This is a genomic window from Pseudoalteromonas sp. SR41-7, from assembly GCF_014163935.1.
GTDB classification, from domain to species: Bacteria; Pseudomonadota; Gammaproteobacteria; order Enterobacterales; family Alteromonadaceae; genus Pseudoalteromonas; species Pseudoalteromonas distincta.
In genome coordinates this window covers 289,511-347,181 of record NZ_JACJEF010000004.1, presented here as the reverse complement: position 1 = coordinate 347,181, position 57,671 = coordinate 289,511, and the positions used below count along the sequence as shown (strand labels likewise).

General features: G+C 39.6%; 45 protein-coding genes (1 of these 45 cut by a window edge). 17 read left to right on the top strand and 28 right to left on the bottom strand.

Going from position 1 to position 57,671, the window contains the following annotated elements; genetic code table 11:
• On the top strand, positions 1-518 hold the 3' portion of the coding sequence (locus H5092_RS07805) for an alpha/beta fold hydrolase (RefSeq protein WP_182694196.1). 352 nt of this gene lie to the left of the window's left edge; the window shows 518 of its 870 coding nt (coding positions 353-870); its start codon lies off the left edge, out of view; it ends in the stop codon at positions 516-518.
• 66 nt (positions 519-584) lie between these two features.
• On the opposite strand, the gene H5092_RS07800 is transcribed toward H5092_RS07805, so the two are convergent.
• Positions 585-974 carry a DUF2750 domain-containing protein gene (locus H5092_RS07800; RefSeq protein WP_002962412.1) on the bottom strand — a complete coding sequence of 130 codons (390 nt, stop codon included), beginning with the start codon at positions 972-974 and terminating at the stop codon, positions 585-587.
• Between the two features lie 224 nt (positions 975-1,198).
• Here H5092_RS07800 and H5092_RS07795 point away from each other — a divergent pair, with 224 nt between their 5' ends.
• From H5092_RS07795 to H5092_RS07760, 8 genes are all read left to right on the top strand, one after another.
• Positions 1,199-2,242: an alkene reductase gene (locus tag H5092_RS07795; protein WP_182733258.1), complete on the top strand. Its 1,044-nt coding sequence runs from the start codon at positions 1,199-1,201 to the stop codon at positions 2,240-2,242.
• Between the two features lie 194 nt (positions 2,243-2,436).
• Positions 2,437-4,806, top strand: coding sequence for a TonB-dependent receptor domain-containing protein (locus H5092_RS07790; protein WP_182733257.1), 2,370 nt, complete (start codon positions 2,437-2,439; stop codon positions 4,804-4,806).
• A 169-nt stretch (positions 4,807-4,975) separates the two neighbouring features.
• Positions 4,976-8,275: an exodeoxyribonuclease V subunit gamma gene (gene recC, locus H5092_RS07785; RefSeq protein ID WP_182733256.1), complete on the top strand. Its 3,300-nt coding sequence runs from the start codon at positions 4,976-4,978 to the stop codon at positions 8,273-8,275.
• The gene (gene recB / locus H5092_RS07780) at positions 8,262-11,840 is read left to right on the top strand and encodes an exodeoxyribonuclease V subunit beta (RefSeq protein WP_182733255.1); all 3,579 of its coding nucleotides are present in this window, start codon (positions 8,262-8,264) and stop codon (positions 11,838-11,840) included. The genes recC and recB overlap by 14 nt, the downstream gene beginning before the upstream one ends.
• A complete protein-coding gene (gene recD / locus H5092_RS07775; RefSeq protein ID WP_182733254.1) occupies positions 11,837-13,885 on the top strand; it encodes an exodeoxyribonuclease V subunit alpha in 2,049 nt (682 codons plus the stop codon). Before recB ends, recD begins: the two co-directional genes overlap by 4 nt.
• Positions 13,886-14,363: 478 nt before the next feature.
• Positions 14,364-15,689, top strand: coding sequence for a PAS domain-containing methyl-accepting chemotaxis protein (locus tag H5092_RS20815; RefSeq protein ID WP_182733253.1), 1,326 nt, complete (start codon positions 14,364-14,366; stop codon positions 15,687-15,689).
• Between the two features lie 284 nt (positions 15,690-15,973).
• Complete coding sequence (locus H5092_RS07765; RefSeq protein WP_039490101.1) at positions 15,974-17,044, top strand: hypothetical protein; 1,071 nt, start codon at positions 15,974-15,976, stop codon at positions 17,042-17,044.
• A gap of 265 nt (positions 17,045-17,309) precedes the next feature.
• A complete protein-coding gene (locus H5092_RS07760; protein ID WP_165723935.1) occupies positions 17,310-18,371 on the top strand; it encodes a hypothetical protein in 1,062 nt (353 codons plus the stop codon).
• Positions 18,372-18,453: 82 nt separating this feature from the next.
• Here H5092_RS07760 and ttcA read toward each other — a convergent pair whose 3' ends face one another.
• The 11 genes from ttcA to ccoN form a co-directional block, all read right to left on the bottom strand.
• Positions 18,454-19,368, bottom strand: a complete 915-nt coding sequence (gene ttcA / locus H5092_RS07755; RefSeq protein ID WP_002963067.1) for a tRNA 2-thiocytidine(32) synthetase TtcA — start codon at positions 19,366-19,368, stop codon at positions 18,454-18,456.
• A gap of 172 nt (positions 19,369-19,540) precedes the next feature.
• Positions 19,541-20,467 carry a universal stress protein UspE gene (gene uspE / locus H5092_RS07750; RefSeq protein WP_182733252.1) on the bottom strand — a complete coding sequence of 309 codons (927 nt, stop codon included), beginning with the start codon at positions 20,465-20,467 and terminating at the stop codon, positions 19,541-19,543.
• Between the two features lie 103 nt (positions 20,468-20,570).
• Positions 20,571-21,308, bottom strand: coding sequence for an FNR family transcription factor (locus H5092_RS07745; protein WP_002963069.1), 738 nt, complete (start codon positions 21,306-21,308; stop codon positions 20,571-20,573).
• Positions 21,309-21,378: 70 nt separating this feature from the next.
• On the bottom strand, positions 21,379-22,050 hold the full coding sequence (locus tag H5092_RS07740; RefSeq protein WP_182671756.1) for a sulfite exporter TauE/SafE family protein: 672 nt from the start codon (positions 22,048-22,050) through the stop codon (positions 21,379-21,381).
• Positions 22,043-22,210, bottom strand: coding sequence for a cbb3-type cytochrome oxidase assembly protein CcoS (ccoS, locus tag H5092_RS07735; protein WP_002963071.1), 168 nt, complete (start codon positions 22,208-22,210; stop codon positions 22,043-22,045). Before ccoS ends, H5092_RS07740 begins: the two co-directional genes overlap by 8 nt.
• On the bottom strand, positions 22,207-24,582 hold the full coding sequence (locus H5092_RS07730) for a heavy metal translocating P-type ATPase (protein ID WP_182733251.1): 2,376 nt from the start codon (positions 24,580-24,582) through the stop codon (positions 22,207-22,209). The genes ccoS and H5092_RS07730 overlap by 4 nt, the downstream gene beginning before the upstream one ends.
• A gap of 8 nt (positions 24,583-24,590) precedes the next feature.
• Entirely contained in the window at positions 24,591-25,082 is a 492-nt protein-coding gene (locus tag H5092_RS07725) for a FixH family protein (protein WP_002963075.1), read from the bottom strand.
• 149 nt (positions 25,083-25,231) lie between these two features.
• On the bottom strand, positions 25,232-26,266 hold the full coding sequence (ccoP, locus tag H5092_RS07720; RefSeq protein WP_138488889.1) for a cytochrome-c oxidase, cbb3-type subunit III: 1,035 nt from the start codon (positions 26,264-26,266) through the stop codon (positions 25,232-25,234).
• The gene (locus H5092_RS07715) at positions 26,263-26,448 is read right to left on the bottom strand and encodes a CcoQ/FixQ family Cbb3-type cytochrome c oxidase assembly chaperone (RefSeq protein ID WP_024597380.1); all 186 of its coding nucleotides are present in this window, start codon (positions 26,446-26,448) and stop codon (positions 26,263-26,265) included. Before H5092_RS07715 ends, ccoP begins: the two co-directional genes overlap by 4 nt.
• Positions 26,449-26,454: 6 nt before the next feature.
• Entirely contained in the window at positions 26,455-27,129 is a 675-nt protein-coding gene (gene ccoO, locus H5092_RS07710; RefSeq protein WP_024597379.1) for a cytochrome-c oxidase, cbb3-type subunit II, read from the bottom strand.
• 12 nt (positions 27,130-27,141) lie between these two features.
• On the bottom strand, positions 27,142-28,575 hold the full coding sequence (ccoN, locus tag H5092_RS07705) for a cytochrome-c oxidase, cbb3-type subunit I (protein WP_002961515.1): 1,434 nt from the start codon (positions 28,573-28,575) through the stop codon (positions 27,142-27,144).
• Positions 28,576-28,915: 340 nt separating this feature from the next.
• On the opposite strand from ccoN, the gene H5092_RS07700 reads away from it, so the two are divergent.
• The 3 genes from H5092_RS07700 (at position 28,916) to H5092_RS07690 (ending at position 34,003) form a co-directional block, all read left to right on the top strand.
• On the top strand, positions 28,916-29,341 hold the full coding sequence (locus tag H5092_RS07700; protein ID WP_039490088.1) for a hypothetical protein: 426 nt from the start codon (positions 28,916-28,918) through the stop codon (positions 29,339-29,341).
• A gap of 622 nt (positions 29,342-29,963) precedes the next feature.
• On the top strand, positions 29,964-32,546 hold the full coding sequence (locus H5092_RS07695; RefSeq protein ID WP_182671753.1) for a TonB-dependent receptor: 2,583 nt from the start codon (positions 29,964-29,966) through the stop codon (positions 32,544-32,546).
• Between the two features lie 104 nt (positions 32,547-32,650).
• Positions 32,651-34,003 (top strand): hypothetical protein, encoded by a 1,353-nt coding sequence (locus H5092_RS07690; protein WP_182725174.1) that lies wholly within the window; start codon positions 32,651-32,653, stop codon positions 34,001-34,003.
• Between the two features lie 54 nt (positions 34,004-34,057).
• Here H5092_RS07690 and H5092_RS07685 read toward each other — a convergent pair whose 3' ends face one another.
• The 8 genes from H5092_RS07685 to H5092_RS07650 form a co-directional block, all read right to left on the bottom strand.
• Complete coding sequence (locus tag H5092_RS07685; protein WP_024597375.1) at positions 34,058-34,312, bottom strand: lipoprotein; 255 nt, start codon at positions 34,310-34,312, stop codon at positions 34,058-34,060.
• Between the two features lie 19 nt (positions 34,313-34,331).
• A complete protein-coding gene (locus tag H5092_RS07680; RefSeq protein WP_182733250.1) occupies positions 34,332-35,168 on the bottom strand; it encodes a peptidoglycan binding protein CsiV in 837 nt (278 codons plus the stop codon).
• A complete protein-coding gene (mfd, locus tag H5092_RS07675; protein WP_182733249.1) occupies positions 35,168-38,641 on the bottom strand; it encodes a transcription-repair coupling factor in 3,474 nt (1,157 codons plus the stop codon). The genes H5092_RS07680 and mfd overlap by 1 nt, the downstream gene beginning before the upstream one ends.
• A gap of 59 nt (positions 38,642-38,700) precedes the next feature.
• A complete protein-coding gene (locus tag H5092_RS07670) occupies positions 38,701-39,594 on the bottom strand; it encodes a carbon-nitrogen hydrolase (protein ID WP_024597239.1) in 894 nt (297 codons plus the stop codon).
• A complete protein-coding gene (locus H5092_RS07665; RefSeq protein ID WP_182695104.1) occupies positions 39,591-40,646 on the bottom strand; it encodes an agmatine/peptidylarginine deiminase in 1,056 nt (351 codons plus the stop codon). The genes H5092_RS07670 and H5092_RS07665 overlap by 4 nt, the downstream gene beginning before the upstream one ends.
• 57 nt (positions 40,647-40,703) lie before the next feature.
• Positions 40,704-41,312 (bottom strand): PilZ domain-containing protein, encoded by a 609-nt coding sequence (locus H5092_RS07660; RefSeq protein WP_002961502.1) that lies wholly within the window; start codon positions 41,310-41,312, stop codon positions 40,704-40,706.
• Between the two features lie 220 nt (positions 41,313-41,532).
• Positions 41,533-42,300, bottom strand: a complete 768-nt coding sequence (locus H5092_RS07655; protein WP_182725170.1) for a haloacid dehalogenase type II — start codon at positions 42,298-42,300, stop codon at positions 41,533-41,535.
• The gene (locus H5092_RS07650) at positions 42,300-42,950 is read right to left on the bottom strand and encodes a peroxiredoxin-like family protein (protein ID WP_039490073.1); all 651 of its coding nucleotides are present in this window, start codon (positions 42,948-42,950) and stop codon (positions 42,300-42,302) included. The genes H5092_RS07655 and H5092_RS07650 overlap by 1 nt, the downstream gene beginning before the upstream one ends.
• A gap of 122 nt (positions 42,951-43,072) precedes the next feature.
• Between H5092_RS07650 and H5092_RS07645 the strand changes: the two genes are divergently transcribed.
• The gene (locus H5092_RS07645; RefSeq protein WP_002961497.1) at positions 43,073-43,960 is read left to right on the top strand and encodes a LysR family transcriptional regulator; all 888 of its coding nucleotides are present in this window, start codon (positions 43,073-43,075) and stop codon (positions 43,958-43,960) included.
• Here the strand turns inward: H5092_RS07645 and H5092_RS07640 are convergent.
• On the bottom strand, positions 43,940-44,455 hold the full coding sequence (locus H5092_RS07640; protein ID WP_182716161.1) for a DUF2937 family protein: 516 nt from the start codon (positions 44,453-44,455) through the stop codon (positions 43,940-43,942). The two genes, H5092_RS07645 and H5092_RS07640, sit on opposite strands and share 21 nt — an antisense overlap.
• Before the next feature lie 374 nt (positions 44,456-44,829).
• On the opposite strand from H5092_RS07640, the gene H5092_RS07635 reads away from it, so the two are divergent.
• The 3 genes from H5092_RS07635 to H5092_RS07625 are packed head-to-tail and all read left to right on the top strand — an operon-like array spanning position 44,830 to position 49,517.
• The gene (locus H5092_RS07635; protein WP_024597233.1) at positions 44,830-45,396 is read left to right on the top strand and encodes an RNA polymerase sigma factor; all 567 of its coding nucleotides are present in this window, start codon (positions 44,830-44,832) and stop codon (positions 45,394-45,396) included.
• Complete coding sequence (locus tag H5092_RS07630) at positions 45,393-46,472, top strand: FecR family protein (RefSeq protein ID WP_024603563.1); 1,080 nt, start codon at positions 45,393-45,395, stop codon at positions 46,470-46,472. The genes H5092_RS07635 and H5092_RS07630 overlap by 4 nt, the downstream gene beginning before the upstream one ends.
• Before the next feature lie 9 nt (positions 46,473-46,481).
• A complete protein-coding gene (locus tag H5092_RS07625; protein ID WP_182695105.1) occupies positions 46,482-49,517 on the top strand; it encodes a TonB-dependent siderophore receptor in 3,036 nt (1,011 codons plus the stop codon).
• Between the two features lie 73 nt (positions 49,518-49,590).
• Here H5092_RS07625 and H5092_RS07620 read toward each other — a convergent pair whose 3' ends face one another.
• The 7 genes from H5092_RS07620 to H5092_RS07590 all read right to left on the bottom strand — a co-directional run bounded on the left by H5092_RS07620 (position 49,591) and on the right by H5092_RS07590 (position 55,981).
• The gene (locus H5092_RS07620) at positions 49,591-49,986 is read right to left on the bottom strand and encodes a biopolymer transporter ExbD (protein ID WP_024596959.1); all 396 of its coding nucleotides are present in this window, start codon (positions 49,984-49,986) and stop codon (positions 49,591-49,593) included.
• A 313-nt stretch (positions 49,987-50,299) separates the two neighbouring features.
• Complete coding sequence (locus tag H5092_RS07615; RefSeq protein ID WP_182194347.1) at positions 50,300-50,743, bottom strand: PA2169 family four-helix-bundle protein; 444 nt, start codon at positions 50,741-50,743, stop codon at positions 50,300-50,302.
• Positions 50,744-50,920: 177 nt separating this feature from the next.
• On the bottom strand, positions 50,921-51,859 hold the full coding sequence (locus H5092_RS07610) for a LysR family transcriptional regulator (RefSeq protein WP_002961484.1): 939 nt from the start codon (positions 51,857-51,859) through the stop codon (positions 50,921-50,923).
• Positions 51,860-51,878: 19 nt separating this feature from the next.
• Positions 51,879-53,597, bottom strand: coding sequence for a bifunctional isocitrate dehydrogenase kinase/phosphatase (aceK, locus tag H5092_RS07605; RefSeq protein WP_182733248.1), 1,719 nt, complete (start codon positions 53,595-53,597; stop codon positions 51,879-51,881).
• Positions 53,598-53,700: 103 nt separating this feature from the next.
• Positions 53,701-54,180, bottom strand: a complete 480-nt coding sequence (locus H5092_RS07600; protein WP_024596961.1) for a DUF4124 domain-containing protein — start codon at positions 54,178-54,180, stop codon at positions 53,701-53,703.
• A gap of 86 nt (positions 54,181-54,266) precedes the next feature.
• Complete coding sequence (locus tag H5092_RS07595) at positions 54,267-55,763, bottom strand: DUF3413 domain-containing protein (RefSeq protein ID WP_182733247.1); 1,497 nt, start codon at positions 55,761-55,763, stop codon at positions 54,267-54,269.
• 5 nt (positions 55,764-55,768) lie between these two features.
• The gene (locus tag H5092_RS07590) at positions 55,769-55,981 is read right to left on the bottom strand and encodes a DUF1414 domain-containing protein (protein WP_002961475.1); all 213 of its coding nucleotides are present in this window, start codon (positions 55,979-55,981) and stop codon (positions 55,769-55,771) included.
• A gap of 62 nt (positions 55,982-56,043) precedes the next feature.
• Between H5092_RS07590 and yejK the strand changes: the two genes are divergently transcribed.
• The gene (gene yejK, locus H5092_RS07585) at positions 56,044-57,060 is read left to right on the top strand and encodes a nucleoid-associated protein YejK (protein WP_182733246.1); all 1,017 of its coding nucleotides are present in this window, start codon (positions 56,044-56,046) and stop codon (positions 57,058-57,060) included.
• The last annotated feature ends 611 nt before the right edge of the window (positions 57,061-57,671 follow it).

Genomic DNA, 57,671 nt, shown 5'->3' with positions numbered 1-57,671 from the left:
GGCAAGTGGTTAGCCAAAGTGACTTTAAAATAAACAGCGTGTGTTTTTTAAATGGTGGGTTATTTCCTGAGGTGCATAAACCATTATTTATACAAAAGCTTTTACTTTCAAAGCTAGGTTGGATAGTGCCAAAATTAATGAATAAACAAAAATTTGCCAATAATTTAGTTACTATTTTTAGTAAAAGTACACCGCCCTCAAAACAAGTGGTAGACACACTTTGGGAGTTGCTAATTTATAAAGATGGTTTAGCCGTTATGCCTAAACTCATTAGCTATATAAAGCAGAGGCAGCAAAACCGAGAACGCTGGGTTGGTGCCATCATAAATAGCAATATACCACTTACGTTTATAGCAGGCGCAGAAGATCCTATCTCTGGTAAGCACATGATTGAACATTATAAAAAGCTTATTCCGAATGCGCGCGTACAAGAGTTTGTAGAGCTTGGGCATTATCCGCAAGTAGAAAATCCAGATGCTATTACGCAGGCTTATTTGGATTTTAGAAATTGCCAATAAAAACGCGGCACTAAATTAAGTGCCGCGTTTATAAATTAATAACTCTGAGTATTTAGGCTTTGAACCTTAATATTTTTTCTTCGGTGCTTTTAATTGTTTTTCAAACTCGTCTGAAAACAATATCGTGCCGTCGTCTTCCTCTGTAGGGAAGGCTGCAATAAGTAGGTCATCTTCTTCAAGGCCTGGTGTCCAGCGACTAAACCAGTCAGCAAGTGGAATTGCTTTAGCGCTGCAGCCAGCCCATTCGCCAGTTGCCCATGCTTCTGCAAATTCGCGAGTTGGCCAAACTGGCACACAGTCGTCATCTTCGTTGGCAAGCATAACGCAGCCATCATCGTCGTTTAAAATCCATACTTGTTTAAATTGTTGTACGGTTTCGAACATATAGGCTAGGCGTTTTTTTGCCCCAAGCCCTAAAATTACAGCTTGTTCTTCGCTTAAATTTGGCGTTGTCATAATTAGCTCACTCTTAATTACTATATCTAAATTATATGCACACAAGTATATCGAGTTATATGACAGAGTGTTGAAAAGTTGCTATTTAATTTCAGCAATGCAGATCTAATTTGTATATTGAACAGTATAAGTCACAACTAATTTGAGCGATCATTCAAAATAAGCTTGAATGTTTGTAAAAAGGCCACATTGTAGTAAGCATATACTTAATGAAGGATTGAAAAATGACTACTGATCTACTTGCTCCGTTTAAACTAAATAATACGATTGAGCTTAAAAACCGCGTACTTATGGCACCATTAACGCGTTGTATGGCTGACGATAACTTAGTGCCAACACAAGATATGGTTGAATATTATGCTCGCCGTGCCGAAACCGGTTTAATTATTAGCGAAGCAACTATTATTCGTCCAGATGCGCAAGGTTACCCAAATACACCGGGTTTATTTACCAGTGAGCAAATTCAAGGTTGGAAAAAAGTAACTGATGCAGTGCACGCTAATGGCGGCAAAATGTTTGCACAGCTTTGGCATGTTGGCCGTGTTGCACATCCTCACTTTTTTGATGGCGATGTACTGGCACCATCGGCAATTGGCGTTGAAGGCTCTGTACCTCGTATGCGTGAGCTTACATACATCACACCAAAAGCAGCGACTATAGATGACATTAAGGGCCTAGTAGCTGATTACGCAAAAGCGGCAGAAAATGCGATTGAAGCGGGTTTTGACGGGGTAGAAATTCACGGTGCTAACGGGTATTTGATTGACCAGTTTTTACATTACGCTGCAAATACACGCAGCGACGAATACGGTCAAACGCCTGAAAATATGTCGCGTTTTGCACTAGAAGTAACCGATGCAGTTATCGCCGCTGTAGGTAATGAGCGTACTGCTTTACGTGTTACACCGGGTGCTTATTTTAATATGAGCGAAGATAACCGTGATAAAGCGGTATTTGATTACTTATTACCAGAGCTTGAGAAGAGAGATTTAGCATACTTACACGGCGGTATTTTTGACGACAGTTCAACGTTTGAGTCGCTTGAAGGTAAAACGACGTCTGAATTTTTACGTGCAGGCTACAAAGGTACATTAGTAGGCGTAGGCAGCTATACTTTTGAGTCAGCAAAAGAAGCAATTAACGATGCTAAGTTTGATTTAATCGCTATTGGTCGCCCACTTATCGCAAACCCAGATTACATTAGCAAAATTGCAAACGGTGAAGAGTTAGTACCTTACAGCGATGAAATGCTAGCTGAATTGAAGTAACAGCTAAATATTATATTTAGTTATTAAGGCACCCAAAGTTAAATCTTTGAGTGTCTTTTTTTGTACATATTCCCGCCATAAATCTTCCATATTTGTTTAACCTTTATGTAAATAAAGTTCATCCTCGTTGTCATGTTTAAAATCCATACTGTGCTCGTTTTCATATTTCATAATTAAAACTAAACGGGACAACAATGTACGCTTTAAAAAACAAATCGCTATTGAGCATGGCTATTGCTATGGCGGTATCAACATCTACTTATGCTAACGACAACACCATAGAAGAAGTAACCGTGGTTGCTAAACCAACGAGCTACGCTAACAATGTTATTGAGCCTGCAATGCTTGAGCAACAAAGTTCGGTATCGAGCATATTATCGGTTATTGATAATTTACCAGGGATTAGCATAAACGAAGGTGATGCATTTGGTGGCGACGATTGGTCTACTACAATCACTATGCGTGGTTTTAGTATTGATGGAAACCAACAACAATTAGGTATGACCGTTGATGGCATTCCCAATGGTGGCTCTAATTACGGCGGTGGTGCTAAAGCTAACCGTTACTTGGAGAGCGAAAATTTAGCAACAGTAGAAGTAGGTCAAGGTACGTCTGATATTAAGTCGGCTTCACTTGAAGCACTAGGCGGGACATTTAACTTTGTAAGTAAAGACCCAAGCCTTGAAAAAGGCACTACCTTTGCTTATACATCAGGCAGCCACGATGCCACGCGTTATTATATTAAACACGAAACAGGCACTGTTTTTAATAACACACAAGCGTACGTAAGTTACTCGCAAACAGATACAAGCCGCTGGATTGGTTCAGGCAGTAATGGGGGCAAAGACAACCAACACGCTGAGCTTAAGTTTGTATCTAATTTTGACGATTTAACACTTACTGGTCGTTTATCTTACGATGATGTAAGCGAGACAAACTATAACAGCGTAAGCCTTGAGCAGTTTGAACAAACTCCAGACTGGGATCAGCTAACATGGAATTGGACGGGAGTTCCGCACTTTGACCAAATGTTTGCAGAAGGTTGGGGAACGCTTCGTGAAAATACCTTAGGCTATTTAAAATTTGAATACGCTATTTCACCAACTTCATTATTAACTGTTAGCCCTTATTATCATAAAAATTCAGGTCGCGGCGATTGGATCCCACCTTATTTAACAACACCTGTTGATGAAAATGGTGACCCAACAACCGAGGGTGGCACTAATGCAGGCTCTTATGGTTTTGCTGATAGTGAAGGCAACCCGCTTGCACCAGATGCCGATTGTACGCAAAGTTTGAGCTGGCCATGGGAGTCGGGTCCTGGTTTAAATCCTGCGTGTTACGATGCAACAGCAACGCCGGTTATGTCTTACCGCCATACGCATTACAACAAAGATCGTTTAGGTGTAACGGCAAATTACCAAGCTACATTTGGTGATCACGATATCGAAGCGGGCTTTTGGTATGAGCAAAGCGAGCGTGACGAGTCGCGTGATTGGCACAAAGTAATTGACGCGCGTATTTATCATCACTTTGATAGCACGCCTTACTGGACACAATACAAAAACACTTTTGATACCGATACATTCAAATGGTACTTACAAGACTCGATTAATTTTGGTGACTTAACATTAAATATTGGTGCAAAACAGTATTTAGTTGAATTACAAAAGTATGACCACTTTGCTAACGAAAGATCAGATAAAGTAGATAGCGACTCAGACGTGTTATTTAGCGGTGGCGTATTGTATCAACTAAATAACAGCACAGAATTATTTGCTAGTTACAGCGAGAATTTTTCAGCAATAAAAGACGGTGTGCTTGAGCGAGATAGCTCAACACTTACAAACATAGAGCCAGAAACTGCCGACAACATCGACTTTGGTGTACGTTACCAAGCCGACAGATTAACCCTTACAGCAACGGCTTACAGTGTTAAGTTTGATAACCGCATTACCTTTATTGCCCCTGGTAGTGGCACAGACGGCATTGATTACACCATTGGTACAAATGGCTCGTACGTAAATGTAGGGGGTATTGACTCAAATGGGCTTGAGCTTGCAGCAAGCTATATGTTAACACCAAGCTGGAGCGTGTACTCGTCGTATACTAATAGCAGTTCTGAGTATTCATCCGATGATCCAAATGCATACGATTCACAGGGTGTAATATTAAGAGATGAAAGTGGTAATGAGGTAGCACCGAGCTTTAGAAAAGGCGACAGCATAATAGATTCATCAGAAGATTTATTTGTGGTATCTACCGATTACTTTAGCGATGGCTTTCGTGTTGGTTTATCGGCTAAATACACTGGTGAGCGCTTAGGTGCATGGCAAGACGAAGACACTCGCACGCGTAATAAAGTAGACGGCTACACCGTACTTGATTTTAATGCAGGTTATTCAACTGACGTAGATGCAGGTCCGTTTAAAGCCATTGACGTATCGTTTGTTGTTTATAACGTTACTGACAAAAGCTACTTAGCAGGTGGTACTGGTAACGGCGCTACTTATTACATTGGGGCGCCACGCACCGCAGCAGTTACACTTACCGCTGACTTTTAAGTTAAAGTTTAGGGTTAGTAACTAAATTAAAGCAAAGCCCATCACTGATGGGCTTTTTGACTGTTTAATGACTAACGTATTGATTTATTAGAACCAAATTCAGTGAATAGCTACCCCTAATATTGAAAATATCTTACACTGGTTTTATCTCAAGCAAGGCCAGTGTTATATGCTAAATATTATTCAATCAAACCGGATGGAAGCCCTGCAAGCGCAGTTCCACCAGCTGTTAAAAATAAACCCATTGCAAAGCCCGTTCGACAAAGAAGTGGTGCTAGTGCAATCGCCGGGTATGTCGCAGTGGTTAAAAATAGGTTTGAGCGAAAACTTAGGGGTTGCAGCGCAGGTAGATTTTCCGCTGCCGTCGAGCTTTATTTGGCAGTTGTATCAGCAATTACTGCCAAATGTCCCTAAAGAGTCGGCATTTAATAAGCCCAACCTTGCTTGGAAACTGTTTGCAATTTTACCAACCTGCATTGATGAACCGCTTTATTTGCCGCTAAAAACCTATTTAGAGGGCGATATTGACGGGCAAAAAACCTTTGCGCTATGCGAAAAAATAGCCGATGTGTACGACCAATATTTAATGTACCGACCGCACTGGATAGCCACATGGGATAGCGGCAAAGATGAGCTTGATGACGTAGATGTAGCCATTGCCCCATGGCAACCTGATTTATGGCGACGCATTGTAAAGCTAAGCCAAGAACTTGGGCAAAGCCAATTTCATCGCGCTAACATGCAAGGGCAATTACTTGCAGCACTTGAGACCATGGACAATAGCTTACTGCCACAACGCATTAGTTTATTTGGTATATCGGCGATTGCCAGCTCCCAGCTTGAGGTGTTTGAAGCACTGAGTAAAAAAACAGAGGTTATATTATTCTTTTTTAACCCAAGTGAGCACTACTGGGGCGATATTATAGATGAAAAAACAGCAGCTAAAATAAGCGCTAAATACGCTAAAATGCCGCTGGTGGAAGCGCAACAAAAAAAACAAACCAATCCAGATGAAGAATACTACTTTATTGGTAATCCGTTGTTATCGTCGTGGGGTAAATTAGGTCGCGACTACTTTGAACAACTTGTACAGCTAGATGCTCGTTGGATTGATGGCTTTATTGATGTGTTTGACGACACCTTACTAGGGCAAGTACAAAGTGAGATTTATCAGCTTGCGTTTAAAGGCGAATCGCTGACCGATAACAAAGAGTGGTTTATAAACGACGAAGGTAAATTACCAATCAGCGCAACCGACACCAGCATTACGCTCAGCGATTGCCATACACCGCTCAGAGAAGTTGAGCGCTTGCACGACTACTTACTTAACTTATTTAATCAAAACCCAACGCTTACTCCCAAAGACATAATTGTCATGATGCCCGATGTAGGCACTTACAGCCCCTACATTGAAGCTGTATTTGGCGGGGCGCAAGGCAGCCGTTTTATTCCTTACGCATTGGCCGATTTAGCCATAGAGCAAGAAAAGCCCGTGCTTAGCTCATTTGCGAGTTTAGCTAACTTACCGTTTTCGCGCTTTGGTGTGTCGGATATTCTCGATTTATTACAAGTGACGCAAATAGCCGAAAAGTTTGGGCTTGAAGCGCACGAATACGAGCAAATTCAATATTGGCTTGAACGTGTAGGGGTAAAATGGGGTATAAACGCAGCGCATAAAAGCAGCTTTGATTTACCCGCTATCGATTTAAATACCTGGCAACATGGGCTCAACCGTTTACTGCTTGGTATAGCCATGCGCGACGAACAATGCCCGTTTAACGGTATTTACAGCGCTGATGAAGTAGAAGGCATGGCGCTTGATACGCTCAACAAGCTCGTGCACTTTATTGATGTACTGCAAAGCTTTAAAGAGCAGCTAACGCCTGATGACATGCTCACTAATAAAGCGCATATTTTAAGCGAGCTATTAAACGCTATATACGAAAGTGAAAGCGACGACAGCTGGGATTTATTAGTACTTCAAAACGTGCTCGAAGAGTTACAAAAACACCACGACAACGGCGATTACAGTAAAGCGGTTTCGCAGCGTATTGTTAGTTACTTAGTTAAACAAGGCATTCAAGAAAAAGGCGTAGGGCAGCGGTTTTTGGTTGGGCAAGTAAACTTTTGTACGCTTATGCCCATGCGCGCCGTACCATTTAAAGTGGTATGCATGCTGGGCTTAAACGATGCTGACTACCCGCGTAACGTACAACCCATTGGTTTTGACTTGGTGCCTTATTCTAAAAAGCAAAAAGGTGACCGATCACGTAAATTAGATGACCGCTACTTATTTTTAGAAGCGCTACTGAGTGCCCGCGACAACTTATACATGAGTTACATTGGTCGCTCGTGTTTTGATAACCAACCGCGCATGCCATCAACGCTTGTAAGCGAGCTGTTAGAATATATTGGGCGTAGTTTTGTATTAAGCGAAAAGAGTGAAAAAACGCTGCCCGCATGTCTAATTAATCAGCAGCATTTACAGCCCTTTAATAGCCATTACTATTTAGCCGATGAGCAAGCAAATACTGTGCTGAGCAACCACAGTTACAATCCAATTTGGCTGCCAAGTGAGTCAATTAAACCAGAGCCAGTTATTGCGCTTGATGTGACTGTGCCAGATCAGCTAGATCTCGATGTGTTTATTAGAAGTGTGTGCAGCGCACAAGAGAGCTTTTATCAACAAACATTGGGCTTACGCCTACCACAATTTAACGAAGTAGCAAAAGACGAAGAACCCTTTAGCCTAGATGCGCTGCGCCGTTATTTTTACCTTGATGAAATACTTAAAGCCAATATAAACGAGCAACCACTGAGTACCGAGCAGATACTGCAGCGGGGTGAGTTACCTCAAGCCAATGTAGGCAGCCTCATATTTGAGAGTATGGAGCACCGAGTTGACGCGCTTGCAGGGCAAGTAAAAGAGCACATTAAAGGCGGAAAAAGTGAGCCGATAGAAGTTTTGCTTACCATTGAAGGCACCAAAGTAGAGGGCTGGCTCAATCATGTTTATTTGCAAAAACAAGTGTTTTACCGCAGTGCGAGTATTAAAGCGAAAGATTTAATTAAAGGCTTTATTTATCACCTCGCAGCGCAAAGTATGGATCAACAAGTAGAAACATTGTTACTTGGACTCGATAAGCAAATTACCTTTGCGCCAATTAATAAAGCTGATGCCGATGCATTGTTACTTGATTGGTTTGAATTATACAAAGCGCTGCGCGCAGAGCCTGTGCCATTTTTTCCGGTAAGTGGTTATGAATACGTTAAAAGCGGCGGCGATATAACAAAAGCAATGAGCAAATTTAGCCCGCAATACATAGGGCGAGGCGAGGGCGAAAACCCGTATATTCGCTTAACGGTGCAATCGCTAAACGACTGCCAAGAAGAATTTATAAAATGGAGTGATAAATTGCTCACGCCTTTATTTGAACACGCAAAGGAGAGTGACCATGCAAGCGCTTAATCCTCTTACTATGCCGCTCATTGGTCAAAGTTTAATAGAAGCCAGTGCGGGTACTGGTAAAACTTATACAATTACGGGGCTGTATTTACGTTACTTACTAGGTATGCAAATAGAAGGTGAGTTAAATACGCCGCTCAGTGTTGAGCAAATTTTGGTAGTAACCTTTACCGACGCTGCCACTCAAGAAATTAAAGACCGCGTACGTAGCCGAATTATTGCTGCGCGCGACGCATTGCTTGGGCAAGACCCAAACGACGAACTCATTGAAGGCGTAATTGCCAAAATTGATGATAAGCACCGCGCGTTTGATTTGCTCGATGCAGCTGCTAAATCAATGGACGAAGCCGCTATTTTTACTATTCATGGCTTTTGTCAGCGGATGCTAAAACAACATGCGTTTGAGTCGGGAGTGGCGTTTAATCTCGAATTTATTTTAGATGAGCGCGACATACTGCTCGAAACCATTAAAGATTTTTGGCGTGCGTTTGTATACCCACTTAATAAAGAACGCACCGATGCTATTTTAGATGTATTTGCCGCACCAGAGTCTTTATTCGCTCAAGTGGCGAGCATTTTAAACAAAGCTAATGCACACATTACACCACAAATAAATTTAGATGATGTATGGAAAGCCCGTGACGAGTACATAACCCGTGTGCCTGCATTTAAAAAAGCGGTGTTAGAGCAAGAGTTTATCGGTGCTATTAAAAGCTCGGGTTTAAGCGGGTCTAAAACGCCAGCACGAAAAGGCAGCCTTGGTGCGCTTGAAGCATTTTGTTTAGGGGGTGATTTGTTTTTTGAATTTGGCACTAGCAAGTATTCGTTTGAAGTGTGGAGTACAGAAAGCTTAAGCGATGTGAGCAATTATAAAAAAAATCAGCCATTATTTGTGCATCCATTACTGAGTCAGTTTGACGAGCTTGCCGCCCTTAACAACACCATAAACCAAGGGCTCAAAATAGCGGTTATACAACATGCAGCACGCTGGGTAAAAGCCGCAATAGTTAAGCGTAAACAAGAGCAAAGCGTTATCACCCCAGATGACTTATTGACCAATTTACATAGTGCGCTTAATAACGAGCAAGGCGACGTACTAGCGCAAAAAATTGCGCAGTTGTTCCCGGTTGCCATGATTGATGAATTCCAAGATACCGATCCGATTCAGTACGGTATTTTTAGTAAAATTTATGGGCAACAAAATACCACGCTTGCCATGATAGGCGACCCTAAACAAGCTATTTATGGCTTTAGGGGCGCAGATATTTTTACCTATATTGGCGCAAAAGAAGCTGTACAGACTGATCAGCAATTTACGCTGGGTACTAACTTTCGCTCAAGCACCGATATAGTCAATAGCGTTAATAGTTTATTTGGCAAACACGCTAACAGCTTTATTTATAACGACGCCATCCCCTTTAACGCAGTAGCTGCTAAAGGTAAAAAAGCGGAAGACTCTTTTTTAATTGATGGCAAACCCGCGACCGCATTCGAATTTAATGTATTTGTGGATGAAGCCGCAGACGAAAAAAACAAACCAACCAATAAAGGTATAGGGCAAGCGCATTTAGCCACTCACTTTGCTAATAAAATAGTCACCCTGCTTGAAAAAGCAAAACAAGGGGATGCGTGTATTGGCAGTACCCCTGTAAGCGCTGCCGATATTTGTATATTAGTGCGCGACCGTGTTGAAGCGCAAATAATGAAAAAAGCACTTAGCGAAGCCAAAATAGCCAGTGTGTATTTATCGCGCGAGAGCGTTTTTAGCCAAGAGCTTAGCCATCACCTACTTAACTTTTTAACAGCGCTGCATGGACAATATGATGAGTCATTGCTGCGCGGTGTTTTAGCGGGTCCGCTATTTTGTTTAAGTTATAACGAAATACATGCACTCGCTGATGATGAAAATAAATGGCAAGACTACTTAAACTTTTTTGCACAACTTAGCCACATTTGGAACAAGCAAGGCGCTATGGCCATGCTTGAGCGCTTAATGAGCCATAACCAGCTTAGCGCTAAATGGCAAGGGTTAGGATATAACGTTGAGCGTTGGCTGACGGACTTTAGGCACTTGGGCGAAATACTTCAGCAAAAACAAATAGAGCTTGAAGGCACGCTGCGTTTACTGCGATGGTTTGCACAAAAGGTAAGCCAACAAGACGGTGAAACAGTACAAGTACGCCTTGAAAGTGACGCCAACTTAGTTAAAATTGTCACTATGCATGCCTCAAAGGGGCTTGAATACCCTTTGGTATTTATGCCGTTTGCCAGTGGCTATCGCGAAACAAAAGAAGCGCTTTATCATAATAATGGCAAGCTAGTTTACGATTTAAGTAAAGACGAAGATGCCCTTCAAAAAGCAGAACAAGAACGCCTAGCTGAAGATTTACGCCTGCTTTATGTAGCACTTACTCGCGCCGTACATTTTTGTGCGCTTGGTGTTTATAACATTGGGCAAGGACAAAGTAGCCGCTTGGCTATGCAAAGTAGTGCACTTGGGCATGTTTTATTTGCAGGGCTTGAACTTGCCAGTAGCCAAACATGGCGCACGCATTTAAGTGAGTTTTGCGACGCTAACATCGCGATGAGCTATCAGCAATTTACCTCACAAACATTATTAGAGCAGGGAACACTTTGTTTTAATAACAGTGAAAGTGCGCAGCAAACGTTAAGTGTTAATAAAGTAACAGCAAATATTGAACGTAACTGGCGAGCAACCAGCTTTAGTGCGTTGAGCTTTAAAAAGCACAGCGACCAATTAGCCCCAGGGCGAAGTGATGAAGATCACGAAAAAGACGAGTTTGCAGTGCAAGAGGACGAACTACCATCACCTTATAGTTTTCCTAAAGGGGCAAAGCCTGGTAGCTGTTTACACGAAATATTTGAACAAATAGATTTTACTAGCCCAATAGTTCACCCAACTAATACCGAGCAAAACTTATCTGAAGTAGTTAAGCGCAGCCTTGAAAAGTACCACATAGGTGATCAATGGCGAGAAGTGGCTGAAAAGTGGGTACTTGATGTTCTTGCGTGCCCCCTAGATAACAGTTCTTTAGAAAAAAGCCTTCTTTCATTGGGTGTGCTTACACCCAAAGATTGCCTAGTCGAAATGGAATTTAATTTACCTCTTGAGAGCTTAAGTGCACCAAAGCTAAACGAAATGCTGGTTAAACATTTTGGTTTTACACAAAGTAAGCTTGAATTTTCGCACGTAAAGGGCTTGTTAAAAGGCTTTGTCGATTTAATATTTTGCTACCAAGGCAAATATTATATTTTAGATTATAAGTCTAATTATTTAGGTAGCACGCCAGCTGATTACGAGAGCGACATGCTTGAGCAAGCGATGAGCAGTCATCAGTATCATTTACAGTATTTAATTTACACCGTAGCACTGCATCGTTTATTAAAACAACGTATAGCTGATTACTCGGTAGAAACTCATTTAGGCGGCGTGTATTACACATTTTTACGAGGAATGCCGGCAGGGCAAGGTGTGTACTTTAAAAAGCTAACTGAAGAACAAGTGATTATTTTAGATGGCTTATTTAGCCAAGGAGCCATGCTATGAGCGATTTAAATGAGCAACCTGGCTTGTTTGACGATATTGACGAGACACTTGATAATGATGCAGCAGAGCCTCTTACTTCAAAAAATGTAGCACAAGATGCCTCATTAGAGGACATTGTGTTAAATAATACGATTATCGAAGTACCGTTACTTGAGTATTTATTAGCGCTAAATAGACTACGTGTAGTTGATGTTAAACTCGCAGAATTACTGTGTGCTAATGACATTGAGCAACCTCATAATGAACTGTTTTATATTATTTTATTGCTGTGCTTATCGCAGCAAAGCCAGCATAGCTGCCTAACCTTAAATGAGGTTGACTGGAGCAATCCTTTTAACTTGCGCAAAAGCGACTTTAATAAACTAGATGGCAATGTACCCAGTACGCTAAGCCCGTTTAGTGATGACTTTAATGTACATACAGCGCTCAGTTATTTACAAAACCATGAAAGCGTGGGCGAGAGTAAACCACTGCAACTGTTTAAAGAGCGACTTTATTTTGCGCGCCTTGCCGGTTATGAGCAAACACTCGCTGACAGATTATTAAGTATGAGCGAGCGAAAGCTCAATATTAATAATGAAATATTGGCAGAACTTTTAAATACCTATTTTCCTGCTGATTCTGCAATTGAAACTGATTGGCAAAAAGTGGCGTGTGCGATTGCTGCCACCAAAGGCTTTAGCGTGATCACGGGTGGTCCAGGTACCGGTAAAACTACCACAGTGACTAAGTTGTTGGCTATTTTGCAGTCACTTTATAAAACCGCGCCGCTTAGCATTAAGCTGGTGGCACCGACAGGTAAAGCCGCTGCACGTTTAAGTGAGTCTATTTTAGGCGCTAAAAATAAGCTCACAACGATTCCTGATGTTATAAAAACGCTGATACCGCAAAACGCTCAGACTATTCATCGCTTATTGGGCGTAAAACCGTTTACTAATAAATTCAGACATAACAAAAGCAATCCACTGCATTTAGATGTGCTGATTATTGACGAAGCCAGTATGGTCGATTTATCGCTGATGGCTAAATTAATAGAAGCACTGCCTGCGCATGCGAGATTAATACTCCTAGGTGACAAAGACCAGCTGGCCTCGGTAGATACTGGCAGCGTAATGAGCGATTTATGCCAAGGTTTAACACTTGGGCAAACGCCACGCTACTCGCAAGCACGTTGTGATGAGCTAAATAGCTTATGTTTTAATAATGAGCCTAAGCTCGTAGCGCAAAGCGTGAGTGAATTTAAACTCGCAGATTGCGTTGCCTTTTTACAGCACAGTTATCGATTTGATGCACAAAGCGGCATTGGTCAACTCGCACTTGCGGTAAACACAAATAACACCGGTATTTTAAATTACGTTGAGCAAGAAAGTAGTGAAGGGCGTTTTAACGATGTAATTTTAGATTACGACTTTGTAGCGAAACCAATTGAAAAGCTTGTTAAAAGTGCAGCAAGTCATTATGCAAAATACCTTAATTTAATTGCCCAAGGTGCAGAGGTTGCACAGGTGCATGCTGCTTTTGCGAGTTACCAGCTTTTAGCTGCGGTACGAGAGGGCGATTACGGCGTGCATAGCTTAAATCAGCGAATAGAGCGCGTATTGCAACAGCAAGGTTTAATAACAGTTAGCCCTAATACTCATCATTATACAGGCATGCCCATTATGGTGAGCCAAAACGATTACCAGCTTAAGTTATTTAACGGCGATATTGGTATTTTAATGCCCGATGAAAGTAATCAGCTCAAAGCCATATTTATTGACGAGCAAGGTAATCAACGAGCATTTTCGCCAGCACGACTCCCTGCACACGATAAAGTATACGTAATGACTATTCATAAATCACAAGGTTCAGAGTTTAGTTACACCGCTATGGTACTGCCACCGCTAAAACAAGCGCGCATGGGTATTAACAGGCAATTAGTGTATACGGGAATAACCCGCGCTAAAAATAAGTTTGAGCTGGTGGCTGACAAAAAAGTACTGCAACTAGCAATGAATAAAAGCGTATCAAGAGCATCAGGTTTATATGAAAGGTTACAATTTTAAGCTTAATTTGAATTTTTTATTAATAATTTAGCTTCAAACTGCTTGTTATTTATCGCGTTATTATAAATGTCTTCTATACTAAAGTTAATTTTATATTGAATGTATTCGGGCGTGTTGATCTTTGGTGGGTGAATTTGCAGTAGTGTGTTTGGTTTTTAGGCAAGGCAGAGCCTATGTAGTGTGGTATTTCCCATAAATAGGCGATAACGTAGTATAGATACCAAACATACGCTGCCCTTTGGGTTCTTTCTAGGGACGATTAACTCTTTGTTGCCTACATGGATGTAGGTAAGGGCGTGAGCAGGACGCGGAAGCTTTGCTCGGTTTTTACTTATTCTTACATGGATGTAAGCCATTAGAATAACGCAGGAGCAGTTATCGAGCCCACTAGGTTACAAACCTCGCGCCGTGATTTAATCGCCCCTAGATTGAACAAATTTCAATCCACAAAGGTCAACACGCCCAATTAAGGATATTAATGTTTTTTTCTAAAAATAAGCAAAATGAAATAGCCTCTTTAAAAGCAGAACTCTATCCGTTACAACAAGTGTGGGAAGGGCTTTACCGAGAGATGTTAGTTGTTAATATTCTTTATGATGGGCGTATTTCGCACGCCAATGATAGGTTTTTAGAAAACTTAGGCTACAACGAAGACGATCTTACTAATAACTCTTTTGATGATTTTATTACTGAGTCATCTCGTCAATCTGTCGAATTTAAAAGCCTACAGCAAGCTATAAAAAAAGAAGGACATTGGGGCGGTGCATTACAAATTGCGCGCGGTGATGGTAAAGCTGAATGGTTACGTTTAATAGTACATCCTGTAAAAGGGGAGCAAGATCAGTTGCTCTATTTTTCTATATTCGGGAGTGTGCTTACAAAAACAATTACGGCTTCCCGCGAGCAAAGCGACACTATCAAAGCGATATATCGCTCTATGGCAGTAATTGAATTTGATTTAGAAGGCCATGTTTTAAAAGCAAATGAGCAGTTTTTATCAGCAATGGGTTATCAAGAAAGTGAATTAATAGGAAAACACCATCGCACATTTTGTGAAGCTTCAGAGTATAATTCCCAAGAGTATCAACAGTTTTGGGCTAAATTGAGAGAAGGACAGTTTATAGCGGAGCGCTTTAAGCGTGTTGATAAATACGGCAATGTTGTATGGTTAGAAGCGTCATATAACCCAATCTCAAATGACGCGAATGAGCTTTATAAAGTAATGAAGTTTGCAACAGTTATTACAGAGCAAGTAAATCAAGAAATTGCGATATCTCAGGCTGCCGAAATTGCTTATAGCACCTCAACCCAAACTGATAAAAAAGCAGAGCAAGGCGCGAGCGTTATACAAGATACGGTTACAGTAATGACCGAGCTTGCTATTAACATGGAGCAAGCTGCAAGTGAAATTTCAGCGCTTGATCAGCAGTCGCAACAAATATCGAGTATTGTACAAAGTATTAGTAGTATTGCAGAGCAAACCAATTTGTTAGCATTAAATGCCGCAATTGAAGCGGCTAGAGCTGGCGAGCAAGGTCGAGGCTTTGCTGTGGTTGCAGACGAGGTTCGACTGCTTGCATCGCGTACATCAAAAGCAACAGAAGAAATAGTAGAAGTAGTACAGCGTAACCAATCACAAACCCAAAATACGGTGGCTGTAATAGAAAAAGGTAAAGAAAAAGCAGAGCAAGGTTTAGCACTATCTAGAGAGTCGGGTGATGTGATGCAGGAAATTCAGCAAGGCGCACAAGAAGTTGTGAATGCGATTGGGCAATTTACCAGTGAACTTAAAGCTAACGGCTAGATTAGTTACGTCCTTATTCTAAAGCGGGCACCTTTACCGGTACCCGCTCAACCTACCCCCTCAATATTACTCTCGAAACACCCCTGATAATTTTAAATTTAACAACTATTCTTTTTTAACCCATTAAATAATAGGTAATAAGTTTCTTCACCCCTATAAATGATAATAAGTTGTTGCATTTTTGTTCTTTGTTCCTAATACTGGTGAACGCCAAGGCTGACAAGCCCTAGTATGAATACCTTAAATGATAATAAAATATTACGTACATAACATTAAGGAATTGTATGAACAACACTAAGCGCACACACACATTAATTAAACCAAGTCACCTAATTGGTGCTGGGCTTGCTATGCTAATGAGCTTTTCTGCTGCGAGTAAAGACTACAAAATTATATTAATTCACGGGTTACAAACTTCGCAAATAACCAATAAGTCGGGTAGTGATGTAATTAATGACGGTGAAACATATTGGCAATCGTACTGGAATAATCGTGCAGATGAGCGAATTGATTGGCCTGCTTATGAGCGAATTGAAGGTAAAATTGCTACCGATTGGGTGTGGCCAAAGTTAAAGCAAATTTCACGCTCTAATTTATGCAGTGATGGCTGTGTATTTGTAACACATTCAACAGGCGACTTAGTTGCACGCCATATTATTGATAACCAAGAAAACTGGTTAGAAAACGCAGGCTTACAGCCGCTTAATATTGTTGCGACGTTTGATTTAGCAGGCGCGGGTGGTGGAAGTGAGCTTGCAGATGTAGCCGTTAGTGCTCTAACTGGCGCATCATGGAACTTTGCGGTCGATGCAGCACTCAAATGGTGGCTAGGGAGCGATGTAACCGAAGCTGTTGGTGTATTACACGATTTAAAAGTGAATAATGCCCGTAAAATATCGCCATTTCCTGATGCACGTACACCTAGATTACGCTTTGTGGCAGATGGTAATGCGTATTTAGGTTTAACAGGTGGATTTTTAAAAGGTAATGATGATTCGGTTGTAGCATCGCACTCTTCATGTGGTGCAAGTTCGGCTGGCTCGTTTGGAAGTTGTAGCAGCAGTATTGATACAGATGGCCATTTAAAATCCCAAGGTGATGCTGTTAGTAGCTTTATGCCAAATCATTATCCAATGATGATGAGTGACAGTTATAGCCATAACGAAATACATAACGCGCAGCGTAAAGGTAATGTCACAATAGCCATGAATAACGTAAATGTTGAAGGTAATAACGTAGGGTTTAATACGTTTGATAAAACTACAGGTAGTTGGTTTTGGAAAAAACAATATCGTTATATTAAGGATTCAAATAATTTAAGTGCATCAGCACTTATTTATAATGTGATTCCATAACATAGAAGGCGTGTAGTGATACCAATCTGCATAAATCTTTGATCAATTTAACAAATTAAATTCCACTATAATGTCGTTAAAAATTTTTTATTTACGACTGCATGGATGCAGGAGGTAGAGCAATGCAGGGAGCAATTGCCGAGAACAACTAGATACAAAAATTTTTGCCTAGTTCTAGCGTAATTTTCTTAACGTTAAATAGACCCCATATATAAGCAGATTGGTATTAAAAACTATACGCCTTATAAAAGATTGAAATATAAAAATGAAAAAATTTTATGTCGTTGCTTTAATTATTAGCACTATTTTATTCTCGCTATGGTTTACTGGTAAAAATGATGCTCATAAAGTTGCTGAGCCAATAAAACCACAGATTAAACACAGCGCGAACGCACCTGACTTATCGCCTGTAAAAGTGATCCCTATAGATGTCCCTAAAGCTAAAAAACCACAATCAAAAAAGCAAATTGCGTTTAATGAAGACCTAACAAAAGCAGCGCAGCAAGTGGTGATGCAATACGAAAGTGCACTTAAGTTTCCTCCTTATTCCCAACCTTTGAGTCCTTTAGATGAAGATCGATTAAAGCCAAATCAGTTTTATCCTGTGTCGAGCCCCATAGGTGAAAGCGGCGATGCTTTAACGGTAAGCCTCAAACAATATCGTTTTGTATATCCAGAAGAAATAACAATAAAGGTAAGCGCTCAAGGGCTTGGTAAAGTGGTCGTTGAACTTGCAAATACTGATACAAAGGAAGTATTAAATACCCATACGGGCAATGCGCGTGAAGGTGAGGCAATTATTACATTTAAAGAAGATGAAGATTACCCTCGTAGTTTGCAAGTGTATGTGCAGGGCGATGTTGACGGCAAAAAAGTACCCGTAGTTGCGCAAATTCAATATATGCCGCCAAGTGCTACTTTGACAGGTTTTGAAATTGCTTATGCTCAAAATGAAAACATGATTATGCCAGCTAATTTAACGGTGATAAAAAGTGGTTTGTATCGTGTTAGGGCGAATTTATATAGTGGTGATACACCACTTGCTCATTTGGTATCTAAGGAACGCTTAACACAAGGGAGCCAAACCGTAGACTTAAAAGCTCATTGGTCAGTATTACCTAAGGGCGTTACCGATATGCGCTTAAGTGACTTTGTAATAGAAAGAATGTCGCCAAGCCCAGGTGAGCGTAACAGCTTTGGGAATAGTGAAATAAGCCATTTTGATATAAACGATTTCTCGTACGACAGTTTACAGCAGTTGCCGTATCAGACTAATGCACAAGAAAAGTTAAGTTTAGAGTTTTTACAAGGCCTAGCTGAGAGTTAAAAAGACAACGTAAGGCTGAATTGGTAAATTTAAGGGGGTTGTACATAAATACAACCCCCTTAAATTTGTTAGCCTAGATATGTTAGCTTAAATTTATAGTAACTACACTTGGCGCTTCTTGTTCATCAAGCTCATTAGTAACAGGCACTTTAGGAATGTCTGGCTTATCAAGAGCTATATCGCCACCATCAATGACTTCACCGGTTTGTAAGTTTTTAAAATCAAACAAATCAGCATCAGCTAAGTGTGAAGGCACGACGTTTTGCATTGCTGTAAAAATACTCTCAATACGGCCTGGGTGCTCAGCATCCCATTTAGCGAGCATTGCTTTTGTATGTTTACGCTGTAGGTTTTCTTGCGAACCACATAGGTTACACGGAATAATTGGATAACCTTGTGCAAATGCGTATTGGCTTATATCGCTTTCTTTGCAGTATGCAAGTGGGCGAATAACCATATGCTCGCCGTTATCACTCATTAATTTAGCCGGCATACTTTTTAGTTTTCCACCGTAAAACATATTTAAAAACAACGTTTCAATCATGTCGTCACGATGGTGGCCAAGGGCTATTTTAGTTGCGCCTAACTCATTTGCTGTGCGGTATAAAATACCACGACGCAGTCGTGAGCAAAGTGAACAGGTTGTTTTACCTTCAGGAATAATGTCAGTAACAATGCTGTAGGTATCTTCTTCTACAATTTTGTATTCTACATTTAATTTATCAAGATACTGGGGTAAAACGTGCTCAGGAAACCCTGGTTGTTTTTGATCTAGGTTTACAACAACGAGATCAAACTTTATAGGTGCTACACGTTTTAAATGTTGAAGCATTTCAAGCATTGTGTAGCTGTCTTTACCACCTGATAAACACACCATTATACGGTCACCTTCTTCAATCATATTGAAGTCCATAACGGCTTGACCAGTTTGGCGACGTAAACGCTTTTGTAGCTTATTTAAGTTAAATTGAGCTTTAGCTTGATCTGAGTGTGACAATTACGCCCCCTAGTAAAACAATACAGCAAAGTTATTTGCTAAAAATAAAGGGGCGTATTATACCCAAACCACCTGAATATGCGAGTTTAGGATGTAATTAAAAGCAATTTAAACACGGTATTTTTAGCAAGTAGTATATGAGCTGTTACTTGCTAAAAACCTTTTGGTTAATCTAGTTTTTTGCAAGTGGGCTCACGTAACCATCGGGTTTGAGTGCCAGTACATCACAGTCTAGGCTATCAATTACATGCTCTGCTGTGTTACCTACAAGAGCAGCACTTAAGCCGGTACGCCCGACGGTACCAATAACAACTAATTCGCTATTTAACCGCTTAGCTACATCAGGGATTACATCCTCAGGTAGGCCTTCTTCAATAAAACATTGCTCTTGGCTTAAATTAAACTCAGCAGCAAGTGCATTGGTTGATTCAATGTGGTGTTTTTTAACTGATTCGTTATAAAGTCCAGGGTTAAACTCAGGAATTTCGATTGCTATATTTATGGGCGTTGCAGGATAAGCATTAACTAAATTAAGTTTTGCGTTGGCAAGTTCACATAAAAATTGTGCGTCTTTAATTACCCGTTTATTAAGTGCTACATGTTCTTCGTTTTCACTAACCGCATTCACAGCAGCTAAAATATTACCGTTTTCTGGCCATGCCATTTCTTTAACAAACAACACCGGGGCAGGGCATTTTCGTACTAAATGCCAGTCGGTAGGGGTGAAAATAACGGATTTAAGTGCACCATGTTGATGTGTGCCTTTAATTACTAAATCGTACTTTTGATCAATTACAGTATCGATTATGGCTTCATAAGGACGGTTATGCCAAACCACTTGGGTGTCAATATCTATATCTTTGTAAGGTGAAACCAAATCTTTAAGCCATAGCTGGCGATCTTTTAGTACGGCATCACGCATTGCTTCGCGTTCATCGCCAGATAGCATCGTTGTCATTTCATAAGAGAAGTCGTAAACCGTCATAAAGGCGGTAATACTTGCGCCAGATTTTTTGGCTAAGTCTATTGAACGTGATAAACCGTGTTGATCGTCTTTGGTAGGGTCAATAACCGCAATAATGCGTTTAATAGTGTTCATATGCTACTCCATTTGCCTAACGGGTGTACAATTAGTGTAACGCAAATATAAAACAGTTAAAGGGGTAGCATATAAATTGTTGTTCTAAATCAAACTATTTAATTTAGCGAGGCTTAACGATTGCTGCCGTTTTAGCTAAGGCATCATTATCTAAAATTGTAATAAATTTACCTTCTACTTTTATTAAGTCGGCTTTTTGAAAACGGCTTAATAAACGGCTAATGGTCTCTACGGTAAGGCCTAAGTAGTTACCTATTTCACCGCGAGTCATGGTAAATCTAAATTCTTTGCGTGAAAAACCACGTTCACCAAAACGCTCTGATAAGTTATAAATAAAACTAGCTAAGCGTTCTTCTGCTGATTTTTTATTGAGTAATAACAGCATTTCTTGATCGTATGTAATTTCGCTGCTCATCAAGCGCATTATTTGTTGACGAAGTTTTGGTAATTTACCAGCAAGTTCGTCAAGGGTATCGAATGGTATTTCGCACACCATTGACGTTTCAAGTGCTTGTGAAAAACTCTGGTGCGCCATTTTACTTATCGCGTCAAAGCCTACTAAGTCACCCGCTAAATGAAACCCGGTTATTTGCTCATCACCTTGCTCTGATAATGTGTACGATTTAAATGAGCCAGAGCGTACAGCATAAATAGCTTGTAAAGGCGCGCCTGATTCAAATAGATAATCGCCTTTATGGAGTGGTTTTTTTCGCTCAATAATTTCGTCTAGCTTATCCATTTCTTGGCCATTGAGAGAAAATGGCAAGCACAATTGACTAATACTGCAGTTATTACAGCTAATAGCACAATTACCTTTAGCGCGACTTTGAGAGAAATCCATAATTTAATCCGTTTAAATTTTTATACACACGACTGCAAAATAACCATAAAAGGTTAATACTGCGAATAGGTTATTGTATCAGCTTGTCAGTTGCAATTATCAATAAGTAGATACCATACCAGATTATAACACTGCCCAATACAATTCGGGTCCAAGGGTGGTTAATAATACTATTTAGTTTTTGTGCGGTAACGCCTAACGTGATCATTGCGGGGAAAGTACCCAAAGCAAAACAAAGCATCACTAAAGCACCGTCTAGGGCACTTGGGCTAGTCATCGCCCATGTAAGTGCTGAGTAAACAAGTCCACATGGAAGCCATCCCCACAAAGCACCGTAACCTAGGGCTTTAAATGGTGAGTTAATAGGCATTAAGTATTTATTTAGCTTAACAATGTGTTGCCACACTAAGGTTTTACCAATTTTTTCTAACCATTGCAACGTAGGGCCTAAGCGCATTATATACACGCCGACAAGGAGCATAAAAATAGCTGCAATGAATGAAAGTGCTAAAGAAAAAGATGTGTTTTGCCTAGCAAATTGGCTGCTAATACCAGCAACAAGTGCACCTGCTGCCATGTAGCTCAGTGCACGTCCGGTATTATAGGCAAATGAATAGGTGAATGCTTTGCGTTTATCACTTGCCAGTTGTAATGAGCTTGCAATACCGCCGCACATCGCAATGCAATGACCGCTACCTATTAGCCCCATTAAAAATGCGCTGGTGTAAAGAGGGTCAATCATTACTTTTGTTATGTTGCTCTTTGTCGTCTTCAAACAAAATACTATGACCTTGCTTATTTAAATCAGAAAACTGCTCACTTTTTACGGCCCAAAAGAAAACGCCTATAGCAATAATGACAAACAAAATGGCAATGGGGATCAAAATGTAAATTATGCTCATAACTTTAATAGCCTTAGTGAATTACTAATCACAATAATTGAGCTGGCAGACATGCCAATAACAGCCATCCACGGAGCGACTAAGCCCAGCGCTGCCAATGGTAATATGGATGCATTATACAATAAAGACAGTGCAAGGTTTTGCTTAATAATTCGTCTGGTTTGTTTTGCCACATTGAGTAAATGATCAATCGAAGCTAAATCGCTATTAAGGAGCACTACATCGGCGCTATTTTTTGATATGTCAGCACCGGTTTCCATAGCAATAGATAAATGTGCACTGGCAAATACAGGGCTGTCGTTTACGCCATCGCCGACCATTGCTACAACTTCGTTTTGTGACGCCCATTTTTCAACGGCTGTTTGTTTATCTTGTGGCGAACACCCAGATTGCACACTTTCAAGGTTGAGTTGCTTAGCTACTTTTTGCCCAGCATCTGATGCGTCACCGGTTAACATATGACACGTTAAATTTTGCGATTGAAGTGAGCCTATAAGCTTTTGAGCATCGTTTTTTACTTTATCAATAAAGTAAAAACGTGCAACAACCTGCTTATTTATATACAAGCTTGCTTGTGCATTTGATTTTTTGCTATCAAACCAACCACTTTTACCAATTGCATAATGATTGTTTGCATCTTGTGCGCTAATTCCCAGACCTGGATGCACTTCAACGTTATTAAGATTGTGGTGAGCAGGAGTAATTTCATCAAATGCGCTGGCTATAGGGTGTTCAGAATAACGCTCTAACATAGCTGCTATATCTAGCACTTGCGCTTTTGTGTATTGCTTATCGAGTATATCTACTTCATCTAGGCTAAATTTACCTTGGGTGAGTGTGCCTGTTTTATCAAAGGCAAATAGCGTAATTTGTGAGAGTGTTTCGAGCACATGCGCTTGTTTTATTAATACGCCTTTACGGGTCAAGGTTGCAACCGCGCATGTAAGTGCGGTTGGTATGGCTAAACTCAGGGCACATGGGCAGGTAGCAACTAAAACCGAAATGGTGATCCAAAATGCGTGTTCAGGGTCAATTTGGTACCAGCCAATAGCTGTAAGTGAAGCAAATATAAGCAGGCACGCTATAAACCATTGCGCAACTTTATCTGTAATTTCAACCAGTTTAGGGCGTTTAGTTAATGCGTTGTGTTGCAAGCGGATAATTTGATTTAAAAGGGTATTTTGGCCAATTTTATTAATTTTTATTTCAATAACGCCGTCGTGGTTAACGCAACCGGCGTAGACATTGTGACCGATAAATTTTGTAACGGGTTGGTGTTCGCCCGTCATCATTGATTCATCAACCGTAGTTTTACCCTTTATAAGCTCGCCGTCGGCAGGAATTGTTTCACCCGCTTTAATGAGTACTACGTCATTAAGTTTTAGTTTTTTGGCTGCAATTATAAGTTCTTCACCACTGTCGTTAATGGTACGGGCTGTTAATGGCAATAATTTTTGTAAGTTGGCAGTAAATTCGCTCGCTTTTAAACGCGCTCTAAATTCAAGGTACTTACCTAATAAAAGTAAAAAGGTGAACATGCACACAGATTCAAAATATACTTCGCCGACTTGCATAAATGTGGCGTAACAACTTGCGCCAAACGCACCAAAAATAGCCAGCGATACGGGTAAATCCATATTGAGCTGTTTTGCTTTTAAGCCATTTATGGCGTTGGTTAAAAAGGGCAGTGCGCTATATAAAATAACCGGAGAGGCAAGTACTAAGCTGATCCATCTAAAATACTGCTCAAAATTGCTGTCCATCCCTGAGAACATGCCAAAGTACATGGCAAACGCAAACATCATAACTTGCATGGTCATTAAGCCTGCAACACCTAAGCGGCGAATATAGGCTTTGGCAGTTTGTTGCTTTTGTTGAGCTTCAATATCTGATTGAAATGGGTAGGCTTTATAACCAATTTTGGCTAAGGAAGTAATAATTTCGCTCAATGGGGTGCTGGTTTTATCCCATTGGATCATCGCGCGGTTGGTGGATGTATTTACATCAACCCGTTTTACAGTCTTTAAGTTTAAGAGTTGTTTTTCGATAAGCCATGCACACGCTGCGCAGGTTATACCGTCAACACTCAACAATACCTCTGAGATATTGTCGTTAGTAGCTATAAATTCGTCTTGAATATCTTCGTTGTCATAACTTTTTATAAATGCGAGTTGCTCAGGTACCAGTTGCTCAACCTTGCCTGCGCGAACAGTTCGGTATTTATAATAATCAGTCATACCTTGAACAACAATATTTTGCGCAACTGCTTGGCAGCCAATGCAACACATTGGCTGGGCTATATCGTCAATTATAACGTTTGCGCTAAATCCGTTTGGCACACTTTCAAGGCAATGAAAGCAAGAGTGAGACATAGTGATGATTACTTATAGTTAGGAGTAACTAAAACGGTTTCAGCCGTCGGTAGAACAATGTTTTCTTTGAGTTTCCAGCTGCCATCAATTGGCTCAATAAATACAGAGTATGCACCTGGTGTATACTTATCAAGTAATGCAGTAAATTCTTGATTGGCATTAGGTGTAAGTGTGGCCTCAAAGTCATGCGCTTTAATAGTACGGTGGTAAAACGAAAGTTTTAAAACATGCACGTTGCTACTGTCACCTTTTGTAAACTTAAAGCTTACACGCTCGTTGGTTACATTTAATTCGCCATGTAAGTAAAGTGCTTTTGCTTTTTCAAACTTAGTCAGTTCTAAGTTTATTGCTTTGCCTTTTTTGTAGTAGTCGTCAACAACCATATCTGGGCCGTTACCTATTGCCGTAATAAATAAGCTAATACAGCCAATAATTGCAACTAACGGAAAAAAGATTAAAAACCAAGGCCAAAAATTTTTATACCACGGAGTAGGTTGCATAGTGTCTCTAAAATTAGTTTAGGAAGCGTTATTTTATAGGAATTATACGTAAAAGACTAAAAAAAAGCCTCCGACTGGAGGCTTTTTTGATCTGGATTAATCTATTGAATTAAATAAATTAATTTATAAACATTTTATTAACCGTGTGCTTATTTATCTTGCGATAAACTGTAAACGTAGGCTGTTAATAAGTGAATCTTATCTTCACCTAAAATGTCTTTCCAAGCAGGCATTACACCAGCACGGCCGTGGTTAAGTGTTTCTTCAACAGCACGTTGAGAACCACCGTATAACCAAATGTTATCAGTCAGGTTAGGCGCGCCAAATGGTAGGTTATGTGCAACCGACCCTTTACCGTCAGCACCGTGACATGCTGCACACATTGCAAACTTAGCTTTACCTGCGGCAGCATCTTTTTGGTTAACAGTACGACCAGAAAGGCTCAGCACATGTGCAGTCATTTCTTTAACGCCTTGCTCACCAAGAGCATCGCCCCAAGCTGGCATTGCAGCTATACGACCATTAAGCAGTGTTTCTCTAATTTTGTCTGGTGTACCGCCATATAACCAATCTTTATCAGTTAGGTTAGGGAAGCCTGTTCCACCACGTGCATCAGAGCCGTGACATTGCGCACAGTTTTGTGAGAATAAACGCTGACCAATTTCGATGGCTAATTGACCATCTGTTTGTTCATGTTTGTCACCATTTTCAAGAGCAACTTGCTGCGCTGCGTCACCTTCAAACTTAGAATTAACTAAATCTAAAACCGGCACTTGTGCAAGTCGATTAAAAATAGGACCAAAGCGTTCTTCTGCAGCTTCATACTCTTTATCAAGTTTAACAAAACGACCTTCTGCTTTGGCCTCTGCAACTGCTTTTTTAGATTCAGCTAAAGACGTAATACCTTGGTTAGAGCTAGTCCATTTGCCAAAACCTTCCCAGTTACCTAAACCTGGGAAAGCTGCAAGGTAATATACTGACCAAATAAAAGTTGCGAAAAACATGTAAGTCCACCATTTTGGTAGTGGATTATTTAGCTCTTCAATGCCGTCAAATTCATGTCCACAGCTTTCACCTTCTTTTACGCCAGCATAGTTTTTTAAGTTCCACACTAATAGGCCAAAGATGATGCATAAGCATGCAAGGGTTAATACAATAACCCAAATACTCCAAAAGCTAGTCATTTTTCAGACTCCTTTTCCTCGTTAGAGAGTGTGTTGTTATGTTTTTTTTCATCTTCAAAAATGGCATTAGCAGCGCTGTCAAAACGATTTTTGCTACGCTTGCTGTATGCCCATACAACAATCACAATAAACAATACTAAAATTACCAGAGTCAAAATGCCTCTGTATGTTCCGTAATCCATAATAATTTACTTCAAGTGGGTACCAAGTTGCTGTAAATACGCGATTAGAGCTTGGATTTCTGTTGCGCCTTCGCCGTTATTCATAGCGTTAACTTTTTCAACATCAGCTTTAAGTTCTTCGTCGCTGCCATAACCTAGGCCCGGGTGTTTAGGGTTTTCTGGGTTAATAGCAAAAGTATCACGGAAAATTTGTAGTTTTTTCAGAGTCAGGCTTGTATCTACCTTATCCTCTGCTAACCAAGGAAAACCCGGCATATTCGACTCAGGAACCACAGCACGTGGGTCAACTAAGTGAGCATAATGCCAATCGTCCGAGTAACGTTTACCAACGCGAGCAAGGTCAGGACCAGTACGTTTAGAACCCCATTGGAAAGGGTGATCCCATACTGATTCGCCTGCTACAGAGTAGTGACCGTAACGCTCAACTTCATCACGAAAAGGGCGGATCATTTGTGAGTGACAGTTATAACAACCTTCACGTACATATATGTCACGGCCTTCCATTTCTAAAGCATTAAGAGGGCGTAGGCCTTCTACTGGTTTAGTTGTGTCGTCTTGGAACATTAGCGGAGTAATTTCAACTAATGCACCAAAGCTGATAGCAAAAACAGTCAGAATAGCCATAAGGCCAACGTTCTTTTCTACTATTTCATGTTTGTTTTGTGAATTTTTATTGCTCATCATCTCACTCCGTTATGCTAATTGTGCTTGCGCGTCTAACTTCAGAGATTCTTTCTCAGCTGAAATTGTACGGAAAACGTTATAAGCCATAACTAACATGCCTGTTACGATGAATACACCGCCTACAAAACGCATAATGTAGAAAGGATGCGACGCTTCTAAAGACTGCACAAAGCTGTACATTAATGTACCGTCGGCATTTACCGCACGCCACATAAGACCTTGCATTACACCAGAGATCCACATTGCAACAATGTATAAAACAACGCCTACAGTGTGTAACCAGAAGTGGGTATTAACTAATTTGACGCTATACATACGACCTTGCGCAAATAACGCAGGAATTAAGTGGTAAATAGCACCAATTGAAATCATAGCAACCCAACCTAGTGCACCTGAGTGTACGTGGCCGATTGTCCAATCTGTGTAGTGAGATAACGCATTTACAGATTTAATTGCCATCATAGGGCCTTCGAACGTAGACATACCGTAGAAAGACAATGAAACAACTAAGAAGCGTAGTACTGGATCAGTACGCAGTTTATGCCATGCGCCTGATAGGGTCATAATACCGTTAATCATACCACCCCAAGACGGTACGAATAGGATAATAGACATAACCATACCTAAACTTTGCGTCCAATCAGGAAGCGCAGTGTAGTGAAGGTGGTGAGGACCTGCCCAGATGTATAATGAAATTAATGCCCAAAAGTGAACTACCGATAAACGGTATGAGTAAACTGGGCGACCTGCTTGTTTTGGTACAAAGTAATACATCATACCCAAGAAACCAGCAGTTAATAGGAAACCTACAGCGTTATGACCGTACCACCACTGAACCATAGCATCTACCGCACCTGCGTAGATTGAGTATGATTTAGTTAACGACACAGGCACTGCCATGCTGTTTACAATGTGAAGTACTGCAACAGTAATAATAAAGCCAGCATAGAACCAGTTAGCAACATAAATGTGCGACACTTTACGCTTGATTAAAGTACCAAAGAATACAATAGCGTAAACAATCCAAACCACAGCGATTAAAATATCGATTGGCCATTCAAGTTCTGCGTATTCTTTTGAGCTAGTAATACCAAGTGGTAATGTAATTACTGCTAATACAATAACTAGCTGCCAGCCCCAAAATGAAAAGGCGGCGAGTTTGTCTGAGAAAAGACGCGTTTGGCAAGTACGTTGTACGACGTAATAAGACGTCGCAAACAGTGCACTAGTACCAAATGCGAAAATTACTGCGTTCGTGTGTAACGGACGTAGTCGAGAGTAAGTTAACCATGGTGTATCAAAGTTAAGTGCTGGCCAAGCTAATTGGGCAGCAATCAGAACCCCAATACTCATGCCAACGATGCCCCAAATCACTGTCATAATAGCGAATTGGCGTACAACCTTATAGTTATACTCAGTTTGTGATGCTACTGTTTGGCTCATTTTCTGGCTTCCGCTGCAATAAATGCGTTTAGAAATGAATTACCCACTATTAAAAGTGGGGCCTACTATTTTTCTCAAGCGTGTTACCTAAAACTTTCAATACATGAAAACTTCAGAAAAAAAACTTGAGAAACCCTTATTTTTTGCGGGTGAAATGATAAATTTTTTGGCCTAAAAAAGATAGGTCAATTACATAAAATTATGACATCAATCAAACTTTGTGAGCTTGTTGTTTATTTTTTGATACAGTTTGTGCCTAATTTGGCCTAATAGTAACACTCGCACTTGTTATTTACAGTCACGATTATTAGTATTTGCTTTTCTTTAGTGCGAAATTGTTATGCTTATATATAGGTTAAGTTTATTCACTGTGGTGTTTTTTTTATTAACAGCGTGTGATTTTTCTAAAAATACAGATGAAAAATTTCTTAAAAATGCCCAGTGCGAAGCCAATTTGCCTTGTACTTTTTCAAATGATGTTAAAGTATGGTTAAGCGAGAAAACCCTTTCCCCCGAAACCCCATTTACTATCTTTAGTGACTTACCTGCAAACGTTACAATTGAAGATGCCAAGCTTAAAGGCATCACTATGTACATGGGTTACATTCCCCAAAAATTTAAAAAACATAATGATCTTTGGCAAAGTAATACTATGGTTGGTATTTGTTCAGAGCAAAATATGCTTTGGAATTTAGAACTAACCGTTAAAGATAATGCCACCTCTGTAATACAAACACTCAATTACTCTTTTTACGTAACGTATTAAAGTTGCGACTACAAACTCTTGTATACAGCTTACATTTTTGATGTGAGTTCGTTTTCATATACATACGATTATTTGAGTGACAAGATCAATAAAATTGCCTTTTTAGGTTTTAATACTGACAAAACTTCAATAGTGAATAAGTGCTCTCAAAAAGTTCAACTTTAATTACGACTGAATAAAAAAATCTAATCAAAAAACCTTCCAAAGAGGCTAAATAAGACTATTTAAGCATCAAGTATGCATAAATATGGTTATTAATTAACATTTAGTTTTGCGGTTTTAATAATGTGCTGTGATTAAGTTGTTAATTTGTCTGTTTTTGGTACGTAGCTCAGTTAATTACATTTGATTACAAAGTGAATCACTTTGGTTTCAGGTGTGTTTCTAATGTTTCCTTTCCTTTTCAAGGTATTGTTTTTAAAGTGTATTTATTAATTAACACTGAAACATAATGTAACCTATGTACCTACTATGGTTATTCCATTTTATTTCTTGATATAAATTGAGCTGTCATTAAGTTTTCGTTCAGTTAAAAGCGCCTAAGTTGCCCACCTGACTCACTATTCTAATAAAAAGTGAGCATTACCAATAAAGGTAAATTTCCAACAAGTAGGGTTCTTTCATGAAAAAATCAACTCTTGGTTTAGCTGTAATCGCAGCATTTCCAATGTTCTCAAGTGTGCAAGTTCTTGCTGCTGAAGACTCAGCACAAGCAATCGAAAAAATTCAAGTAACGGGTTCTCGCATTAAGCGCGCAGATATGGAAACCGCTAGCCCAGTTACTATTATCGGTGCTGACGATATTGCTGCTTCAGGCGCAGTATCAGTAGATTCTGTACTACAAAAAATGACCGCTACAGGCGGCGCAATGACAAACCCAGGTATCAATAATGGTTCTGGTGGTAATGCATCAATTGATTTACGTGGTTTAGGTTCACAACGTACTTTAGTACTTGTAAACGGCCGCCGTATGATCAACTCAGGTACAGGCGCAGCTTCTACAGTTGATTTAAATACTATCCCAGTATCTATGATCAAGCATATCGAAGTGCTTAAAGATGGCGCATCTGCTGTTTATGGTACTGATGCTGTTGCGGGTGTTGTAAATATTATCTTAAAAGATAACTTTGAAGGCTTAGACCTTAATGTTAAATCAGCAATCACTACTGAAGGTGATGCAGATGAAACGTCTTTTGATATTACAATGGGTGGTAACTTCGGTCGTGGTAACGTTGTAATCGGTTTGCAGTACACAGACCGTGGCGATGCTTCTCAGGCTGATCGTAGCTTTTCTGATTGTCCATTAACTGAAGATGGCGATGGCAGTGCTCCGTACTGTTCTGGTTCTTCTTATACTCCTAATGGTCATGTTTGGTCAGGTGATGAATCTTTACAAGGTCAAGCTGATAATGGTTGGCACGACTTTGGTACTAGTGATGCTTACAACTATTCGCAATCTAGCTACTTATACACGCCAATGCGTCGTTTAAACCTTACAGGTATTGGTAGTTTTGATTTAACTGATGACACGCGTTTATACTCTGAGTTTACATACTCAAAACGTTGGTCAGAGCAGCAACTAGCACCTCAACCAGTATGGTTCGACTTTGACTACGCTGAGTGGATGGGTGATTCTTTAATCGACCAAAATATTAATTACGGTGATGAAGTTTCTTACGGCCGTCGTATGGTTGACACTGGTACACGTGATTCATCTCAAGTAGTTGATACAGTTCGTTCTGTTATCGGTGCTGCAGGTTATTTAGATAACGGTTTAGAGTGGGATACATCAGTAATTTTTGGTCGTAATGACTCAGTAGATCGCTTAAGCAACCTTCACAATATGGGTTCAATTCAAAGCGAAATTGAAGCTGGTAACTTTAACCCACTTTCACAAGCTTCATGGTCAAGCAGTAGCTTTAGTGATTATGTTTACACTGAGCAAAACTCAGGCGGCAGTCAATTATTTATGATTACAGCTGCGCTTTCTGGTGAGTTAATGGAAGTACCTGCGGGCTTTGTAGGTTTTGCTGCAGGTCTTGAACGCCGTGAAGAAAAAGCGTGGTACACACCAGATTCGATCACTTCACAAGGTCTTGCAAATGATCCACGCGTTGATGCAACAAGCGGTCGTTTTGATGTAAACGAAGCATACCTTGAGCTGGCTATTCCTTTAGTTGCAGATGCTTATCTTGCACAAAATGTAGAATTAAGCGCTGCGATCCGTGCTTTTGATTACAGCACATTTGGTTCTGATGAAACGTGGAAACTTGGTTTAACTTGGCGTGTAAACGACGAATTAATGCTTCGTGGTGTTCGTTCTACAGCTTTCCGTGCTCCTACAGTTGCTGAGCTATACTCAGGTGACTCTCCATCTTATGAGCAAGTTAGCTTCACCGGTGCACAAGATCAGGCTGAAGTAACCGTTGGTGGTAATGACCAGTTAACACCTGAATTAGCTGATACAGTTACCGTTGGTGTAGTTTACGAACCAGAATGGTTTGAAGGTTTCTCAATGACGTTAGATTACTACGACATTGAAATCGAAAACGCTATTGCTACAGTAAACAACCAATACATTGTTGATTCATGTCTTGCAACAGATGGCTCTTTAGCGAATCAATCAACAGCACTTTGTAGTTCAGCAAATATCGATTTTAACCAAAGCACAGGTCGTATCGCGTTTAATAACCAACTACAAAACGTAGGTTATGAGCAAACAAAAGGTTATGACCTAAACTTAAATTACAAATTTGATTTAGCTGGCCTTGCTTGGAATACGTCATTAGATGTTACTTACCTTGACGAGTACACTGTTGATGTTATTGAATCAAGCATTGATTACGCTGGTTTAATTACTTCTGGTATAGGTGGTTATGCTGACGTAAAAGCAAACTTTGAGCTAGATGTTAAAGGTGATGCTTGGTCTGCTAACTACAAAGCACGTTACATTGCAGGAATGGATAGCTACAGCTGTTTAGGTAAAGAATCTACATGTTATGCACCAACAACACCATCTGTTGTTTACCATGATGTGAGCGGTTCTTACTTTATCAGTGACATGGTTTCGTTAACTGCAGGTGTAAATAACTTATTCGATAAGCAACCACCATACTACTCAGGTAACAACGATTCTAATACTGACCCGTACACATATGATGTACTTGGCCGTCGTGTATTTGCTGGTGTAAACGTTAAATTTTAACCAGCACATTAATCTTATTAAGGCTCAGTATTTACTGAGCCTTTTTTATTGAACAAAATAAAGGAGGCAAGTACACTAAAACGATATTTTAGAAGGAGAACTAATTGTTAAAACAAGATGAAAACTTATCTTTTGTCATTGAACCAGAACTAACTCCTCGTTCTGAACAGCGCATAGATCTGTATTTTTCTATCCCTAATGAAATGGGGATCAATCCGCAAACACTTACCGAAGAATCTTACTTTAATAACCACTTTAAATCACACCTAGCGTATAACGCTAACAATATACACTTGCCTTTAGTGCGAAGCCGTTTTGTTAGTAAAAACAAAGGTGAGCAACAAGATTACCGGCAAAACCTTAATTTATTTTGTTACCAAGTACGTTTAGCCCTTGATGCCGATATAAAAGACGCGTTAAAAATTGATGAAGCAGAAGATTTTTATAAACGTGCTAAAGAGGTATATGAGCAAAGCGAAGGGCTTTTAAAAAAGCTGCGTCGCTACACACCAGATGACGAAAAACTACTGCCATTTTTTACCAATGCTGATAACTATTTAAGTTGGCATGTTGAGCAATCTTTTTTAAAGCTTTTAGATGAAGGCCCACGTAGTAGCGATTATGCAAAAGAGCGTAACGATTTACTGCAGTTTTGTAAAAGCGAAAATACGTATCGAGCAGAGAAAAGCTACAACTCTGAAACCACCATGCAAGACGCAAATCGAATAACAAATAAAATGCGCTTGTTACAACGCTTAATTGAGCACGGCGTAATATTACAGCGTCAAACGCGGTTTCTTAACAGCTACCTTAAACGATTAGTTAAAGGCACTGTAACAGCTGTTATCATGGCATTTGTGATGGTTGTTATACTTAATGCTCGCTCAACGTTTACTGAAGTCACCGCGACGCTTATTTTAATTTTAGGAGTTATTTACGGGCTGCGTGAAATATTTAAAGAAGATATTACACGTATGATTTGGCGAGCCATTGTACAAGGGCGACCTAAGTGGCGATTTAGTTTTAAAAATAGTATTACCAAAGACAAAGTAGCGAGTCAGTTAATTTGGCTTGAATACATGCGCTTTAAAAAAATACCTAAAGAAGTGAAATCTATTTTTTCAAAACGTCGTCAACAAAATAAACAAGCTGCGCAGTGGTTACACTTTGCAAGTGAGACACGTGTTAGTGCGAAAGAATTTTTGCCCGGCTACGATACACTACAGCACACGCTACAATTTAATCTTGCACCATTTGCACGTTATTTAAAACGTGGTGAAGGGAAGCTATATCATTTAGACAGTAATAAAATTTCTAAGCAGGCTGTAGAAAGGCGTTATCAATTAAACATGGTACTTGTGCTAACTGAGGAAGATAAAACACTTTATCAACGCTATAAAATAACGTTAAATCGCAGTAAAATCGTTAATATTGAGCTTATCTACTCCAAAAAATGAGTTTAATTAATTTTAAAAGGGGCTGATACAATAAGCCCCTAATATTTGGTCACTTTATTTATTAGCTAAGCCATGTTTGCTATATAAAGTTACTTTGTCTGATACTAGTGTGATCTCGATATTTTTTGCTTCATCGCCCCATACACAGTTAGTATGTAGTGTCTTTTCAACACAGTTATCAGCACTGCCTAAAATAGTTTCAACTTCAGTCTTATCCATGCCTACTTTAATTTTTTCATAGTTTTCAAGACTTACCTTAGAACAAGCCGCAAGGCTTAATGTAGCTGCGATGATAAGGAGTTTTTTCATTATTATATCCTACTTAATATTAATGTTTGAATTTTCTGATCTGGACAATCATGCCCATTCGTGGATGGTCAAAGTAATGTACTTCACCACTAATTACACGTCTAAACTGAGAAAAACGGGCTGACTCTATATCGCCGTTTTCTAGCTTTTGGCTAATATCAAAATTAGCTGTTATGTATAAATAATGTCGTAAATGTATTTTAAATAAACCGTCTAGTTCCCACTCTGCTTTTGGTTGATCTGGGTCGTTAAATAGTGCCGGTTGTGAATTTAATAAACTTACAAAATCAGGGTTTGAATAGCTAGGTGTTACATTGGGTTCACTTTTAAGATGCTTACCCGCTATTAAATGCATGCTTGGGGCGCGTGACTTGCTTGCACCTTCAAAGCGCCAGCCAGTATGTAGAATAGGTGTTAAGCCTTTGCGGTCCAGTTGCCTGTATTGCGCTTTAAATTGCAGCTGTTGCGGCGCTAATAAATAGGTTTGCTGCATATCATCTTTAGCGGGTGCTAAAGGCGTTACAGGTAGCTCATCGTAGCTTTGTAGGTAGTCAATACTGTTGTCACATACACCTGATTGCGGGTTTGAATTAACTAATGAATCAGTAAAAGTGCGTTTTTGAAAACGCTCATCGCCATCTATGCAGGCCTGCATTGCTTGTTCAGTGTAAAGAGGGGTCAGTAAGTCTAGCGTATTTTTATCTTCAATAGCTTTGTGCTTAAGGCTAAAGTCTTCTTGTAAATACGGGGCAGGGCGCTGTTTAAATACAAGCACCTCAACCTCAAACCAGCGTTCTGCAAATGCAGTGCTGCTAAATAAGCAGCATAAAACAATAAGCGATTTTTTTAGCAACATTAATGGCTAACCTTTTTTTCGAAATCTGCAATCATTGCAGTGACCATTTTTAAGCGTTCGCGGGCATTTGCCTCACTAATTGCAAAGCGCAGTTTATTTGCGCCATCCATTTTGTACACCTTAGGTGCACTTTGTATCAAGCCAATGATGAAGCTAGGGTTAACCTTGGTATCTTGGCTAAACTCAAAGTAACCACCTTTTGGGTTTGCCTCAATTTTAGTTATACCTAAACTACTAGCTTTCATTTTTAATAATTGTAGGCTAAATAGGTTTTTAGCAGCATCAGGTAGTAAACCAAAGCGGTCTATTAGTTCCACCTGTAGCTCATCCATATCATCAAGGTTAGCACAACTTGCAATTCGCTTATACATACCCAAGCGTGCATTAACATCGTGTATGTAGTCATCAGGTAATAATGCAGCCAGCTTTAAATCTACTTCGGTTTGTTTTTGAAGTAGGTTTTCAAGCGTTGGCTCTTTACCTTCGCGCAGCGCATTTACGGCTTGTTCGAGCATTTCCATATACAAACTAAAGCCAATGGTTTGCATTTGGCCTGATTGATCATCGCCAAGTAGCTCACCCGCACCACGAATTTCTAAATCGTGTGTAGCGAGGGCAAAACCTGCACCTAAATCCTCTAATGATTCAATTGCTTGTAAGCGTTTACTCGCATCTTTAGAAAGGGCTTTAGGGTCACCTGTTAGTAGGTAGGCATACGCTTGATGGTGGCTTCGACCAACTCGTCCACGTAATTGGTGTAACTGGGCAAGGCCGAGTTTATCTGCTCTGTCCATGATAATGGTATTAGCCGTAGGCACATCAATACCGGTTTCGATAATCGTGGTACATACCAGCACGTTGTATTTTTGATGGTAAAAGTCAGTCATTATTTGCTCAAGCTCTTGCTCGCGCATTTGGCCATGGGCTGTAGTCACACTGGCTTCAGGTACCCATTCACTAATTTCTTGTGCAACACGCTCGATAGTTTCTACGTTGTTATGTAAAAAGTAAACTTGGCCACCGCGTTTAATTTCTCGCAGTACCGCTTCGCGTATTAGTTCTACATCGCGTTGGCGTACAAAGGTTTTTACCGCTAAACGTTTAGCCGGTGGCGTTGCGATTATCGATAAATCGCGCATGCCGCTCATGGCCATGTTGAGTGTACGAGGTATTGGCGTTGCAGTCAGTGTGAGTATGTCTACATCGGCGCGCAGTGCTTTAATTTTCTCTTTTTGGCGAACACCAAAGCGATGCTCTTCATCAACAATTAACAAGCCTAAATCGTTAAATTTAATGTCTTGTTGAATAAGTTTATGCGTGCCAATAACTATATCGAGCTTACCATTGGCCATTTTTTCAAGTGTGTCTTTTTGCTCTTTAGTGGAGTTAAAGCGCGAAAGCACACCTACTTCAATAGGAAAATCAGCAAAACGGTCTTTAAAGTTTTCATAGTGTTGTTGAGCGAGCAAGGTGGTGGGCACTAAAATGGCTACCTGCTTATCATCGTTAACTGCTACAAAAGCAGCGCGCATGGCCACTTCTGTTTTACCAAAGCCTACGTCACCACACACTAAACGATCCATCGCTTGTTTTGATTGCATATCACCTAATACGGCTTCTATGGCGTTGCGCTGATCGTCAGTTTCTTCAAACGGAAAGCTATCGCTAAATTGTCGATATGCGGGGGCATCTAGAGTAAATCTATTACCAGGTTTTGCTTGGCGCTGAGCATAAATGTCGAGTAATTCTGCGGCTACATCGCGAACTTTTTCAGCAGCACGTTTTTTTGCTTTTTCCCATGCATCTGAGCCAAGCTTATGCAGTGGGGCGCTGGCTTCTTCACCGCCAGAGTAACGACTCAGCATATGCAATGCAGATACTGGCACGTACAATTTAGCTTCACTTGCGTAAGTAATCGTAACAAACTCAGTAACTACACCTGCAGCATCAATTGTTTGCAACCCCTGATAACGGCCAACACCGTGATCAAGATGCACAACAGGTTGACCTTCTTTAAGCTCGGCTAAATTACGAATTAGCGCATCTTGGCTGGCTTCGTACTTGTGCTTGCGGCGTCTGCGCTGAGATACTTTTATGCCAAGCAGTTCTTGCTCGGTAATAATAGAAAGGCTTGGTTTAGTGCCAAGTACTACACTTTGCTCGAGCGGGCTTACTATTAAGCCTACGTCACTTGCACTTTTTATAAATTGTTCGAGTGTTTCAAATTCTTTAAATTTTAAACCGCTTGGTTTTAAAATGCTCAGCAATGATTCGCGACGACCGTCCGATTCAACACTGAGTAATATGCGGCCTTTTTTCTTTTTTTGCTCTGCTACATAATTTATAAACGCGCCATAAGGTTCATGCTGTTTATGATCAATTCGAATGGCTGGCAGCTCGCTAACGCTTAAGTTTTTATTACCTGCTTTAGTGCCAAGCTTTGCAAGGGATAATCTAATACGTGCAAAATTGCCTAAATTAGAAAACAGCTCTTCAATTGGCTGATAAAGCGCATTGGGTTCTAGTAATGGACGAAGTGGGTCAACTCTGCGGTTTTCATAGCGTACATTTACATCGTGCCAAAAGTTATCTGCCGCGTGCTCTAAATCACCCAGCTGCATAACGGTTGTTGTATCTGGCAGGTAGTCAAAAATAGTCGCGAGCTTTTCAAAAAACAACGGCATGTAGTATTCAATACCTGCAGGCCAGTTACCTTTGCTTACTTGCATGTATACTGAATCTTGCTGCGAGCTTGCGCCAAATTTTTCACGGTAGCTTATTCTAAAGCGTTCAATATCAGCGTCGTTAGTAGGAAATTCATGCGCTGGAAGTAGCTCAATTTTATCTACTTTTTCATCAGAGCGCTGTGTTTCTACATCAAATAAGCGAATGGTATCGAGTTCGTTATCAAAAAAGTCGAGTCTAAATGGGTGCGGGCTACCCATTGGGTATAAGTCAACGATAGAGCCGCGTATAGCGTATTCGCCGTGCTCCATTACTTGTTGAACATTTAAATAACCGGCTTGCTCTAAATTGTCACGAAAGTTATGAGTGTCTAGTTTGTCGCCTACTTTAAAGTTTATTGTTGAACCGTAAATAAATGAGGCCGGGGCTGTGCGCAACATTAAAGTAGATACAGGCACAATTAACACACTTTGTTGTTCTTTTTTTAAGGTGTTTAAAGTGGCCAAACGGGCTGAAATAATATCTTGATGGGGAGAAAAATGATCGTATGGCAGAGTTTCCCAATCAGGAAATACCATGACTGGGTTATCGGGTAATAAATATTCTAATTCTGTTTCAAGGCGCAGTGCACTTGGTGTATCAGGCGTAACAATTAAGACTAAGTTATCTTGTTGTTTAACGCCTTCAGCAATAGCAATACTTAAACCACTTCCGCTTAGCTGGCCCCATTGAATTTTATCTTTATGAGATTTTACCCAAGGCAAGGCTGCCCATTGCTCAAACGCCATTTATTACTCCATTTATAGTTGGCTCTTAGCAAGTAAGAGCCATCTTGAGTTAAGGTTACTTAGTCTCGGTATATTTTTGTTAGGTCTTTATAGTGATCAATTCGTCTATCACGTAAGAAAGGCCAAATACGTCTTACGTTTTCTGAGCGTTTTTGATCAATTTCTACTACTAAAATTTGCTCATCAGTATTATTAGCCTCTGCTAATAGTTCACCTTGTGGGCCTGCAATAAACGAATTGCCCCAAAACGAAATACCATCGCTTTGCGCACTAGGGTCACTTTCATGGCCAACGCGGTTACAGCTAATTACCGGCACGCCATTGGCAACAGCATGGGCACGCTGGCTAATAACCCACGCATCTTTTTGACGAGTTTGCTCAGCAATGTCGTCGTTAGGATCCCAACCGATAGCGGTTGGGTAAATTAATACCTCAGCGCCAGCCATTGCCATCAAACGTGCAGCTTCAGGAAACCATTGATCCCAACATACTAGCACGCCTAATTTACCCACCGAGGTTTGAATAGGCTCAAAACCGATATCACCTGGGGTAAAGTAAAATTTTTCGTAAAAACCTGGATCATCAGGAATATGCATTTTGCGGTATTTACCTGCAATACTGCCGTCTTGCTCTAATACAACTGCAGTATTGTGATAAAGGCCCGTAGCGCGTTTTTCAAATAAAGACGCGACAATAACAATGCTTAGCTCTTTAGCAAGCTCACCTAAGGCATTACTGCTAGGGCCTGGAATGGTTTCGGCTAAATCAAATACGTCAACATTTTCGGTTTGGCAAAAATAGAGGCTTCGGTGTAGCTCTTGGAGTACAACCAGTTTTGCACCTTTTTGAGCGGCTTCACGAATGGCACTTATTGATTTTGCCATATTGTCCTTTGCGTTATCGGTATTGCTTTGTTGCACTAACGCAACGGTTAATTTTGCAGGGCTTGTCATTGTGCTGCTCCAGCTAAAAATCCACGAGGTAATTGCATTGTAATACAGTGCAGGCTGCCAAATTGTTCAATAATTGGTTGGCAATTTACGCCAATAATAGTGTGTTGTGGGTATGCTTTTTGAACTTGTGCAAGAGCACGTTCATCATTGGCATCATTATACGTTGGCACAAGCACAGCATTATTAATAATTAAGTAGTTAGCGTAGGTAGCCGGTAAGCGTGTTTGCTCATCGTCATAAGCGGCTTTTGGCCACGGTAACTCAATTAAGTTATATGGGGTGTTATCGGCAGTTTTAAAGGTTTTTAGTTGTTTTTCCATCGCATCAAGTGCGCTAAAATGCTCATCAGTTTTATCGTCACACTGCACATATACAAGGGTATTATTTGGTGCAAAACGCACTAAAGTATCAATGTGGCTGTCGGTATCATCGCCCGCTAAATAGCCATGTTCAACCCATAAAAAACTCGTCGCGCCTAAGTGCTCTTTCAAAAGTGCTTCAATATCATTTGGGTTTAAATCAGGGTTACGGTTTTTATTAAGCAAACACTCACTGGTTGTTAGCAACACACCGTGCTCGTTTATTTCAATACCGCCACCTTCAAGTACCATATCGAGCGCTTGATATTGGTTGTTTGTGCTACTTAGCTCTTTTACCAAAGTACGATTAATTTGATTGTCTAATGTGCTTTCAAACTTATTGCCCCAACCATTAAAAGTAAAATCATATACTTTTAATTGTTCTGTTGAATCAATAGCGGCGCAAGTAAGCGGACCATGATCGCGCGCCCAGGTATCGTTAGTAGGCGTTACTACAAAATGAACACGATTAAGAGAGACGTTAGCACTATTTAGTAATGCTGTAATATGCACTTTTAAGGCACTGTTATGCGCCACAATAACAAGCTGTTGCTGCGTTGTTATGTGTTTAGCAAGTTCAATATATACAGGTTCTACACGCGCTAAGTTGTCGGCCCAATCGGTGTCTTTGTGAGGCCATGTAAGCATAACAGCGTCTTGCTCGGCCCATTCTGGTAAAAGTCTAAAGTTCATGAATTTTATATACTAATTAAGATGGCGCTAGTTTAGCATTTTACATAAAGATGTCAGCTAATTATCACTGTTTAGGTCGCCTTGGTTTTGATCAAGTTCTTGACGTTTTTTAAGTTGGCGGGTTTGAGCATGTAAACTCGCTCTAACAATAAGTTCTTGGTCAGTGGTTCTAATTGCGGTAAAGAGCATAGTGTATTGGTAGTGTTCGCTATCTTGTTTTTCTACTGCCACAACTTCGGTGTAACAATAAACCGCAGAGGCCTCGTGGTGCAAAAACAGTTTGGTTCTAAATGCTTGGCCAATTGAGTGTACTTCGGGTGATGTAAAACGAATACCGCCACCGCCGTAGCTATCACATTGTATTGCGTTATCTTGGGCTTGTTCTGAGGCCAAAATATGGCTCATTATTAAATCTATTTTACGTGACTGCGCTTGTAAAAATGTAGCTAGCTCTTGTGCTATATCGCCTAAGTTACGCAGTGGGCGTAACGAGCTTTGCTCAAGCTCACTTACTTCATTTGCTAATCTAAATAGTGGGGGAATGTCGTCTTCAAGCTCAAGCTGCGATTTAGGAACTTGTCCGTTTGATACGGGGAATAAATTTACTCTTATACTTTCATTAATTTGAAAGTACTGTTCAAACTCACCTAATCTTTCACTATTCATTATGTTCTCCACCACGTATTTATTTAATAGTAGCGTTGTGAGTACTAAATTGCTAGCAGATAAAATAACGCATAGCGGTCTAAATGCTTTGTTTACATTCGATTTTTAGCATACTGATTATGAAAATAAATACACTAAGACATATTTAGGGTTAGTTATAAAAAAGCGGCCAATGTCATCCTAACATTGGCCGCTTGGGTATTGATTCATCAGCGTGTACTTATTTAAGTAGAGCGGCTAATTCATGTAAATCTTTCACAACGTGATCTGGTTTTTTAGCTAATGGGTAAAGTGCTTTACCTGGGCGTGCTATAAAAGTGGTTTGTAAGCCAGCTTCTTTTGCACCAGCAACATCCCAACCATGGGCTGCAACCATCATTGCTTCATTTGGTGCTACGTTTAGCTTTTTAAGTACCCACTCATACGCACGTAAGTCTGGTTTGTAAATTTTAATATCTTCAATGCTGTAACGCGCATCAAAGTAAGACATTAAACCAGCGCTTTCAAACTGTGCCTTTACACCTTTGTTTGAAGAGTTTGTAAGGCTTACTAACTTATAGCCCTGTGCTTTGAGTTTTGCCAGTCCTTCTTTAACATCGCTGTGTGGAGGAAGCGTTAAAAGAGGCGTAACAATAGCTGTTTTAGCTTGTTCACTTGTAATATCAATGTTGTTGTTTTGAGCAACCATAAGAAGTGACGCCACACCGATTTGCCCAAAGTCGTGATAACTACCGCTTACTGTATCTACTAAAGAATGATGCAGCATGGTTGAAAACCACAGTGGTAATAAATCTTCACGTCCGCCTAGCGCTTTACCAATAGAGGTACGCATTGACGTTAAATCAAGTAGGGTTTCGTTTACATCAAAAATAAGCACTTTAGGTTTTGCTTGTTCATTTGGTTCATCAGCGACTGCATAACCAGATACAAGGCTTGTGCCCACAAGTAGTGAAAGAGTAAGTGTTTTTAACGATTTTAAAATAGACATTAATTATTCTCCGATTCAAGTGCTGTCATAACATCAATAGGTTCTGCGCGTAGGGTGTAATCTTCGCTTAAAAATGCGTATGTAATTACACCTTCTTGGTTTATCACATAGGTGGCCGGTAGCGGTAATTTAAAGCTTTTATCGCCGTAGTAGTGTTCAAAATCAATACCAAATTGTGTGTATAACGCTTGAATACGCTCATCAAGTGTAAACAATAAACCAAATTGCTCAGCTACTTTATTGCTCACATCGCAAAGCACGTCAAATTCAAGGTCGTTTTTTTGTGCAGTTGAGAGAGTTTCATCAGGTAGTTGTGGTGATATTGCGACTAACTGAGCACTTTGAGTTTTAAATTGTGGTAAGTAGTCGTTAAGTGCTTTTAGCTCTAAATTACAATATGGGCACCAGCCACCACGGTAAAAACTAATAATTACCGGCCCTTTTTTTAGTAAATCTGCAAGCTCAATGTTTTCGCCATTATGGTTGGCTAAGCTAAAGTTTTCTACTTTTTGACCAATTTGCAATGCATTGTCTTTAATATGCTGTGCAATTAGCTCTTCGTTTGTAGTGTTCATTAGTGCCAAAACGTCAGCCGGCAATTTGGCATCCTTTTGTACGTTATAGGCATCTATTTGCGCTTTTAAACTCATGATTGAACCTCAATAATTAGACTATTTGCAATTATAGTGTTTTATATATTTAAATAAACATTGCAATACTGAAAGCTTCATTCGAAAATATTAAACATTGAAAAGTGCACAATGGCATCTTTATGTATAATTTAAGCGACCTAGAAACATTTATAGCTGTAGTTGAAAATAAGGGCGTACTTGCTGCTGCCCGCGAGCAGCGTTTATCGCCTGCAACGGTGAGCCATCGCTTAAGTAAACTAGAGCGTGAGCTTGCTACAGTACTTGTTTTTAGAGATAGCAGGCGAGTACGGTTATCTCCCGCAGGTGAAATATTTTATACGCGTGTGGGGGCTATAATAGAAGCTCTTCACGATGCTGAGCATAGTATTGGCGCGCGTAGCTCATCGGTGAGTGGTTTACTACGCGTGACCATGCCGCCTTGGGTTTTTTCAAAATACGTAATGCCTAAACTCAATGAGTTTGAGCAAGCTTACCCTGAACTAAAGCTTGATTTTTTAATAACGGATCATTTTGTAAATGTGGTTGATGACGCGCAAGATGTTGCAATTAGGGTGGGAAAATTAAATGACTCAGGATTACTTTCTCGTAAAATCGTAAACAATAGTCGCATACTGTGTGCAGCCCCTAGCTATATAGAAAAGTACGGCATGCCTGAAAATTTAACGCAATTGAGTGAGCATTATTGGGTTTGCCTGCCGTGGCAACGCCAGTTAAAGCTTTTTGACGAACACAAAAAAATACATACCTTTAATGCTAAAACTCGTTTTACTATTTCAAACTCCGATAATATGACACAAGCTGCCATTGCAGGTCATGGTATTGCTATTAAATCAAAAATAGCGATTAATGAAGATCTTAAAAACGGTATTTTGGTTGAAGTTATGCCAGGGGTAATGGCACAAGATGATGCACCGGTTTGGTTTTTACGTCCGCAAAATAGTTTAACAACCCGCAAAACCGATGTATTTTATGATTTTATGAAATCACTATTTTTGAGCTGCGAATAAGCGTTTAAATGAGCGTTTTACTCCAGTTAAAAACAAATAACCAGTAAGCTCTGCAAGAAAGGCAACAATTATGGCTGCAACAATGGCGGCTATAATAGAGTCTTTTTTCAAAATGATTTGACCTTCAAAGCGTTGCCAAACTTGTTGCTTTATATCGCTCATGCCACTGATCATAGTAAATATATACGGAGATTTCTCAAACCTATTTACGGCTATCTGTAAATCTTGCTGTCGCTCGTAAAGAGTATTGATATTACTTGCCCCTTTGTTCACAATTTCATCATCAATATTTTGATAGTGTTTTATTAGCTTATTTAAATCATTATTGAAATACTTAGCTGCATCGCTTTTAAAAGGCGCAACGGCATTGTTAGCTTCAATTAACTGGGCTGATAATGCTTGGCCAAAATCGCTTACAAATGCAGGTATTTGCACTCCAAGTAGTAAACCGAATGCAAAGAAACTAAGTCGTATATAATCTAAAAGTTTACTCATTTATCTTCCTATGCATTTAAATAACCCAGAATTAACATTTGAGCTTGTTTTTATGTCAAAAACTCGTAATCTATTGGGGCGTGTTGACCTTTGTGGATTGAAATTTGTTCAATCTAGGTACGATTTAATCGCGGCGCGAGGTTTGTAACCTAGCGGGCTAAGTCAAAACCGAGCAACAAAGAGTTAATCGTCCCTAGATCGAGCTCAAAGGGCAGCGCATGTATGGTATTTATGCTGCGTTATCACCTATTTATGGGGAATAACCACACTACATAGGCTCTGCCTTGCCTAAATACCAAACGTACTGCTGCAAATTCAACCACGAAAGGCCAACACGCCCTAATAATAAAAATAACAACAGGTGGATGTTAAGGATGACGAAAAAAGTAAAGTTCACGTCAACATTTGTTGATATTTCTAAACAGCTCAAACGTTTTGTATCGCGCATTGTTCAACCCGACGATGTAGAAGATATTGTGCAAGAAACTTTTGTAAAAAGCTATGAAGCTGATTTAAAACAAGACATCCAGTTTACCCGCAGTTATATGCTAAAAACAGCAAAACATCTAGCACTCAACCATATAGCTAAGTGGGACAATAAATTTAATGATTCGTTAGAAAACGATAACGAATTGCCCGTATTACTCAAATCAATGAAGCTCGAAGACGAATACACATCTAAAGAGCGTTTTTTACTTTTTTGTAGAGCTACTGAGCAACTAAGCTCATCGATTCGTAAATGCTTTATATTAAAAAAAGTTTACGGTATGAGCCAAAAAGAGATAGCAGACCAAATGCAGTTAAGCCAAAGCACTGTTGAAAAACACATTGCCAAAGGATTGTTACAAACCATGTTATACATGCGTGAACATGAGCAAAGCCCTCAAACGAACCTTAAAGCTCAAGCACATCCTATATCAGTTAAGAGGGTCGCAGAATGAGTAATGTTCATCAATTTAATTCAAAAGATTTAATCTTAGAAAAGTCATGTGATTGGATAAGCGCGATTGATCGTGGTTTAACTGATGATGAAAAAGAGCAATTTAAATTATGGATGATGCAAAGCACTGCACATCAAGACTCTATATACGAGCTTGCTCAGCTTTGGGATGAGCTTTCAGTATTAAACGAATTAAGTCATTTATTTCCTCAGCGCAACAATACTAAAACATCAAAAAACAAGTGGATGTTTTCTTACTCAATTGCAGCGAGTTTGTTTGCAGCGTTAATGGTATGCAGCTACTTATTAATTAACTTAGAAAATGGCTACAACCAAGAGCTTGCTAAAGTTAATTACACTAAAATTTACAAAACAAAAGTAGGCGAGCAAGCAACGTATGTATTGCCAGACGGCACCATAGTGCAGCTTAATACTAATAGCTTACTAGAAGTTGCTTATAGTAAAGGCCGCAGGCAGTTATTACTTAGTCGTGGAGAAGGGCGCTTTAATGTAGCAAAAGATGCCACGCGTCCGTTTAGTGTTATGGCTGGTGATAAAAGTTTTACCGCGTTAGGCACGGTATTTAATGTCCAACGCAATACTTCATCAGATTTAGAACTGGTGGTTACTGAAGGCAAAGTGATGATCACTGATCCAAGTGTAGCGGTTGATGCAAATGACTTTAAAGATTATCAACTTGCAGATAATAGCACGAAAAAAATTCGTCAAATTAATGCCAATATTGTTACCTCAGGCGAAAAAGCAGTTATTGAGCAAAGTGTTACAAAACCAATTACGCAGCTTTCAATGAACGACGTACAACGCGATTTGGCATGGCAAAACGGGATGCTTATTTTTAATGGAGAAGAGCTAAGCGATGCTTTAAATGAAGTAAGCCGCTATACAGCCACACGTTTTGAGCTTTCATCAGCTGAGCTTGCCAGTATTAAAGTCGCTGGAGTATTTAAAGCCGGTGACGTTGAAGGTTTACTAGAAAGTTTACAAACTAACTTTTCGATTGATCATGAGCGTTTAGGTGAGCATGTAGTAACGCTAAAACACCATACAGAATCATAAGTAGACGTTATGCAAATCAAACTAATGTTAGGTAAAGTTACATCAATAAAGATTGAACGTAAAAAAAACATTAAAAAAAAGAAACAAACCCATAGAGGATTTTTGTTTGTCAGCTGTTTATATAAGTTGCGCAGTAACCAAACGCATTTATTGAGTGGATTTAGTGTGCTTGCACCGGCTATTTTTAGTTTAAGTGTACAAGCAGCAACACAAACCACTGGGCAAATGGTGCAATTTGATATAAAAGCGCAGCGAGCAGACAAAGCCTTAATTGAATATGCTAAACAAACAGAGCAAACCGTGGTGTTTTCTTATGAGTTGGCAAAGCAGTATGACGCAAATTCAGTTTATGGATTTTACACTCAGCTAGATGCTCTAGAGGCATTATTAGGTGGGACTGAGCTCGATGCGGTTGTTGATCAAAATGGTTTACTGAGTATAAAACTCAAACAAATCAACAGGAATGATAACAACATGATGAAGCTTTCAGCGGTCAGTGCAGCAGTATTACCAGCTTTACTTGCAGTAAATTCGCAAGGTGTAAACGCAGCAGAAGAAGTCGCTCAAGAAAAAATTGAAAAAATTGCTATTGTCGGTAGCCGTGTAGCAGGACGTTCAGTTGAAGATTTACCCGTTCCAGTAGATATCCTAAGTGCAGAAGCGCTTGAAAATACGGGCCAAACAGAAGTTGGTCGTATGCTACAGTCTATCGCCCCTTCATTTAACTTTTCAAGCTCTGCAATTAGTGATGGTACAGATGCTTTAAGACCTGCGACACTTCGCGGTTTGGGCCCCGATCAAACATTGGTGTTAATTAACGGCAAACGTCGTCATCAAGCAAGTATTATTCATATTAATGGCTCTGTTGGGCGTGGTACCGCAGGTACTGACATGAATGCAATTCCAGCTTCTGCAATTAAACGCATTGAAGTATTACGTGATGGCGCTGCTGCTCAGTATGGTTCTGATGCAATTGCAGGTGTTATTAATATTGTGCTCAAAGATGGTAGCGAAGGTGGTAAAGCGGCTATTAACTACGGTCAATATTCTGAAGGCGATGGCGAAACCATTAACCTTGATTTTAATAAAGGCTTTGCGCTAGGTGATGACGGTTATTTAAATACAACTATCAATTACCGTGACCGTGCACCGACTAACCGTGCCGGTTTACATGGCTCTTGTCAGTTTTATGGTTGTACAGAACTAAGTGACGGCACTTTACTTGCTGGCGATCCGCGTGAGCTGACAGCCGATCGTGATACCTTTAGAATTGGTGATGCTGACTCTCAGCAGTTTGGTTTAACAATTAATACCGGTTACGAGTTAGGTGATGGCGAGCTTTACGGCTTTATTACTTACTCAACACGTGAAAATGAGTCGGCTGCATTTTTCCGTCATAATGCAAATGCAGGTGGTAACCCAGTACTACAAGATAACGATGCGACGATTCCGCTAGGTTTCTTACCAAAAATCAACACAACTATCGATGATATCTCGTACAACTTTGGTTATAAAACTGAATTTGATAACGATGCAAGCCTTGATTTATCTTACACCTATGGCGAGAACAGTATTGATTACACTACAAGTGACACTATCAATGCCTCATACGCTAACTTTTTACGTTATGACCAAGGTTTAAGTGCAGCTGATATTCGTACAACTATTCCACGTGAAGCGTACGCTTACGGCATGGAATTATCATTGCAAACAATCAATATTGATTTTACACAAAACTTTGATGATTATTCGTTAGCGATGGGTGCTGAAATACGTACTGACGAATACCGTATTTTAGAAGGTAATGAATATGCGTACCGCGATTACGACACATTAAATGGTGTAAGTATTTACAGCGGTTTAAGTGGCGGTGTTGGCTCTGAAGATGCATCGGGTGGTTCACAAGGTTTTGGTGGTTCATCACCTGCGTCTTCAGTGGATGAGTCACGTGATGTAATTTCATTTTACGTAGATGCAGAATCTTATGTAATTGAAGATGTGATTTTATCTGGAGCACTTCGCTACGATAACTACAAAGGTTTTGGCGATACAGTAAACTTTAAACTTGCTGGTAACTGGTCTATTACCGACGATATTTCATTACGTGGTGCATTAAGCTCAGGATTTAGAGCGCCTTCAATGCAGCAGCTTTACTTTAATAACGTAAGCACACAATTTGTTGTTGATACTAATGGGAATTTAGTTGCAGAAGAAGTTGGTACATTTAGAAATGATTCAACACTTGCGCAAAGTTTAGGTATTCCAAAACTTAAAGAAGAAAAATCACAAAACCGTAGTTTAGGTATTGTGTATAACGTTACCGATAATATTAATGTAACCGTTGATTACTACTCGATTGATATTGACGACCGTATTGTAATTAGTGATCGCTTAGGTAAAGGGTTATCTACAAGCCTTGATGCAGCACTAAATAGTGCAGGTGCTGGCGTAGGGCAGTTTTTCTTAAATGGTGCTGATACAGAAACTCGTGGTGTTGATTTTGTAGCAACGTGGAACACTGAAGGTTTAGGCGGCACGCTTGATTTTACACTTGCAGCTAACTTTACCAAAACAGATGTTGTATCGTTGTTCTCTCCTGCTGGCTCAAGCCTTGAGACAGTAAAAGTAGAAGATATATTCTCAGCTGAAGACATCTCTATTATAGAAGAGTGGCAACCAGAGGACCGTATTAACTTAAGTGCGCTTTATCAACGTGATGATTGGACTGTTAACCTGTCACTTAATCGTTTTGGTGAATACACAGTAGAAGATGGCGGTCGTCAAACGTATGGCGCAGAAATTTTAACTGACGTTAAAGTTAACTACTTCGTTACTGAAGATTTATCAGTAAATATTGGTGCAAATAACTTGTTCGATGTTTACCCAGATAAAAATGAAATAGGTAACTCTCGCTCAGGTACTATTGTGGATGCTAGTGGCAACACAGTAATAAGTAGCTCAGGTGTGTTTGACTACTCACGTCGTTCGGCTCCGTTTGGATTTAACGGTGCTTACTACTACGTAGGTGCAGAATACCGTTTTTAATTAATAACCTCCCTTTTGTTATTTAACTCAAAGGGCCGTAAGGCCCTTTTTTTGGTTTTAGCTTGGGCTGATTTTATTTAGAAATCAAACTTATTGGATAATCATCGTATTGCTTAATATTATTCATTACATTCATTAAAGTATTATGTGTACTGTTTTCGTCTGCGGTTATAAGTACCGAACTTATTTCATATTTAGCCGCGAACATAGCTAAGTTAGTCGCAACTTGCTCTAAATCAATTAACCTCCCAGAAAAATATACTCCGTTACTTTCATCAATTCTAAATAAAGCATTTTTAACAGGCTTATCTATTTGAGGGCTGTCGAGTGGTCGGTTTAATTCAATAGCCACAGGTTTTACAAAAGATGTAGTTACAATAAAGAAAATTAGTAATATGAACACTATGTCTAACATCGGGGTCATATCTACATCAGCATTATTTTGTAGTTTGGTTAGTTTACTTTTCATATTGGACCTTATTTTTAATTAAATGCTGCGGCGCCACAGCAAGGTTTTAGGTACCTATTAACAAAATTAGCACAGCAAAAATAAAGCGTGGTTAAATAAATATTCTAATAATATTAAATATTTGTACTAATTATGTATTTAAAATGTGGCGAAATAAGGTGGTGTTTATACCGATCTGCTTAAAAATGGGTCTATTTAGCATCGTTATAATGTAATGCAATTTGTTAAATTGCTTAAAAAAAGATGTAGATTGGTATTAGGGGCAATAAAAAACCCAGCTCGAGGCTGGGTTCTAGTTATGCGCTATGTAAGCTTAATGCTTTTGCATACGGCTCATTTCTGCATGGCAGCTTTGCATTGTTAATAATGTTTTAGCCAGTGCAGCTTCGCAGTCAGCTGGTTGCGGTTTATTCATTGCTGCTTTAATTTCTTCAAGGGTTTTATCTTCTACCTCTTCAAGCTCTTTTACATACGTGCTGTCGTTGTGTGAGGTGAAAGTAGTCAATAGGGCTGTGTACGCACGTCGTGCTTCAACTGCGAAAGATGAGCCATCTTCGCGTTCGCCTTTTTCATTAATTGCATATGGCTGCAAGCGCTCAACACTCACTTTTCGGGCATCTATCATACGCTGGAAAAGTGCACCAATAGCAGGGTCTTCAACTTTTTCCTGTGCTTTTTGATAAAAATCGATGCCGCTGTTCATAACTTGAATGATGTCAGTAATATGATTTACTTCTGATCCTTGATGGGTGTTCATAATGACCTCTTTAATTAAATGAATGTATAGTTCAATTAAATAAAAGCAATGTATGTTCCACGTTTTAATTATTATGTAGTTATTTGATTTTATTGGTTTAATTTTGATCTAGTAAGATGCTAAGTTAACAGGCAAAAAGTTAACCTAGCAATTTTTACATTATATTGTGTAATAAAGTTATTTTAGCTCTTCAGCTACTTCAGCTACTTTTTGACGTAACCAAATGTGACTCGCATCGCGATGTAACAGTGGGCTCCAAATCATATCAAGCTCAAAAGGAGGAATTGGAAATGGTGGCTCTAAAATTTTAAGCCCCGGATCATCCAAATATATATTTGCGGCTTTTGAAGGAAGGGTCGCAATCAAATTTTTCTCTTTAGCTAAATGAATAGCTACATGGTAGTTACGCGTAAAAGTGGCAATATTACGATGCTTACCAAAGTGAGCAAGTGCTTCGTCAACCCAGCCAAGTTTTTGAACATCTTTAGGGTCCATGCCTACACCTACACCAAAACCTGTTTTACTCACCCATATATGGCGCGCTTTTAAATAGCTGTCGAGGCTAAAGTTTTCAATTATAGGATTATCGGCTTTTACTAAGCAGCAAAAACTATCTTTCCAAATACGTTTATGATGAAAAGACTGCGGTAAGTTTTCAAAACGGTTGATTGCCATATCTACTTTACCGTTTTCTACATCATGAAAGGTGACATCACTTGGTGTGAGTATATCTAAAGTAGTATCGGGGGCTTCTTCGTGCAATTTACTTAAAAGCTTTGGTGCTAATGTACTTGCAGCGTAATCACTGGCCATTATTCTAAACACACGCTTACTTTGGCTTGCCTCAAATTCTCGATTAGGAGCTAGAGTTTCTTCAAGGGTCATTAATATGCCACGAATAACGGGTTGTAACTCCAAAGCACGCTCGGTAGGCACCATACCATCGCTGGTACGAACTAAAATAGGGTCGTTAAATAAGTTACGAAGACGTTTAAGGCCATTACTCATTGCAGGTTGCGTTATACTCAATTGATTAGCAGCGCGTGTTACGTTGCATTCTCGAAGCAATGTATCGAGGTAAACGAGTAAATTTAAATCTATTTTACTTATATTCATTGTGTGTGTCCTTTAGCGCTTACCAGTGGTGAATAAAGCGCTGTGCTGTCGGGTATGGGTAAATATGACTTACCTGACCATTTTTTATATTTTGTTGTGCCTGCTTCCAAAAGCTAACATCTATAAGCTCAGGATGAGTGCTGAGTAAAAACTTTTTATACATAGGGTTTGGCATTACAAATGTACAAAGTTGCTCAGGAAATACGTCCTGTGGTGCAACAGAGTAACTTTGTTCATCCATTAAATAGTCGTCATAGCTCTTTGCTTTTGGTAATGTTCTAAAGTTCATATCGGTTAGATATTGAACTTCATCGTAATCGTAAAAAATAATACGTTTGTGCTTACTTACACCAAAGTTTTTTAAGAGCATATCACCAGGGAATATATTAACAGCAATCATTTCTTTTAGGGCTTGCCCATATTCTTCAATTGCGTCGGCGACACTTTCTTCATCAGCATTTTCTAAAAACAAGTTAAGAGGTGTCATGCGCCGTTCAATATACAAATGCTTGATGATCAACCAATCGCCCTCAATTACCATTGATGAGCCAATTGTTTTATGTAATTGCGCAAGTAAATTACTATCAAAACGCGCTAAAGGAAATACGACGTTAGAATACTCTATGGTATCGGCCATTCTGCCAACGCGATCATGGTTTTTTACCAGTTGATAGCGCTTTAATACGGTATCACGGCCAAAGGGTTTACTCTCACCAAATTTGTCTTTTATTACTTTAAAAACATAGCCAAATGAGGGGAGGGTAAATACCATCATCACCATACCGGGAGTCCCCGGTGCAATTGTAAACTCATCACTAGAGTGAGATAAGTGATTTAAAAACTCTCGGTAAAACTCAGTTTTCCCCTGTTTATGAAAACCCACTGCATTATAGAGCTCAGCAAGTGTTTTGTTTGGCATAAGTTGATTTAAAAACCGAACAAGTGCTGAAGGTGCGTGTGTCTCTACCATAAAATAAGCGCGGGCAAAGCCAAAAATAACACGCATTTGAGATGACTTAGTTAAAAGTGCATCTAAATATAATCCGTTATCTTCATCGTGTAATACAGCGATTATAAAGGGCTGAACCCCACTTTTTGAAACAACACGACCAACAATATAGGCTGCTTTATTACGATAAAAAGGCGTGTGTAAGATATCAAAGCGCATTTGCCAAGGTTGGTGATGTGTATCGGGGGCTTGTTTATAAAAAGCTTTAACAAGGAGGCGGATATCACGCTCTAAATTTACAAATGGGGCTTTAAAATCAAAATGATTAATAATGCGTTTTATTGTTGGTTTGAGGCCATCAACTACAGGAAAGTAAGTTCTATATTCTGCTTCTACAGGCACTGAAGGAGCATCTTTTAAGGTTGCTTCTACAAATATAAAGTCATTATGAAAATAGCGCCTATGGTACAGCCGGCAAAATACAGAGTTATAAAAAGTTTCGGCGAGCTCTGCTTGGGGATGAAAACATAAAAAATGCTGGTATATCTTTTTAACTTCAAGCCATAGGCTTTCATCGAGTTGTTCGGTTGGGGTTTCTTTTTTTAGCGCTTGCGTGGTTTCGTTAACACGATCATCATAATAGCTGATACGCAAACGGCTGATATCATTAATTGCTTGCCAATCTTTTTTTGCAAAGGCAAGAGGGGCTTTGGCTGTTGTTTTTTGAAATAACTGATAGTGCCTTTTAAAACCCGTTAAAATTAATTCAGCAATATGGCGAGGTTGCATTTGCACTCCTTAAAAGTCCCTAGAGTTTATACTCTATTGTGTTAAGGGTATGTTATTTTAAGTTTAAAACCAAGATAAATGTTACTTACTAACTAAGAGTAACTTATTGGAATTGAGCTATCTTTTTTTCGAGAATTTTAATTTGTTTAGTCACAGCCGATACGTTTTTCTTATATGTTTTATTAATTATTTTTAGTTTTTTAGTAATGTCTTTAGTAATACGCTTTTTATCATCAATGGCTAAGATATGATTTAACCGCTCTTGTTGTTTGTATTCAGCACGCTCTTTATTACGATCAAGTATTGTTAGTTTATGGTTATTACTGCGAAGCTCTGCCTGTAAGCCAGATAGAAGCCTTTCACGCTCAAGTTCGTTTAGTTGTTTAGTGTAGTCAACCTTAGGACCAGAATACTGATTACCCGTTGTGTTAACTTTATAAGTCGTTGCTTCGTCGTCACAGGGGAGTTGAGAAAAGACAGTGCCTTTTTCTGTTACACATTTGTAGTAAGTGGTATCGCTAAAGCTAAAAAAACTGATAAGTAAAAAGCTAGAATGGAGAATATAACGAGAAGTTTTAAACATACATGTCATCCTTGGTTTTTATATCTAACAACAATATAAAACTATAACCTAGCTTGGTGGTATATCAAGCTAGGTTAGGATAACTGTTATTGGGTAAAGGTTTTGAGCTTTTTAATACTCTGTACTAAAAATGGTATATCTAAACCTTGTTCAATAGAAAAACCTTCAGCGGCGGAAATGTTTTTAAAGTTACCATCTGAATCTATTAAGGTAATCCTATCTTTTTTATAGGCTATAACAACACCCTGAGAGTAGTTCACGCCCATATCGTCTTTTTTCTTGTATAGATTAACGCCTAGCATTGTTTGCTTGGCAATAGCTTTGCAATTTAAATATTGCCCAACGCTTGTTGCAATTAAATCGCTAGGTTGAATTAGCCCATCTACCTTAGAAATACGTTTGTCAGAGCTGTATAAAGTTGAGGTGGTTACTACTTCTTGCTTGTTATTGGCAAGACTAAAAGCAAAAACCTGTGTTTCACCATCTCGAACAGTAGGGGTATCACTCGCTTTAATTACTCGAATAGCACTTGAGCTATGTGCTTGATCATTAATAAAGCTTAGTTCTTCAATGCCAGTTACTTCAATGCTACGACGCTGACTTTGCCAAACTGGGAGTGTTTGCTCGGTTAAAATTGCTGCTTTATAAAAAGCGGGTAAACCATACACTAAGCTAAATAACGTATCGTCATGATTTGTTGGCTGTAAAAACTGCTCTGTTTTGTGCATGTTTTTATTCTCGGCAACAAATTTTTCGAGTTGTTGTTGAGTTTCAAATACAAATATATCTACATTGGCTTGTGTGTAGTCCTCGCATTTTTCAAGCGGGCTTGGCATTTGATAACTAATATTTTGGTTATTAATTTTTACGTTGTGTGCTTGCTCGTAGCTTTCTATATCTAGCAGATCATTTTTAGCTAACAAGCTTTTAGCGGTAGTAGGGTATGAAAGTGGCAAAACATTATCTTGTTTTGTTACGTCAAAGTTTAAATTGGCGTCAGCCCAAATATGAATACTGTGGCTAAGCGAAAAACACACGATTAAAAAAGAAATTGCGTAACGTGCAAATTTATATTGCTTTAAACGCTCAAGGTGGTGCCATGTGTAATTACTAACAAGTAGCTGAAAGCCTAAAATAACAACAACAATACCACTGGCTAAAATGGTTGTTAAAGCAGGAGAGCTTGTTAAACGATGCCACAACAATGAAATGATTTCAGGTAAGGCAGATATACTTAGGTGATAACCTAAATTAACATACACATAAGCATCAAGAGTCAGCAATGATGCGCCTACAGTGGCTATAACAGCGGCCATGCCACGAATGTGTCGTGGGTAGGGGAATATTAAACTAAGCGGAAATACCGTCAGCACAAACGCTAAAAAGGCTATAAAACTAGTGTGGCTTAGCCAAGTAACTAGCATATAGGTAATGCCTAAAAAGCTTGTAGGTGGCGAGTCTGCAAATAAATAGCTTAAGCTAATAAGTAGGGCTAAGCCGATATTGGCAAAGGTAAACCAATGCCCCCAACTTAGCAGCTGACTCGCTTTTGATGAAAATTGATTGTGCTGCGATAAATTCATAAATTTTATTTAACCGACTGCGCGAGCGCTTTTGCAAAGTTCTCGGTTACAGCTTGTCTTTTCCCTGTTGGTACATGCTCTTTTAAGATATGCGTGATAGAATTTCCTAAACACATAAGACTTAAATCAACCGGCGCATTGTGTTTAGTTAGCACATCAATAAGCTGATCGACGATTTGTTCTACTTCTTCATTAGAGTATTTTGATAAGATTGGCATTAGTTGGTTCAATAAAATAGTTATATTCTCGTATTTTAACACTAGAGGCGTGAAAAACAAAGATGACAACAGACGTTAAAAAATTAGTCGTTCACTATGTAGACAAAAAAGACGACGATACGCAAATTCACCTTCGAAATGATGAGATGATAATTAACGATAAAGTAGCCGTTTTTATCGAACAATTACATCATGCATACAATGGTAAACCTGGTAAAGGTTATTGTGCTTTCAGTGGTGACAAAAACAGTGTTGTAGCATCTGCAATGCAAAGTTACCGTAATGATGAGTTAGGCTTTTGGCATATGACCGAGCAAGCCTCAACGGTTTTAAAAGAAGAGCTTGATAAGTATGCATTTAGTGAAACAGGCTATTTAGTATTTTGTCATTACCAGTACGTTGCAACTGATTACATGCTAATTGCGATGATTAACATCAAAGAGCATTATTCTATGACCTCAGAGCTTGATTTAGCCGCTTCTCGTCATTTAGACATATCACGCATGCAACTTGCTGCTCGTATCGATTTAACAGCGTGGGATACACAAGCTGACGACAACCGTTATATTTCATTTATTAAAGGGCGAGCTGGACGTAAAGTTGCTGACTTTTTCTTAGACTTTTTAGGTTGTGAAGAGGGTATTGATTCAAAACAGCAAAGCCAAGTAATGCTTAGCGCAGTAGAGGATTATTTATCTGAGCAACAATTTGATAAATCAGAAAAAGACGATTTACGTAAACAAGTTTTTGACTACTGTAATGACTGTGTGACAACTGGTGAAGATGCAAGCGTAAGCGAGCTATCTGCAACGCTTACAAAAGGCGATGACAGCCCGTTTGATAGTTTTTGTAAAGAACAAAGCTATGACTTAGAAGAAACTTTCCCTGTTGATAAAAAAACCGTAACCAGCATGGTTAAGTTCTCAGGTCTTGGTGGTGGTGTGAGTGTAAGCTTTGAACGTAAACACTTAGGTGAGCGCGTAACTTACAACGAGGCAACGGACACGCTTGTAATTAAAGGTATTCCGCCAAACTTAAAAGATCAGTTACAACGTTTTATGGAAAGTGAAAGCGAGTAAATTTCACAAGTTAAAAATCTGATTTAAGAGCGCGGTATCTATATCGCGCTTTTTTGTATCGGTATATAAATTCGTTGCTTCGGAAAAAAAACCTTAAAGGTTTATTTCACAAAGAGAAGTAAATGAGAAAACACAAGTCGTGCTTTATTAACAAGACTTAGCCTTTTTACTACCTCTAAAAGCGCAGCGTCTCTTAACCTCTTTGTGAATAAGTCGCTTATTATGGGCTTTGTGCCCGTCACGCCAACAAGTTGTGCGTCTACAGGTTAATTTTATTCACGGTGTTAAATTTCGGCTGAAGTCGTGAAGCTTGCTTACGCGAGAAGCAACGCTTCTGTTTATTTAATTTCTTTGCTAACAAAACCACTAAAAGATCTATTGCACAAAGAGAAGTGAAAGAGGAGTAAATGAGAAAACACAAGTCATGCTTTATTGACAGGCTTAGCCTTATTACTACCTCTAAAAGCGCAGCATCTCTTAACCTCTTTGTGAAAAAAAATTACTTTTTACGGGCTTTGTGCCCGTCACGCCAACAAGTTGTGCGTCTACAGGTTAATTTTATTCACGGTGTTAAATTTCGGCTGTAGTAGTGAAGCTTGCTTACGCGAGAA

What these genes read in the sequence shown, in the direction of transcription:
- H5092_RS07800 (WP_002962412.1), bottom strand. Translation starts at nt 974, where the DNA reads ATGACAACGCCAAATTTAAGCGAAGAACAAGCTGTAATTTTAGGGCTT.
- H5092_RS07795 (WP_182733258.1), top strand. Translation starts at nt 1,199, where the DNA reads ATGACTACTGATCTACTTGCTCCGTTTAAACTAAATAATACGATTGAG.
- H5092_RS07790 (WP_182733257.1), top strand. Translation starts at nt 2,437, where the DNA reads ATGTACGCTTTAAAAAACAAATCGCTATTGAGCATGGCTATTGCTATG.
- recC (WP_182733256.1), top strand. Translation starts at nt 4,976, where the DNA reads ATGCTAAATATTATTCAATCAAACCGGATGGAAGCCCTGCAAGCGCAG.
- recB (WP_182733255.1), top strand. Translation starts at nt 8,262, where the DNA reads ATGCAAGCGCTTAATCCTCTTACTATGCCGCTCATTGGTCAAAGTTTA.
- recD (WP_182733254.1), top strand. Translation starts at nt 11,837, where the DNA reads ATGAGCGATTTAAATGAGCAACCTGGCTTGTTTGACGATATTGACGAG.
- H5092_RS20815 (WP_182733253.1), top strand. Translation starts at nt 14,364, where the DNA reads ATGTTTTTTTCTAAAAATAAGCAAAATGAAATAGCCTCTTTAAAAGCA.
- H5092_RS07765 (WP_039490101.1), top strand. Translation starts at nt 15,974, where the DNA reads ATGAACAACACTAAGCGCACACACACATTAATTAAACCAAGTCACCTA.
- H5092_RS07760 (WP_165723935.1), top strand. Translation starts at nt 17,310, where the DNA reads ATGAAAAAATTTTATGTCGTTGCTTTAATTATTAGCACTATTTTATTC.
- uspE (WP_182733252.1), bottom strand. Translation starts at nt 20,467, where the DNA reads ATGAACACTATTAAACGCATTATTGCGGTTATTGACCCTACCAAAGAC.
- H5092_RS07745 (WP_002963069.1), bottom strand. Translation starts at nt 21,308, where the DNA reads ATGGATTTCTCTCAAAGTCGCGCTAAAGGTAATTGTGCTATTAGCTGT.
- H5092_RS07740 (WP_182671756.1), bottom strand. Translation starts at nt 22,050, where the DNA reads ATGATTGACCCTCTTTACACCAGCGCATTTTTAATGGGGCTAATAGGT.
- ccoS (WP_002963071.1), bottom strand. Translation starts at nt 22,210, where the DNA reads ATGAGCATAATTTACATTTTGATCCCCATTGCCATTTTGTTTGTCATT.
- H5092_RS07730 (WP_182733251.1), bottom strand. Translation starts at nt 24,582, where the DNA reads ATGTCTCACTCTTGCTTTCATTGCCTTGAAAGTGTGCCAAACGGATTT.
- H5092_RS07725 (WP_002963075.1), bottom strand. Translation starts at nt 25,082, where the DNA reads ATGCAACCTACTCCGTGGTATAAAAATTTTTGGCCTTGGTTTTTAATC.
- ccoP (WP_138488889.1), bottom strand. Translation starts at nt 26,266, where the DNA reads ATGACTAGCTTTTGGAGTATTTGGGTTATTGTATTAACCCTTGCATGC.
- H5092_RS07715 (WP_024597380.1), bottom strand. Translation starts at nt 26,448, where the DNA reads ATGGATTACGGAACATACAGAGGCATTTTGACTCTGGTAATTTTAGTA.
- ccoO (WP_024597379.1), bottom strand. Translation starts at nt 27,129, where the DNA reads ATGAGCAATAAAAATTCACAAAACAAACATGAAATAGTAGAAAAGAAC.
- ccoN (WP_002961515.1), bottom strand. Translation starts at nt 28,575, where the DNA reads ATGAGCCAAACAGTAGCATCACAAACTGAGTATAACTATAAGGTTGTA.
- H5092_RS07700 (WP_039490088.1), top strand. Translation starts at nt 28,916, where the DNA reads ATGCTTATATATAGGTTAAGTTTATTCACTGTGGTGTTTTTTTTATTA.
- H5092_RS07695 (WP_182671753.1), top strand. Translation starts at nt 29,964, where the DNA reads ATGAAAAAATCAACTCTTGGTTTAGCTGTAATCGCAGCATTTCCAATG.
- H5092_RS07685 (WP_024597375.1), bottom strand. Translation starts at nt 34,312, where the DNA reads ATGAAAAAACTCCTTATCATCGCAGCTACATTAAGCCTTGCGGCTTGT.
- H5092_RS07680 (WP_182733250.1), bottom strand. Translation starts at nt 35,168, where the DNA reads ATGTTGCTAAAAAAATCGCTTATTGTTTTATGCTGCTTATTTAGCAGC.
- mfd (WP_182733249.1), bottom strand. Translation starts at nt 38,641, where the DNA reads ATGGCGTTTGAGCAATGGGCAGCCTTGCCTTGGGTAAAATCTCATAAA.
- H5092_RS07670 (WP_024597239.1), bottom strand. Translation starts at nt 39,594, where the DNA reads ATGACAAGCCCTGCAAAATTAACCGTTGCGTTAGTGCAACAAAGCAAT.
- H5092_RS07665 (WP_182695104.1), bottom strand. Translation starts at nt 40,646, where the DNA reads ATGAACTTTAGACTTTTACCAGAATGGGCCGAGCAAGACGCTGTTATG.
- H5092_RS07660 (WP_002961502.1), bottom strand. Translation starts at nt 41,312, where the DNA reads ATGAATAGTGAAAGATTAGGTGAGTTTGAACAGTACTTTCAAATTAAT.
- H5092_RS07655 (WP_182725170.1), bottom strand. Translation starts at nt 42,300, where the DNA reads ATGTCTATTTTAAAATCGTTAAAAACACTTACTCTTTCACTACTTGTG.
- H5092_RS07650 (WP_039490073.1), bottom strand. Translation starts at nt 42,950, where the DNA reads ATGAGTTTAAAAGCGCAAATAGATGCCTATAACGTACAAAAGGATGCC.
- H5092_RS07645 (WP_002961497.1), top strand. Translation starts at nt 43,073, where the DNA reads ATGTATAATTTAAGCGACCTAGAAACATTTATAGCTGTAGTTGAAAAT.
- H5092_RS07640 (WP_182716161.1), bottom strand. Translation starts at nt 44,455, where the DNA reads ATGAGTAAACTTTTAGATTATATACGACTTAGTTTCTTTGCATTCGGT.
- H5092_RS07635 (WP_024597233.1), top strand. Translation starts at nt 44,830, where the DNA reads ATGACGAAAAAAGTAAAGTTCACGTCAACATTTGTTGATATTTCTAAA.
- H5092_RS07630 (WP_024603563.1), top strand. Translation starts at nt 45,393, where the DNA reads ATGAGTAATGTTCATCAATTTAATTCAAAAGATTTAATCTTAGAAAAG.
- H5092_RS07625 (WP_182695105.1), top strand. Translation starts at nt 46,482, where the DNA reads ATGCAAATCAAACTAATGTTAGGTAAAGTTACATCAATAAAGATTGAA.
- H5092_RS07620 (WP_024596959.1), bottom strand. Translation starts at nt 49,986, where the DNA reads ATGAAAAGTAAACTAACCAAACTACAAAATAATGCTGATGTAGATATG.
- H5092_RS07615 (WP_182194347.1), bottom strand. Translation starts at nt 50,743, where the DNA reads ATGAACACCCATCAAGGATCAGAAGTAAATCATATTACTGACATCATT.
- H5092_RS07610 (WP_002961484.1), bottom strand. Translation starts at nt 51,859, where the DNA reads ATGAATATAAGTAAAATAGATTTAAATTTACTCGTTTACCTCGATACA.
- aceK (WP_182733248.1), bottom strand. Translation starts at nt 53,597, where the DNA reads ATGCAACCTCGCCATATTGCTGAATTAATTTTAACGGGTTTTAAAAGG.
- H5092_RS07600 (WP_024596961.1), bottom strand. Translation starts at nt 54,180, where the DNA reads ATGTTTAAAACTTCTCGTTATATTCTCCATTCTAGCTTTTTACTTATC.
- H5092_RS07595 (WP_182733247.1), bottom strand. Translation starts at nt 55,763, where the DNA reads ATGAATTTATCGCAGCACAATCAATTTTCATCAAAAGCGAGTCAGCTG.
- H5092_RS07590 (WP_002961475.1), bottom strand. Translation starts at nt 55,981, where the DNA reads ATGCCAATCTTATCAAAATACTCTAATGAAGAAGTAGAACAAATCGTC.
- yejK (WP_182733246.1), top strand. Translation starts at nt 56,044, where the DNA reads ATGACAACAGACGTTAAAAAATTAGTCGTTCACTATGTAGACAAAAAA.